This window comes from Bacillus pacificus (assembly GCF_020861345.1).
Taxonomy (GTDB): Bacteria; Bacillota; Bacilli; order Bacillales; family Bacillaceae_G; genus Bacillus_A; species Bacillus_A pacificus.
In genome coordinates, this window is record NZ_CP086328.1 from 3,684,516 (window position 1) to 3,742,186 (window position 57,671).

63 protein-coding genes, 3 riboswitches and 3 other annotated features (2 of these 69 cut by a window edge) are annotated in these 57,671 nt (G+C 36.2%); of the genes, 14 read left to right on the forward strand and 49 right to left on the reverse strand.

The genetic code is table 11. The features are described 5' to 3' along the window. A protein-coding gene (locus LMD38_RS19090) for an inorganic phosphate transporter (protein ID WP_000380271.1) crosses the window boundary here: on the forward strand, positions 1-590 show its 3' portion. The gene continues 409 nt to the left of window position 1, outside the view; only the last 590 of its 999 coding nucleotides appear in the window; the start codon falls outside the window, past its left edge; it ends in the stop codon at positions 588-590. A 117-nt stretch (positions 591-707) separates the two neighbouring features. Further along, positions 708-1,508: a sulfite exporter TauE/SafE family protein gene (locus LMD38_RS19095; RefSeq protein WP_000455758.1), complete on the forward strand. Its 801-nt coding sequence runs from the start codon at positions 708-710 to the stop codon at positions 1,506-1,508. Positions 1,509-1,801: 293 nt separating this feature from the next. On the opposite strand, the gene LMD38_RS19100 is transcribed toward LMD38_RS19095, so the two are convergent. Further along, positions 1,802-2,029: a hypothetical protein gene (locus LMD38_RS19100; protein ID WP_000882907.1), complete on the reverse strand. Its 228-nt coding sequence runs from the start codon at positions 2,027-2,029 to the stop codon at positions 1,802-1,804. Between the two features lie 166 nt (positions 2,030-2,195). Here LMD38_RS19100 and LMD38_RS19105 point away from each other — a divergent pair, with 166 nt between their 5' ends. Continuing rightward, positions 2,196-2,708 (forward strand): Crp/Fnr family transcriptional regulator, encoded by a 513-nt coding sequence (locus LMD38_RS19105; protein ID WP_000600575.1) that lies wholly within the window; start codon positions 2,196-2,198, stop codon positions 2,706-2,708. 31 nt (positions 2,709-2,739) lie between these two features. On the opposite strand, the gene hmpA is transcribed toward LMD38_RS19105, so the two are convergent. Beyond that, positions 2,740-3,948 carry an NO-inducible flavohemoprotein gene (gene hmpA, locus LMD38_RS19110; RefSeq protein ID WP_000947720.1) on the reverse strand — a complete coding sequence of 403 codons (1,209 nt, stop codon included), beginning with the start codon at positions 3,946-3,948 and terminating at the stop codon, positions 2,740-2,742. Between the two features lie 178 nt (positions 3,949-4,126). Next, on the reverse strand, positions 4,127-5,224 hold the full coding sequence (locus tag LMD38_RS19115; RefSeq protein WP_000794485.1) for a site-2 protease family protein: 1,098 nt from the start codon (positions 5,222-5,224) through the stop codon (positions 4,127-4,129). Positions 5,225-5,375: 151 nt separating this feature from the next. On the opposite strand from LMD38_RS19115, the gene LMD38_RS19120 reads away from it, so the two are divergent. Then, positions 5,376-5,573 carry a hypothetical protein gene (locus tag LMD38_RS19120; protein ID WP_001053353.1) on the forward strand — a complete coding sequence of 66 codons (198 nt, stop codon included), beginning with the start codon at positions 5,376-5,378 and terminating at the stop codon, positions 5,571-5,573. Positions 5,574-5,659: 86 nt separating this feature from the next. Here LMD38_RS19120 and LMD38_RS19125 read toward each other — a convergent pair whose 3' ends face one another. After that, positions 5,660-6,511 carry a YhfM domain-containing protein gene (locus tag LMD38_RS19125; protein ID WP_000782993.1) on the reverse strand — a complete coding sequence of 284 codons (852 nt, stop codon included), beginning with the start codon at positions 6,509-6,511 and terminating at the stop codon, positions 5,660-5,662. 108 nt (positions 6,512-6,619) lie between these two features. Between LMD38_RS19125 and LMD38_RS19130 the strand changes: the two genes are divergently transcribed. Continuing rightward, positions 6,620-7,396 carry a class I SAM-dependent methyltransferase gene (locus LMD38_RS19130; protein ID WP_062821843.1) on the forward strand — a complete coding sequence of 259 codons (777 nt, stop codon included), beginning with the start codon at positions 6,620-6,622 and terminating at the stop codon, positions 7,394-7,396. A 39-nt stretch (positions 7,397-7,435) separates the two neighbouring features. Here the strand turns inward: LMD38_RS19130 and LMD38_RS19135 are convergent, their stop codons facing one another. After that, positions 7,436-7,645, reverse strand: a complete 210-nt coding sequence (locus tag LMD38_RS19135) for a hypothetical protein (protein WP_062821844.1) — start codon at positions 7,643-7,645, stop codon at positions 7,436-7,438. 270 nt (positions 7,646-7,915) lie between these two features. Next, positions 7,916-8,174 (forward strand) — a binding site (T-box leader). Between the two features lie 57 nt (positions 8,175-8,231). Between LMD38_RS19135 and brnQ3 the strand changes: the two genes are divergently transcribed. Beyond that, positions 8,232-9,587: a branched-chain amino acid transport system II carrier protein BrnQ3 gene (gene brnQ3 / locus LMD38_RS19140; RefSeq protein WP_061183996.1), complete on the forward strand. Its 1,356-nt coding sequence runs from the start codon at positions 8,232-8,234 to the stop codon at positions 9,585-9,587. A 23-nt stretch (positions 9,588-9,610) separates the two neighbouring features. Here the strand turns inward: brnQ3 and LMD38_RS19145 are convergent, their stop codons facing one another. The 9 genes from LMD38_RS19145 to gltP form a co-directional block, all read right to left on the reverse strand. Further along, positions 9,611-9,949 (reverse strand): DUF3922 domain-containing protein, encoded by a 339-nt coding sequence (locus tag LMD38_RS19145; protein WP_370530097.1) that lies wholly within the window; start codon positions 9,947-9,949, stop codon positions 9,611-9,613. A gap of 55 nt (positions 9,950-10,004) precedes the next feature. After that, on the reverse strand, positions 10,005-10,637 hold the full coding sequence (locus tag LMD38_RS19150; RefSeq protein WP_000598709.1) for a response regulator: 633 nt from the start codon (positions 10,635-10,637) through the stop codon (positions 10,005-10,007). Then, a complete protein-coding gene (locus LMD38_RS19155; RefSeq protein ID WP_000744320.1) occupies positions 10,634-11,689 on the reverse strand; it encodes a sensor histidine kinase in 1,056 nt (351 codons plus the stop codon). Before LMD38_RS19155 ends, LMD38_RS19150 begins: the two co-directional genes overlap by 4 nt. After that, the gene (gene liaF, locus LMD38_RS19160; RefSeq protein WP_000716091.1) at positions 11,689-12,429 is read right to left on the reverse strand and encodes a cell wall-active antibiotics response protein LiaF; all 741 of its coding nucleotides are present in this window, start codon (positions 12,427-12,429) and stop codon (positions 11,689-11,691) included. The genes LMD38_RS19155 and liaF overlap by 1 nt, the downstream gene beginning before the upstream one ends. Before the next feature lie 106 nt (positions 12,430-12,535). Next, a complete protein-coding gene (locus LMD38_RS19165; RefSeq protein WP_061183995.1) occupies positions 12,536-13,198 on the reverse strand; it encodes a PspA/IM30 family protein in 663 nt (220 codons plus the stop codon). 50 nt (positions 13,199-13,248) lie between these two features. Beyond that, the gene (locus LMD38_RS19170) at positions 13,249-13,605 is read right to left on the reverse strand and encodes a lmo0954 family membrane protein (protein WP_000808648.1); all 357 of its coding nucleotides are present in this window, start codon (positions 13,603-13,605) and stop codon (positions 13,249-13,251) included. Between the two features lie 228 nt (positions 13,606-13,833). Beyond that, a complete protein-coding gene (locus LMD38_RS19175) occupies positions 13,834-15,150 on the reverse strand; it encodes a Na+/H+ antiporter NhaC family protein (RefSeq protein ID WP_000665478.1) in 1,317 nt (438 codons plus the stop codon). Positions 15,151-15,244: 94 nt separating this feature from the next. Continuing rightward, positions 15,245-15,350, reverse strand: a riboswitch (SAM riboswitch). Between the two features lie 120 nt (positions 15,351-15,470). Further along, on the reverse strand, positions 15,471-15,989 hold the full coding sequence (locus LMD38_RS19180; protein ID WP_000824671.1) for a ribonuclease FAU-1 family protein: 519 nt from the start codon (positions 15,987-15,989) through the stop codon (positions 15,471-15,473). 66 nt (positions 15,990-16,055) lie between these two features. Then, positions 16,056-17,327, reverse strand: coding sequence for a glutamate/aspartate:proton symporter GltP (gene gltP, locus LMD38_RS19185; RefSeq protein ID WP_062821845.1), 1,272 nt, complete (start codon positions 17,325-17,327; stop codon positions 16,056-16,058). A 498-nt stretch (positions 17,328-17,825) separates the two neighbouring features. Here gltP and LMD38_RS19190 point away from each other — a divergent pair, with 498 nt between their 5' ends. Beyond that, positions 17,826-19,097 carry a murein hydrolase activator EnvC family protein gene (locus LMD38_RS19190; RefSeq protein WP_000726431.1) on the forward strand — a complete coding sequence of 424 codons (1,272 nt, stop codon included), beginning with the start codon at positions 17,826-17,828 and terminating at the stop codon, positions 19,095-19,097. Positions 19,098-19,198: 101 nt separating this feature from the next. Then, the gene (locus LMD38_RS19195) at positions 19,199-19,360 is read left to right on the forward strand and encodes a hypothetical protein (protein WP_001095994.1); all 162 of its coding nucleotides are present in this window, start codon (positions 19,199-19,201) and stop codon (positions 19,358-19,360) included. A 182-nt stretch (positions 19,361-19,542) separates the two neighbouring features. On the opposite strand, the gene LMD38_RS19200 is transcribed toward LMD38_RS19195, so the two are convergent. The 12 genes from LMD38_RS19200 to LMD38_RS19255 all read right to left on the reverse strand — a co-directional run bounded on the left by LMD38_RS19200 (position 19,543) and on the right by LMD38_RS19255 (position 30,608). Further along, entirely contained in the window at positions 19,543-20,898 is a 1,356-nt protein-coding gene (locus tag LMD38_RS19200) for a sodium-dependent transporter (protein WP_016716991.1), read from the reverse strand. Positions 20,899-21,009: 111 nt separating this feature from the next. After that, positions 21,010-21,258: a binding site (T-box leader), on the reverse strand. A gap of 61 nt (positions 21,259-21,319) precedes the next feature. Continuing rightward, positions 21,320-21,937, reverse strand: a complete 618-nt coding sequence (locus LMD38_RS19205; protein WP_227585574.1) for an NAD(P)-binding protein — start codon at positions 21,935-21,937, stop codon at positions 21,320-21,322. Next, positions 21,912-22,667 carry a sirohydrochlorin chelatase gene (locus tag LMD38_RS19210; protein WP_000644352.1) on the reverse strand — a complete coding sequence of 252 codons (756 nt, stop codon included), beginning with the start codon at positions 22,665-22,667 and terminating at the stop codon, positions 21,912-21,914. Before LMD38_RS19210 ends, LMD38_RS19205 begins: the two co-directional genes overlap by 26 nt. A gap of 1 nt (position 22,668) precedes the next feature. Further along, positions 22,669-23,445, reverse strand: coding sequence for a uroporphyrinogen-III C-methyltransferase (gene cobA, locus LMD38_RS19215; protein ID WP_061183993.1), 777 nt, complete (start codon positions 23,443-23,445; stop codon positions 22,669-22,671). 86 nt (positions 23,446-23,531) lie between these two features. Next, entirely contained in the window at positions 23,532-23,732 is a 201-nt protein-coding gene (locus tag LMD38_RS19220; protein WP_000366912.1) for a DUF3906 family protein, read from the reverse strand. 10 nt (positions 23,733-23,742) lie between these two features. Further along, complete coding sequence (locus LMD38_RS19225; RefSeq protein ID WP_000119632.1) at positions 23,743-25,365, reverse strand: nitrite/sulfite reductase; 1,623 nt, start codon at positions 25,363-25,365, stop codon at positions 23,743-23,745. 11 nt (positions 25,366-25,376) lie between these two features. Next, positions 25,377-25,970 (reverse strand): adenylyl-sulfate kinase, encoded by a 594-nt coding sequence (gene cysC, locus LMD38_RS19230; protein WP_061183992.1) that lies wholly within the window; start codon positions 25,968-25,970, stop codon positions 25,377-25,379. Positions 25,971-25,982: 12 nt separating this feature from the next. Next, on the reverse strand, positions 25,983-27,119 hold the full coding sequence (gene sat, locus LMD38_RS19235) for a sulfate adenylyltransferase (RefSeq protein WP_016716989.1): 1,137 nt from the start codon (positions 27,117-27,119) through the stop codon (positions 25,983-25,985). Between the two features lie 38 nt (positions 27,120-27,157). Beyond that, entirely contained in the window at positions 27,158-27,862 is a 705-nt protein-coding gene (gene cysH / locus LMD38_RS19240) for a phosphoadenylyl-sulfate reductase (RefSeq protein WP_016716988.1), read from the reverse strand. 86 nt (positions 27,863-27,948) lie between these two features. Continuing rightward, positions 27,949-28,092: a YezD family protein gene (locus LMD38_RS19245; protein WP_000116161.1), complete on the reverse strand. Its 144-nt coding sequence runs from the start codon at positions 28,090-28,092 to the stop codon at positions 27,949-27,951. A gap of 72 nt (positions 28,093-28,164) precedes the next feature. After that, a riboswitch (SAM riboswitch) is annotated at positions 28,165-28,273 on the reverse strand. A 117-nt stretch (positions 28,274-28,390) separates the two neighbouring features. Beyond that, positions 28,391-29,707, reverse strand: coding sequence for a diaminopimelate decarboxylase (gene lysA, locus LMD38_RS19250; protein WP_061183990.1), 1,317 nt, complete (start codon positions 29,705-29,707; stop codon positions 28,391-28,393). Between the two features lie 180 nt (positions 29,708-29,887). Further along, positions 29,888-30,069: riboswitch (Lysine riboswitch) on the reverse strand. 89 nt (positions 30,070-30,158) lie between these two features. Continuing rightward, a complete protein-coding gene (locus LMD38_RS19255; protein WP_061183989.1) occupies positions 30,159-30,608 on the reverse strand; it encodes a DUF3888 domain-containing protein in 450 nt (149 codons plus the stop codon). A gap of 200 nt (positions 30,609-30,808) precedes the next feature. Here LMD38_RS19255 and LMD38_RS19260 point away from each other — a divergent pair, with 200 nt between their 5' ends. Next, positions 30,809-32,695 (forward strand): LTA synthase family protein, encoded by a 1,887-nt coding sequence (locus LMD38_RS19260; RefSeq protein WP_061183988.1) that lies wholly within the window; start codon positions 30,809-30,811, stop codon positions 32,693-32,695. A gap of 181 nt (positions 32,696-32,876) precedes the next feature. Next, on the forward strand, positions 32,877-33,578 hold the full coding sequence (gene pssA / locus LMD38_RS19265; RefSeq protein ID WP_000285422.1) for a CDP-diacylglycerol--serine O-phosphatidyltransferase: 702 nt from the start codon (positions 32,877-32,879) through the stop codon (positions 33,576-33,578). Between the two features lie 32 nt (positions 33,579-33,610). Here pssA and LMD38_RS19270 read toward each other — a convergent pair whose 3' ends face one another. The 20 genes from LMD38_RS19270 to ilvE all read right to left on the reverse strand — a co-directional run bounded on the left by LMD38_RS19270 (position 33,611) and on the right by ilvE (position 51,847). Beyond that, positions 33,611-34,582: a 2-hydroxyacid dehydrogenase family protein gene (locus LMD38_RS19270; protein ID WP_001062826.1), complete on the reverse strand. Its 972-nt coding sequence runs from the start codon at positions 34,580-34,582 to the stop codon at positions 33,611-33,613. Positions 34,583-34,728: 146 nt separating this feature from the next. Further along, on the reverse strand, positions 34,729-34,896 hold the full coding sequence (locus tag LMD38_RS19275; protein ID WP_000240694.1) for a DUF4025 domain-containing protein: 168 nt from the start codon (positions 34,894-34,896) through the stop codon (positions 34,729-34,731). 68 nt (positions 34,897-34,964) lie between these two features. Continuing rightward, positions 34,965-35,981: a histidinol phosphate phosphatase domain-containing protein gene (locus LMD38_RS19280; RefSeq protein ID WP_000861821.1), complete on the reverse strand. Its 1,017-nt coding sequence runs from the start codon at positions 35,979-35,981 to the stop codon at positions 34,965-34,967. An 11-nt stretch (positions 35,982-35,992) separates the two neighbouring features. After that, the gene (hisI, locus tag LMD38_RS19285) at positions 35,993-36,316 is read right to left on the reverse strand and encodes a phosphoribosyl-ATP pyrophosphatase (protein ID WP_062821847.1); all 324 of its coding nucleotides are present in this window, start codon (positions 36,314-36,316) and stop codon (positions 35,993-35,995) included. A 10-nt stretch (positions 36,317-36,326) separates the two neighbouring features. Continuing rightward, on the reverse strand, positions 36,327-36,632 hold the full coding sequence (hisI, locus tag LMD38_RS19290) for a phosphoribosyl-AMP cyclohydrolase (protein ID WP_000803969.1): 306 nt from the start codon (positions 36,630-36,632) through the stop codon (positions 36,327-36,329). Continuing rightward, a complete protein-coding gene (gene hisF, locus LMD38_RS19295; RefSeq protein ID WP_000880229.1) occupies positions 36,629-37,387 on the reverse strand; it encodes an imidazoleglycerol phosphate synthase cyclase subunit in 759 nt (252 codons plus the stop codon). The genes hisI (LMD38_RS19290) and hisF overlap by 4 nt, the downstream gene beginning before the upstream one ends. Next, positions 37,381-38,100, reverse strand: coding sequence for a 1-(5-phosphoribosyl)-5-[(5-phosphoribosylamino)methylideneamino]imidazole-4-carboxamide isomerase (hisA, locus tag LMD38_RS19300; protein WP_000402315.1), 720 nt, complete (start codon positions 38,098-38,100; stop codon positions 37,381-37,383). Before hisA ends, hisF begins: the two co-directional genes overlap by 7 nt. Next, complete coding sequence (gene hisH / locus LMD38_RS19305) at positions 38,073-38,702, reverse strand: imidazole glycerol phosphate synthase subunit HisH (RefSeq protein WP_000560331.1); 630 nt, start codon at positions 38,700-38,702, stop codon at positions 38,073-38,075. Before hisH ends, hisA begins: the two co-directional genes overlap by 28 nt. Continuing rightward, on the reverse strand, positions 38,703-39,287 hold the full coding sequence (hisB, locus tag LMD38_RS19310) for an imidazoleglycerol-phosphate dehydratase HisB (protein ID WP_001209290.1): 585 nt from the start codon (positions 39,285-39,287) through the stop codon (positions 38,703-38,705). Then, entirely contained in the window at positions 39,287-40,576 is a 1,290-nt protein-coding gene (hisD, locus tag LMD38_RS19315; RefSeq protein WP_000407009.1) for a histidinol dehydrogenase, read from the reverse strand. The genes hisB and hisD overlap by 1 nt, the downstream gene beginning before the upstream one ends. An 11-nt stretch (positions 40,577-40,587) precedes the next feature. Next, positions 40,588-41,223, reverse strand: coding sequence for an ATP phosphoribosyltransferase (gene hisG, locus LMD38_RS19320; RefSeq protein WP_016716980.1), 636 nt, complete (start codon positions 41,221-41,223; stop codon positions 40,588-40,590). After that, positions 41,199-42,461 carry an ATP phosphoribosyltransferase regulatory subunit gene (gene hisZ, locus LMD38_RS19325; protein WP_062821848.1) on the reverse strand — a complete coding sequence of 421 codons (1,263 nt, stop codon included), beginning with the start codon at positions 42,459-42,461 and terminating at the stop codon, positions 41,199-41,201. Before hisZ ends, hisG begins: the two co-directional genes overlap by 25 nt. Before the next feature lie 310 nt (positions 42,462-42,771). Continuing rightward, positions 42,772-43,353 carry a 3-isopropylmalate dehydratase small subunit gene (leuD, locus tag LMD38_RS19330; RefSeq protein ID WP_062821849.1) on the reverse strand — a complete coding sequence of 194 codons (582 nt, stop codon included), beginning with the start codon at positions 43,351-43,353 and terminating at the stop codon, positions 42,772-42,774. Next, the gene (gene leuC, locus LMD38_RS19335) at positions 43,331-44,725 is read right to left on the reverse strand and encodes a 3-isopropylmalate dehydratase large subunit (RefSeq protein WP_000518107.1); all 1,395 of its coding nucleotides are present in this window, start codon (positions 44,723-44,725) and stop codon (positions 43,331-43,333) included. The genes leuD and leuC overlap by 23 nt, the downstream gene beginning before the upstream one ends. Next, positions 44,725-45,789, reverse strand: a complete 1,065-nt coding sequence (gene leuB / locus LMD38_RS19340) for a 3-isopropylmalate dehydrogenase (RefSeq protein WP_000415369.1) — start codon at positions 45,787-45,789, stop codon at positions 44,725-44,727. The genes leuC and leuB overlap by 1 nt, the downstream gene beginning before the upstream one ends. Before the next feature lie 78 nt (positions 45,790-45,867). Further along, on the reverse strand, positions 45,868-47,388 hold the full coding sequence (leuA, locus tag LMD38_RS19345) for a 2-isopropylmalate synthase (RefSeq protein WP_000809579.1): 1,521 nt from the start codon (positions 47,386-47,388) through the stop codon (positions 45,868-45,870). Position 47,389: 1 nt separating this feature from the next. Then, positions 47,390-48,400, reverse strand: coding sequence for a ketol-acid reductoisomerase (ilvC, locus tag LMD38_RS19350; RefSeq protein ID WP_001151735.1), 1,011 nt, complete (start codon positions 48,398-48,400; stop codon positions 47,390-47,392). Positions 48,401-48,426: 26 nt separating this feature from the next. Continuing rightward, the gene (gene ilvN / locus LMD38_RS19355) at positions 48,427-48,936 is read right to left on the reverse strand and encodes an acetolactate synthase small subunit (protein ID WP_000822948.1); all 510 of its coding nucleotides are present in this window, start codon (positions 48,934-48,936) and stop codon (positions 48,427-48,429) included. After that, positions 48,933-50,633, reverse strand: a complete 1,701-nt coding sequence (gene ilvB / locus LMD38_RS19360) for an acetolactate synthase large subunit (RefSeq protein WP_016716974.1) — start codon at positions 50,631-50,633, stop codon at positions 48,933-48,935. The genes ilvN and ilvB overlap by 4 nt, the downstream gene beginning before the upstream one ends. Positions 50,634-50,705: 72 nt before the next feature. Next, positions 50,706-50,934, reverse strand: a binding site (T-box leader). 16 nt (positions 50,935-50,950) lie between these two features. Beyond that, a complete protein-coding gene (gene ilvE / locus LMD38_RS19365; RefSeq protein ID WP_001005497.1) occupies positions 50,951-51,847 on the reverse strand; it encodes a branched-chain-amino-acid transaminase in 897 nt (298 codons plus the stop codon). 415 nt (positions 51,848-52,262) lie between these two features. On the opposite strand from ilvE, the gene LMD38_RS19370 reads away from it, so the two are divergent. Both LMD38_RS19370 and LMD38_RS19375 read left to right on the forward strand, forming a co-directional pair. Further along, a complete protein-coding gene (locus LMD38_RS19370; RefSeq protein ID WP_000752504.1) occupies positions 52,263-52,502 on the forward strand; it encodes a DUF3911 family protein in 240 nt (79 codons plus the stop codon). 125 nt (positions 52,503-52,627) lie between these two features. Then, on the forward strand, positions 52,628-52,867 hold the full coding sequence (locus tag LMD38_RS19375) for a YkuS family protein (protein ID WP_001062581.1): 240 nt from the start codon (positions 52,628-52,630) through the stop codon (positions 52,865-52,867). A gap of 362 nt (positions 52,868-53,229) precedes the next feature. Here the strand turns inward: LMD38_RS19375 and LMD38_RS19380 are convergent, their stop codons facing one another. Continuing rightward, a complete protein-coding gene (locus tag LMD38_RS19380; RefSeq protein ID WP_000608225.1) occupies positions 53,230-53,319 on the reverse strand; it encodes a hypothetical protein in 90 nt (29 codons plus the stop codon). Between the two features lie 114 nt (positions 53,320-53,433). Next, positions 53,434-53,895 carry a GerW family sporulation protein gene (ytfJ, locus tag LMD38_RS19385; RefSeq protein WP_001997038.1) on the reverse strand — a complete coding sequence of 154 codons (462 nt, stop codon included), beginning with the start codon at positions 53,893-53,895 and terminating at the stop codon, positions 53,434-53,436. Positions 53,896-54,007: 112 nt separating this feature from the next. Here ytfJ and LMD38_RS19390 point away from each other — a divergent pair, with 112 nt between their 5' ends. Beyond that, a complete protein-coding gene (locus LMD38_RS19390; protein WP_001997037.1) occupies positions 54,008-54,400 on the forward strand; it encodes an imidazole glycerol phosphate synthase in 393 nt (130 codons plus the stop codon). Between the two features lie 33 nt (positions 54,401-54,433). On the opposite strand, the gene LMD38_RS19395 is transcribed toward LMD38_RS19390, so the two are convergent. After that, positions 54,434-55,777 carry a TrkH family potassium uptake protein gene (locus LMD38_RS19395; RefSeq protein ID WP_000454127.1) on the reverse strand — a complete coding sequence of 448 codons (1,344 nt, stop codon included), beginning with the start codon at positions 55,775-55,777 and terminating at the stop codon, positions 54,434-54,436. Between the two features lie 1,409 nt (positions 55,778-57,186). Between LMD38_RS19395 and LMD38_RS19400 the strand changes: the two genes are divergently transcribed. Beyond that, positions 57,187-57,671, forward strand: partial view of a dicarboxylate/amino acid:cation symporter gene (locus tag LMD38_RS19400; protein WP_061182641.1) — the start only. Its footprint extends 751 nt past the window's final position; only the first 485 of its 1,236 coding nucleotides appear in the window; the start codon lies at positions 57,187-57,189; its stop codon lies off the right edge, out of view.

Sequence of the window (57,671 nt, forward strand, 5' to 3'; positions counted from 1 at the left end):
TTGAAGCTTTAATCATTTCACCAATTATCGCATTTGTTATTGGTTATATCGTATACAGTATTTTTAAAGTCGTCTTTAAAAACTTTAATTTAACGAAGACGAACAAAAACTTCCGTATATTCCAGATTTTCACTGCTGCATTACAAGCTTATACACATGGTACGAATGATGCGCAAAAAGCAATGGGAATCATTACAATGGCTCTTATGGCGAATAGTTATCATACTTCTAGCGATATCCCGTTCTGGGTACAATTATCTTGTGCCATTGCAATGGGTCTTGGTACTTCTGTCGGCGGATGGAAAATCATTAAAACTGTCGGTGGACAAATTATGAAAATTCGTCCTGTAAATGGTGTAGCTGCTGATTTATCATCATCTCTTGTTATTTTCGGGGCAACATTCATTCACTTACCAGTTAGTACGACGCACGTTATCTCTTCTTCTATTTTAGGGGTTGGTGCTTCTCATCGTGTGAAAGGTGTAAAATGGGGAACTGCAAAACGCATGTTAATTACTTGGGTTATTACACTTCCTATTTCAGCTTCTTTAGCTGCTTTATTTTATTCTTTATTACACTTAATCTTTTAATTAAAAGTCGTCTTCCTTATTTTTCTAGGAAGACGACTTTTTTGTGAACAAAGCTTTTTCCCATGAAAAAGCGTGTATAATAATTGGTGGATAAGTTATATAGAGGAGTTGGCAATTTTGGAATACATCATGTTACTTTTCATCGGGCTAATCGCCGGGACAGTCGGGAGTCTAGTCGGACTTGGCGGCGGAATTATTATTGTTCCGTTATTAATCGGATTACACAGCCTATCACCACAACTTGCAGTAGGAACCTCAATGGTAACAGTCGTTTTTACAGGACTATCTTCCACCCTTACTTATATGAAGCATAAACGAGTAGATTACAAAAGTGGACTTATTTTATTTATCGGGAGTGGCCCTGGTGGTATCATCGGCTCGTGGGCGAATAAATTTTTAAACCAAGATACATTTTCTTTATATTTTGGGATTTTTCTTATTTTTGTCTCCATTCTTCTTATGTTACGAGACAAATTAAAACCCCTTTCTTTATCAAATATGACTGTAATCAAGCGCTCTTTTACAGATAACGAAGGAAACACTGTACACTATCAATTCCCACCGCTTCTCGCTATCTTTATCGCCTTTATAGTTGGTTTTATATCTGGGTTATTTGGAATTGGGGGCGGTGCTTTACTTGTTCCAGCAATGATGCTACTTTTTGCATTCCCAGCACATATTGCTGTAGCAACTTCGATGTTTATCGTATTTCTATCAGCAATTGTAAGTTCTGCAACTCACATCTCCCTTGGAAATGTCAGCTGGATTTACGCATTAATTCTTATTCCTGGTGCATGGATTGGTGGAAAAATCGGGGCATATATTAATACAAAATTAAGCGGTAACGCCGTAATTAATTTATTACGTATCACATTAATTATTCTTGGGACTAGATTAATCATTACTTCTTTTTTATAACGTGTTCTTTTTAGAATGCGTTTTTTCTTATACACATGAATATAAAAATCCTCCTAAGAGAACAAATAAAATTAAACAAACACATAATAACATGTAATTGGAAATATGTACTTTCTTCACGTTGACCACTCCTATAACTGCGACTGTTACCTTTATGATAGCGAAAAAATAATTTACTTGCAGTTACAAAGTGCTAACAATGCAAAATCATTTATTACAAATTTTATCCTTATATTTCATTTCTTTGTATATTCTATCGTTTTAATAAAAAAAGATGTCATATTGACATCTTTTTAGTGAAGAAGTGACCATCCCATAAAGTCTTCATGTACTTGGCACGCCCTCTTATCATTTCGATCATACAATTCAGCATAACTATCTGTTTCTTCATCATAAGCCATCGTATAAATAATTTGGCCATCCACTTCAACGGATAACACGACTCCACCTTTCATCTCTTCTACATGAATGATGGCATTTGCCGGAATTCTCATATCCGTCATTTTTATCGCATCTAACAATATACTAAACCCCCTACAGCGTATTCATTGCTAGTACTATTACACACTAAATAGTATACTACTGTAATAGCATATATTTCGTCAATGAAATTGCTGTTTAAATAGCATATTGTCTTTATACATATACACTAAAAAATAGAAATGTTTAATAAACGGGGGGCTAACATTGATTCTACACAAAGGAGATGTACTATTCCGTCAAGGTGAGGACGGTCCTTTATATTTTATAAAAACAGGTTTATTAAAAGTAGTAAGGATAGAAGAAGATGGAACACCATTTCTATTTAACATTATCGTTCCAGGAGAAACGATACCTCACCATTCCTTAATTTCACCGAAGGAATATCACGGTACAGCAATCGCTTTAATGAAAACGGAAGTTGAACCTATAATTAGCAATGAGTGGTACAATCAACTTCAAGCGGATCCTGCATCATATGCAAATATCGCTATGCAATTACAGTCAAAATTAAGAATGATGCAGCAACGTATCGACCAATTGACGACCGTCTCTCCAAAAGAACGTCTTCATCGCTTACAAGAATGGTTCACACTATATTTAGGTGACATTCCTATATATGAAATATTAACACAAACTGAAATTGGTCAGCTCATCGGTATACGCCGCGAAACGGTAAATCGATTATTGCGAGAACAAATAAAAAACGAGGTGAAATAATACCTCGTTTTTTTGCTTCTTCAAACTCCATCTATTGTAAGCTTGCTGCTGGACCGAAAAATTCATAATGAATATGCTCTTGTTTCACACCTAAATCAGTTAATGTAGCATTTATATGCTTCATAAATGCTACTGGACCACAGAAATAAAATTCTGCTTCCGTTGTCGGAATAATCGTTTGCAGCCATTCAGCTTCAATCAAACCTTCTTTATCAAAGTTTTTCATTTCCAGATCTTTTTCAGTCGGCGCCGAATAGCAAGTGTATGCTTTCACTTGTTCGTATTCATTATCTACTGCCTCAACGTGTTCTTTCATTGCATGTGTATTACTATTTAGTGCTGCATGAACAAAACATACATTACGTTTTGAATCTTGTTCAATTAACGTATTTAGCATACTCATCATTGGTGTAATACCTACTCCACCACTAATTAGGACAACTGGTAATGTTGAATCCATATTTAATACGAAATCTCCCGCTGGTGCACTTACTGGTAACATATCGCCTTCTTTTACATGATCATGTAAGTAATTAGATACTTTACCGTCCGGTGTATCTACACCTTTTTCTTTCTTGACACTAATACGATAATATTCTTTTCCAGGAGCATCTGATAAGCTATATTGACGATTATGTGTATATGTTTCACCTTCAATATTGATTTGAACCGTTACATATTGTCCTGGGATGAATGAAGAAACTTTCCCTCCATCTTCAGGTTTCAAATAAAATGACGTAATAACATCGCTTTCCTTCACTTTTTTTACAACTACAAAGTTACGGAAATCTTTCCATCCACCTTCTTTATGTGCCGCTTCTTCATACATCTCTGCTTCAATACTAATGAATGCATCAGCAATGACACCATAAGCTTCTCCCCATGCGTTTAAAACTTCATCAGGTGCACCTGCGACCTCTTTAATTGCGCGTAGTAAACATGTACCTACAATCGGGTAATGCTCTGCTTTAATACCTAAACTTCTATGCTTATGACCAATTTGTTTTACAACTGGAATAATAACTTCTAAATTATCAATGTACGTTGCAGCTGCATAAACAGCATTCGCTAACGCTTGTTGTTGTCTTCCCTTTTTCTGATTTGTATGATTGAAGATATTCAATAGCTCCGGATGTTCCGAAAATAAAATTTCATAAAATCTCGTTGTAATTTCAACGCCTTTTTCCTGTAATAATGGTACTGTTGACTTTACGATTTCAATTGTTTTTTCACTTAACATTGTATCCCACTCCTCTATTTCCTTAACTGTTTTTAGTTTAACCGAATTGTATAATACAGATTGTGATTTTAATCACTATTAACACGGTGTTTTTGTGAAAAATATATGAACATTGCACTTACAAAAGAAAATAAGCTAACTAGAATGCTAGCTAGCTTATCATTTCAACAATATTTTTCTATACATTCCTCGTTGGCAAATGTTCTTGTAAAACCATATACCCTTCATAAGCTGCGTAACCGAGTATAGCCATTAATCCGATATAACAAGCAAATGCTGTCCATTTCGTTTTCGTATCCACTTTGTAATAGTTTTCCTGTTGTCTCTTGTCTGCATCCCATTCCTGTAATTTTCTTTCTGACATTTCAAATGCTTCTCGTATATGAATTGTATGTGTTTCTTTTTCATCTTCATATGGGACGTAATCAAGTGGCTCAAACTTTGGTAAAAGATATTCTAACACTTCAATCTTTTGAAGTTCTCCTGTTTTTAATTCTTTCTCTCTTTCTTTTTGCCTTAATACATTTATTTCATGTTGCATCATATATATATTCCGATGCACTGCACCAGTTTCTTTTAACTCTTCTTCAAGCCTTGCAACATATTCTTTCATTCCATCAATTTTATATCCTAATTCCTTAATTGGCTCATCTCTCTTTATTACTCTATACAATTCCATACAGCCGATAATAAAAATAAATCCGCCCAAAATACTTTTAAAATAAATTGAATACCCAAGTAGTAAAACAAGCCCCGCTCCCCAAATTTTCGTACTTACAACTGAAATAATCCGTCCCCCGTCTAACGGAGAAACCGGAATTAAATTAAAGAAATTAATCATACTTCCGAGTAAAATAATGAGCGCCCAAAACGGCTCTTTCGTTATCATATAAAGTGGAATAGCCGGTAAAAATGAAAGTAATCCGAAAAGAGGTCCCATATAGGCAATATATGCTTCATCTTTTGCATTTTTAGGCATCTCTTTCATCCCAATAAGAGCGCCCATAAATGGAATAAATATTGCTGGCGATGTTGGTATACCTTTTCTTTTCGCAGCCCATAAATGACCCATTTCATGAATAAATAACAAATAAATGAGCGCTACCCCAAATTGCCAACCATATATAACTGCGTACGCACCAAGTGATAGAAACATACTAAATACCGTTGAAAACTTTGCTAATTTAAAAATTGCAAATACCCACTTTAACTTAGAAAGTAAAAATAACCCTATTGCAACAATAATTCCCCATAATCCTTTTTTATTATTTTTCATATTCCTCTCCTTTATCTTTCATTAATGAATGATATACATTCATCAAAGCTTGTTCTTTTTTCTATTATGACATATTTTTTTCTATTGTTAGAAATAATGTTTATATAATCCATTTTTAGCCAAAAATATAAATAAAAGGAGGTGCGCACAATTGAATTTACAATCTCTCATAATAGGTGCTCTATCTTTTTTAGCCTCAACTCTTATTTTTTATACCGTTAGTTACGTGTTACTATTAGATTTGTTGCCCAATCACGTATTTATTGCTCTTATCATCCTTTCCGCTCTTATGATTTCTTTTCTTATTACACGAAAATCAATGAATGAGCCATCTGCAAAAGCAAAGTAATAGAGAGGGGGGGTTCCCCTCTCTATTATCATTTCCTAGGAAAGTTCATATAGAATTGAGGAGTTTATCTCGAATAACGTTTCACCTTATCTTTGTAAATTCATTTTTTCACCATAATCTTTAACAATTTGAATAATATTTTGAAAAACACCTATTTTTTCTTGTTTACTATTTAATATTTTCAAATCATAATTTTCATAATATGTTTCTAATGACTTTAATTGTGATTCTGAAGCACCTTGTACCGGAACAGTAGCATGCAATTCATACTGTTTATATCCTTCCTTTACCTTTTCTCCTAAGATTTTTCCACTCTCTTTTGCTCCAATTAATTTTTGAACTTTTTCTGGAAAAATGACCTGCAAATAGTATTCTTGTTCCTTCTCTAACTTGTTGTATAGTGATTGTGAAATCGTATACCGTACTGTATAATTCACTTTTTGATCGCCCGCTTTAATATGGAACGCGGTAATCTGCAAATCTTTTTTTGTTACTTCCGTTAAAGGACCTGCCTGTGTTTCATCTTCTTTTTGTTCTGATACATTTGGAAATATAGCCAAAAGCTTTTCTGTATCTTTTTTATTCAGCATATACATAGCTTTCTTATGTTGTACCCATCCTCGTCTGTCTTCTCCTCTTAGCCATGCATAATACGTTTCTTTCTTCCCATCTCTACTAATTTGTATTTCATATTCAGGTTCACCAAAGCTACCTGTTATTTCTTGTTTCTCAGCTTTATCTATAATGTCTATTACTACCTTAGCTTCTGATTCCTGTAACTTTTTCTCTTTATGTTTTTTTTGTATAACGGTTACCTCTATTGTTTCTTTCACTTCATTCACCGTCTCTTCCACTTTTTTTGTTTCTTTTTTTTGCTCAACTTGACTACAAGATGCTAGTAACATAACAAATAACAGCAATACATATTTCATTTTCAACTTAATCCTCCTTTTACAATAAGAAACTCTTATAATCTTCATACAAAAAACAAAAACGTGACACACTATAAAATACGCTATACTAAGCATTGAAAGGAGGTCTTTTTCATGTCCATTAATTTTCACGATGCAAATAATAAATACACATACGCACAGCGAAACGCCCATATTTCTTGGAGAGAAATGATAAAAAATATTACAGACGTACAAAATAAACGAATAATTGATATCGGCTGTGGTGGCGGGATTTATACGAAAGAACTTGCTCTTATGGGAGCAGAAAGTGTTGTTGGGCTTGATTTTTCAAAAGAAATATTACAGGCTGCAAAAGAAAATTGTAGCGGATTTTCAAACATTTCTTTCATTCAAGGTGATGCACATAGCGTCCCATATCCTAATGATACATTCGACATTGTTATTTCGCGCGCAGTTATTCATCATTTACAAGACGTTCCTACATTTCTACGTGAAGCTTCTCGTATATTAAAGAAAAACGGTGTACTTATTGTACAAGACCGAACTATTGAAGATTGTACGATCCCTGGAAGTCCCGAACACATCCGTGGATATTTTTTCTCTATCTTCCCAAAACTCATTGAAATAGAATCAAAAAGACGTCCAAAAACCACCACGATACAGCAAGAATTACAAAAATATTTTCTTCACGTTTTCCCGACTCAAACACAATGGGAGATACGAAAAATACATGGTTCTGTACAGGCATTATTGCAAGATTTATCACCTCGAACAGGCCGATCCATTCTATATGAACTAACAGATTATGAACTTTCTCAACTTCTACAACAAGTAAAGACCGCCTTACAAAACGTCTCTCCTATTATCGAAAGAGATCGTTGGACCATTTGGAGCGCCATGAAGTTGTAAGGAAGGAAGCCTCACAAAATAATGTGAGGCTTCCTTCTTTCATAATCTAATTTTGCAACACTCTTGATATCCTCCACTTCTGGCCTGTGCACTTCCACACTTCGGACATACTAAATATCTAGACTGATTTGTCAACAAACTACCTTTTTGAAAGAGTAAAACTTCTGCTTGTTTAAACGAACGCGAATAATATAACCACATAAAAACAATTATAGCAATAATGCCAAATAATACTCCCATCGCAAGCATTTCAGTCACCTCTTTTGGTTTGTTCTTTCCAGCAAGTGGATTGTTGTATTATTCTCTCTAAATTCAAACAATCCCTTCTTTACTCCTATAAATATCAACTTTCTCTATAAATTTTACAATTCTCCGCAAATTTTTACTTCTGTTTTACAATTCAATTTACATCAACTATTCATTCCAAAACAAATAACATTTCCGCATATATATATTTTATTAAAAAATATATTGACTTTCTAAAAAAAAAATGTAACAATACTTTCAGAATACTTGAATAAAAATTCATTGACGAGAACGAGTACGTTATAGGACTGTCCCCCAGAGAGTTGGCGATTTGCTGAAAGCCAACGTTCAGTGCGTAGCCGAAAATCATCTCCGAGAAGTAGAACCGAATGTTATAGTAAGTTCTTACCGGCTGTCCCCCGTTACAAGGAACACGTATCATGTTGTACGTTGCAGAGCCGTATACATATAGAATTATTTCTACATGTATAAATTAGGGTGGTATCGCGGGTAAATATAACTCGTCCCTTTCTTTAGGGACGAGTTTTTTGTGTTCTTACAAATGAATTTTAAAAAAGGAGGAAAAACAATGAACACTGTATCAAAAAAACATATTTTTTTCACGGGTCTTATGCTATTTTCTTTATTTTTTGGGGCAGGTAATTTAATTTTCCCTCCCATGCTTGGACAAAATGCAGGCGAAAACTTTTGGCCGGCAATGATTGGATTTTTACTAACAGGAGTCGGTTTACCACTACTAACAGTTATCGCAATTTCTTTATCAGGAAATGGTATGCAGCAACTTGCAAGTCATGTTCACCCATTATTCGGAATATTCTTTACGGTAGTTGTATACATCGCCATTGGTCCTTCTATGGGTATTCCACGCGTTGCAAATGTCGCTTATGAAATGGGCGTTAGTTCTTTCTTACCAGAAACGATTCGCTCTAGCAGCCTAGCACTTTTTGCATATACAATCATCTTCTTTGCTATCGTATATTGGCTGAGTTTGAATCCATCTAAACTTGTAGATCGTATCGGAAATATATTAACACCTATTTTATTACTCTCTATTTTCTTATTGTTTGTTAAAAGTGTATTTACACCACTTGGACAATCAGGACCTGCAATGCAAGAGTATCAAACTTCTCCGATTTTCAAAGGCTTTATGGAAGGATACTTAACGATGGATACCATTTCAGCACTTGCATTTGGCATTATCGTTGTAAATACCATTCGCTCTAAAGGTGTAAAGGATCGTAAATCCATTGCCATCGCAACAGCCAAAGCTGGACTTATTGCTGCTACTGGCCTCGTACTTGTATATGGTGCGCTTGGCTGGCTCGGTGCAACTAGTGTCTCGCTCGGATATGCAAAGAATGGTGGACAATTACTTACTGTGATCGTACAACAATTATTCGGTCCATATGGTCTGCTTTTATTATCTCTTATCGTTACACTCGCTTGCTTAACAACATGTGTTGGACTTGTATCTGCATGTAGTCAATATTTCTCAACATTATTGACTAAATTTTCATACAAAACATTCGCAAGTATCATTTGTGTATTGGGATTATTAGTTGCCAACTTAGGTTTAACAAAAATCATTTCCATCTCTGTTCCAATTTTACTTGTTGTATATCCAGTTGCGATTGTACTTGTTCTACTATCGTTACTGCATAAATATTTCGGTGGATATCGCTCTGTTTATGTAGGTGCTTTAATTGGCGCAGCAATCGTAAGCGTATTTGATGGATTAAAACAAGGTGGTATTTCAGTTTCATTTATCACATCATATTTTGAATTTATCCCTTTATATAATGAAGGAATAGGTTGGCTAGTACCTGCATTAATCGGAGCTCTTATCGGCCTTACAATCGCTAAGCTAAGCGGCGCGAAAAAAGTTCCCTTACTCACCGAATCTCGTGAAATAAAAGCATCCTAAAAAACTCCCGAAAGGGAGTTTTTTTACATTTGATAAGCAGTATGATTAAAACTGCTTATTTTATACGCTTTCGTATAATAATCGATATTTGTATCCACTGTTTCTACTTTGACAACATCGTAGCACTCTTCTTGCTTTATTAAAAATAAATAGTACTCTTCTGTCGCCTCAACAATTGCAATTTTATCTGTTTCAACATTATATTGTTCACAAAGCGCTTGTAATGCGTTCACATAATCCCCTAGTTTTTTAGACTTATCCATACCGAATATAGTTTGAACTAGCATATACATTCTCCCCTTTGTATGTACTGTTAACAACTTAATGATAACGCTTACATTTATTGGCGTCAATAAAAAGATTTTGTACAAACTAATAACCAGTGGGGACCACCCCACTGGTTAAAATTTCACTTTATCATTTCGTCAATTGATGTCGAAACGCATAAATAACCGCCTGTGTCCGGTCACTTACATTTAGCTTATTTAATATATTGCTCACATGTGTCTTTACTGTTTTGAGGGCAATAAACAACTCGTCTGCAATCTCTTGATTACTTTTCCCCTCTGCAATTAATAACAAAATTTCAGACTCTCTTTCTGTTAACTCCTCATGCAAAGGTTGTTCTTTCTTCTGACGCATACGAGACATCATTTTACCAGTAACTTTCGGCTCTAATACCGTTTCTCCATCATAAGTAGCTCGTACAGCGTCTGCTATATCACTCGCTCTTGATGTTTTTAATAAATAACTTGTCGCTCCGGCCTCAATAACAGGATACAATTTCTCATCATCTAAAAAGCTCGTTACAACTACAATTTTTGCTTCTGGCCATTCTTGAATAATAGCACGTGTTGCTTCAACACCATCCATCTCATCCATGACAAGATCCATCAAAATAATATCCGGCCTTAATTGCAAAGCTAACTCTGAACCTTTTCTTCCATTTTCAGCTTCTCCAACTACTTCAATATCTGGCTGCGTTGATAAATATGCTGATACACCCATTCGAACCATCTCATGATCATCCACTAGTAATACTTTAATCATGATTCTCCCCCTCTCTCAATCATAATCGGTACTTTTACTTCTATTTGTGTACCTTTATTTGGAAAACTAAGTACCTTTAATGTCCCACCAATTTCATGAACACGCTCTTGTATTGACCTTAATCCGTAAGAACCAGCCTTATTCACTCCTACTTTAAAACCTACACCATCATCAATAATTTTCAATATTGCATATTGATCAATTTTTCGAAGACGCACTTCCGTTTTCTTTGCCTTCGCATGACGTAAAGTGTTAGATAGCGCCTCTTGTACAATGCGGAATAAGTGATCTTCTACACCTTTTTTTAATTGAATCGGTTCAATTAACCATTCAATTTTCATATGTTGCTTTCTAGATAGTTCTGTTAATAATTCTTCTATACCTTCTGTTAGTTTCTTACCTTCTAACTGTACTGGGCGTAAATGAAGAAGCAATGCTCTCATTTCTGACTGTGCATTTACAACCATATTTTCAACGAGCTGTAACTGCTTTTTCGTCGTTTCTGGAAATTCAGCTACTTGTTCATTAATAGCCGACATCATCATCGACATTGCAAAAAGCTGCTGACTTACAGAATCATGCAGCTCCCTCGCCAATCGATGCCTTTCTTGGGAAATCGCTTCTTGTCTCATCTCTTCATTCCAATGAGCTCGTTCATTCGTTACCTTTTGAAAGAGTCCAGCTTGCTCCTCTAATCGACGAGCCAGACCGATTACTTTTCGTTCCACTTCATGAAATTCATCATCTGCAGTAAACGAAACATCACTCGGAAAATTCCCTCGCTCTACTTCAAATAGAAACGTATTTAATCCTTGTATACGCTGCTCTATATAGTAACCGATTGCATATCCTACAATCCCCCCGATAAGTAAACTTGTAGTCATAATAAACAAGCCAATTGGAACAGAAGCGATGGATTCCTTCCATAATAAATCATATACTTGTTGCTCGCTTTTCCATACATATACAATTGTACAAATGAGTGCGATACTAACTGAGGACAACATAGAATAACGAATATACATCCACGAAATATTTTTTTGTTTCTTCATTATACTTTCCTCACTTCCGTATCGCCTACGACAAGCGAAGAAATAATTTTAATACGACGAGGAGCCTCTTTATACTGCTCTGTTCTAAATGTAACATTGCGGTTAAACCCTGTCTCCTCATGACCTGGCAAGAGCACACGTCCGACAATAACAGAATGATTTAAAGACAGTTCAATATCATATGGCACATATAAACGAATATTACCAACGACACCCCGAATAACAATTACCGTTTCTCCTTCTGGAATCATAGCAGTTGTTAAATCTATTTCCACATCACAAGCACCATATTGAACATTAATATCCTCAAGTTCATAAATATGATCCATCATTCGTACATTGCCTACAAACATATTTTTTAAATATGGTTCTGTACGATATATTTGCTTCTCTTCGTCTATAATCCCTTCTTCTTTAATTTCAACCTTCATTGCTTTTTGCTGATGCCCTTGTTGAATCAATTGATAACCAATTAAAGCTAAACAAGCAAATACGACAAGAACAAATGCTGCTGATGAAAATAAGAAGAATAAAAATACGATACCACCGACAAATAAAAATACATTTCCCCGTACATAACGATTCTTTTTACGATAATGCCTTCCAAACATAAGCATAATAAATGCAAAAATGAGACCACCTGGTTCAAAATGTCCAAGTATCATATCAAGAAAAAGACCGAATCCAAATATGATGAGGAGCATCCCCATTAATTGTGTCTTTGAAAAATGTTTCTTCATTTCAGCTCCCCCCTTCTTGTCACATATACATAGAAGAAAAGGCATTGCTTTCCAACACCTTTTCTCCTATCACTATATCATAAGCCTGTTTTATAATATACTACTATTATTTTGTTAACTCTTTCGCTAACGATACATCATTCTTTTCTTTCATTTCACGCTCCAGCTTTGCAATCTTCATATCAAATGTGTCACGTTCATGCTCCTCGTTCATACGAGTTTCTAAGTCGCGAATATGATCTTCAATTTCTTCAAAGCGTAAGAATGGATTATTTTCATCCATTTTATGCATCGCAGTATTCATACGACGATTTGCATGTGCCATATTTTCACGTGCCATTAATTCCATACGTTTTGCGTGCATTTCTTTTAATTTATTTTTCATTTCAGAAAGACGACGCTCTAGCTCATCAATTTGTTCTACAACACCTGCATACATTTCTTCTAATCGAGTTACTTGCCCTTCATAATAAGCTACTTCTTCTAATGCACGCTCATGTAGTTGTAGTTCGCCTGCTTCTTGAGCGATGATCGCTTGCTTAGATCTTTTATTCACGAAATAACGTGCTTGCTCAAGCTCACGAGCAAAGTTAGATTTTAATGTTTTATGACGCTGAATTAACTTCTCAATTTTTGTTATTTCACGCTCACTATCACGTAAATATTGGTTTAACATAGCAATTGGGTTTTTTCTTTCTTTCTCATCTAACACATTATGAAAATCTGCTAAAATTGCATCGCGTACACGTCCGAATAAAGATTGTTTCATTATAATCTTCCTCTCTTCTACTTTATAAATTTGATTTGATTGATTTTATATTAGTTTTTCATTAACTTGTTCCACTCATCTTCAAAGTTGCTATATGGTTTAGAACTTTCTGGAGCAGAATCAACAACTACATCTTTTTCTTTTTTCCACTCACGGTATCCGTAGTATAAAACTACTAATGCTGCTATACCGATTAATGCTGGGGAATGAGAAAGGGCGATGGACAAGCCGATCAAACCAACAATACCCCAAGCTAACTTTCCAAAAAATGATTGTGCTCGCACAAATGATTTATAGCTCCAGTACACAACTCCTGCTCCGATTGCGAATCCTACAATACCAGCAAGACTACCAAGAGCAATTAAAGCTAAAATACCAGCCGCGATAAACGCTAGAAATTGTTTCATCTTGTGCTTGCCTCCCTTCGATTTGATACTCTTATCTTAACTATTTTTTCTTTTTTCCATAACGAGCTTAAGAACCGTTTTTAACTCAGACTTAAGACCGAGTTGCATTCAGCCTTTTGTAAAAACATACGGTAGCATGGGATCGTTCACTCTTTTCCCGCACATAAAAAGCCGTACAGAGAACATTCTCTGTACGGCTTTCGTTACTTTTCATACACTTCATTTTCATTATGCTGTTTTATGATACTCTTTTTTTTCCGCTACTTTAGAAAACCTCGGGAAACCAATTAATATAGAAATGATTCCACATACGCCAACTAAGATTGGATAAAACGCATATGGTAACAGTTCAATTGGAGATAACGCCGCAAATCCTGCTGCTGTTAACATTTGCGCACCATACGGAATTAACCCTTGCACACAGCACGAGAAAAGATCTAATACACTCGCTGATTTACGAGGATCAATTTCATATTGATCTGCAATGTTTTTCGCAAGCGGACCTGTAAAGATAATAGAAATGGTATTATTCGCTGTACACATATTCGTCATACCTACTAAACCAGCTATACCGAACTCTGCTCCTTTTTTTGAACGAATGTTACGCGTTAAAATATTCATTAAATATTGAATGCCACCATTATATTGAATCAATTCGACCATACCGCCAATTAAAATAGCAAGTAATACTAACTCCATCATACCGCCCATTCCAGTCGTTACACTTTTAAAGAAACTCTCTAACGTATAACTTCCATCTAAAAGACCGATAACCCCAGATAGTACAGTTCCACCAGTTAACACGATAAGTACATTCCAACCAAGTAGCGCTGTAATAAGTACTCCTGCATACGGTAAAATCTTTATCCAGTCAAAGCTATGCGTTTTAATCTGCGTATCGCTTCCTAAAGTAATGATTACTAATAGTACAATTGTAATAATAGCTGCTGGTAATACAATTAAAAAGTTCGTTTTAAACTTATCTTTCATTTCTGTTCCTTGTGAACGTACAGCTGCGATTGTTGTATCTGAAATAAATGATAAATTATCACCAAACATCGCTCCGCCAACAACAGTAGCCATCGTAAGTGCAATTGAGATATCAGTTTGCCCACTAATACCTACAGCAATTGGTGCTAATGCAGCAATTGTTCCCATTGAAGTTCCCATCGCTAATGAAATAAATGCTCCTATAACGAAAATGCCAGCTACGATAAATCCTTGTGGTAAAATCGATAACGCTAAGTTAACTGTAGAATCAACGCCACCCATCCCTTTTGCTGTTTCAGAAAATGCTCCTGCCAGTACAAAAATCAGAACCATAATCATAATGTCTGGGTTCCCTGCACCTTTAGCAAATCGTTCCACTTTTACATGAAAACTTTCTTTACGATTCATTGCTAAAGCGACTCCTACAGCAATTGAAATTGCTACAAGTATCGGCAATTTATAGAAATCACCTGTAATAATTCCAGAACCAATAAATAGCGCCAAAAATATCCCAAGTGGTAATAATGCCAAACCATTTCCTCTCGTTTCTTTCAAAGTACCATCTCTCCCTAGTTTCAACCTTTTTCTAATGAATAACAAAAGACCTCTTCCAACGAGAAGAGGTCTTATACATCTATAAGAAACGCTCTTCTCATCTTTCAAGCATATGCTTGCTGGATTTGGCACAGCACTCTGAAATCGAGTCCGCTGCCGAGGCATCGTAGGGCCAGTCCCTCCGCCTCTCTTTATAAGAAGGTTTCATATTTATTTTTTAATAATAATTTCTTCCCTAACTTTACTCGCTTACAAAACAAAAGTCAATTATTTTTTGTATAGATTTTTTTGGTAATTATACAAAAATTTGAATACAATAATCATTTTAACTTTTTGATTTCTTCTTCCAATATTGAAATCCAATAAAATTCACTATTTTTTATTGCAGCTATGATCCATTTCGTAGTGTACCAAGCTAACTCATACTCTTCTTTTGTAACATCGCCACTTTTATAAGCATCCTCTAGCTCATCTTCATCGAGTACATACATTTTACCATTCGGTAATAACACTACATCTAAATATAAATCATCAAAATATGGTAAGCCACAGTCATCTATTTCATATTCTTTCGCCACATCGATATAATATTGCACTAATTTTTTCTGATCATCTAACATAGCTGTAATCGCAAAGTTTTTCCCATCTATGAAATATTGAATCCACGTATACTGATTACCAGCAATACAAAGTTCCTTACCATCATATGCTTTAAAACTAGGTTCTCTCACCTTTTTTATTTCCAGTATTCCTAGCATTCCTTCTTCTATTTGCTTAACAGTATAATCCCTCTCTATTAGTCGCTTCCACGAAGAACCGTCACCATATTTACGTTTCATTTCGTCTGCTCCCTTTCTATATAGAAAAGCCCCCACATATTATGTGAGAGCTTGTTCAAATTATAATTAAGCTGCTTGCTTATTAGAAATTTCTTTCAAGTAGGCTTGTCCTTTTTCAGCGTCATACTGACCTTCCCACTTAGACATAACTACAGCTGCTAAAGAGTTACCTACAACGTTAACTGCTGTACGGGCCATATCTAAAATACGGTCAATACCAGCAATAAAGGCTAAACCTTCAGCTGGAATACCTACTGTACCAAGTGTCGCTAATAATACAACGAATGATACGCCAGGTACACCCGCAATACCTTTTGATGTAAGCATTAATACAAGTAATAATGTAATTTGTTGTGTAATAGATAAATCAATACCATACATTTGTGCTAAGAAAATAGCCGCAATTGCTTGATATAAAGTTGATCCATCTAAGTTAAATGAATAACCTGTCGGAATAACAAAAGATGTAATTGCCTTTGGACAACCAAACTTCTCCATTTTCTCCATGATTTTTGGTAAAACTGTTTCTGAACTTGCTGTAGAGTACGCTAAGATCAGTTCATCTTTTAAAATCTTAAAGAATTGGAAAATGTTAATTCCAAATATTTTCGCTGTAAGTCCTAATACGACTACAACGAAGAAAATCATTGCCCCGTATACTACAATTAATAATTTCCCTAATGGAATTAATGAAGAAAGACCAAATGTAGAAACTGTAACTCCAATTAGTGCAAACACACCAAATGGTGCAAATTTCATAACTTGATTTGTTACGTAAAACATTGCATCAGCTACACCTTGGAAAAATTGAAGAACCGGTCTTCCTCTTTCACCAATTGCTGCTACACCTAAACCAAATAATACAGAGAAGAAGATAATAGCAAGCATATCTCCGTCAGCTAATGACTTTACAATGTTTGTTGGAACAATATTTACAAATGTATCTGCAAACGAATGACTTTGCACTTGCTCTGTCGTATGTGTATATTTCGAAATATCTGTCTTTGTTAACTGCTCCATATTTACGCCTTTTCCTGGTTGGAAAATATTCGCAATTAATAGACCGACAATAATTGCAATTGTTGTAATAATTTCAAAGTAAATAATTGTTTTTCCGCCTAGTCGACCTAATTTTTTAACATCGCCAACACCAGCAACCCCAACAACAATACTCGCTACAACAATCGGTACAACGATCATTTTAATTAATCGGATAAAAATATCACCAATTGGTTGTAAATAGCTCACCACTGCCGGATTGCCAAAGAAAATCGCCCCAACTGCAATACCTAGCGCAAGACCAATTAAAATTTGCCATGCAAGTCCTATTCTTTTCATATTTGTTGTAACCCCCTCTTCGATGTTTCACTCTATCTCTCATTCTATCTATCTCTATAAAACTTGAAATTAAGAGTATTACATATTATTCGACAATTCACTACATTTTGTCCCTGTTAAAAATCATAAATCAAAATTTAAAATCTGACAACAAAATAAGTTTGCCCGAACGCAAATAATTTTCTTGACAAAAATAAAACCCATGTCAGAAAACCTAACATGAGAACGATTCCTTACCAGTCTTTTATTAAATGTATAACTAATATTTCACTACATAAAACAATTTTACTTTTTCCTTTATTTTACAAGGAACTCTAAAAATACACCCTTGTTACACAAATATAAAAAATGCATCTGCAGTGAAATTTATCGCTGAAAAATGATAAATTCCGACAAAACTTAGTAATTTTATAAAATTTTCTTTACATTATGGTTACAACGATAGACACTCTTCTTCTTATGATATATAACATTCATAGGGAAAGGAGCCAGACAACCATGAAAAAGAAATTTGTAGCGTTCAGCGTTTTAGCAGCAGGAACGATTTTCGCTTCCCCGTTACTTTCACCCGCATACGCTGAAACGAATCAAGATAAATTATCTAATATTCAATCTGAATTAGAAGGAAAACAAAATGACTTACAAAATAAATCAGCCGAGAAAGAACAAATAGAAAAAGAAATTCAAGAATTACAAAAAAAAATCGACGATTTAACTACTTCTATTAATAAAAACGAAGCTGAATTAAACGATACAAAAAAAGAAATTAGTAAAACACAACAAGTAATTACTGAAAAAAAGAAACATATAGAGCAATTACAAACAAACATAGATACACGTCAGGAAGTTATTAAGCAACGACTGCAATCTATGCAAGAAAAACCTCGCACAAATATCATTACGGAAGTATTAACAAATTCTGCAAACATTGCTGATCTTGTTGATAATATGTACTCTGTCAGTTTAATTTTAAACAACGATACTGATATTGTGAAAAAACAAACAAATGACCAAGATGCTGTGACGAAAGAAAAAGAGGCTGTTGAGAAAAAAGAGCAACAACTGAAAGAATCCGAGCAAAAATTAGAACAAAAACAACAAGAATTACAAAACAACCAACAACAGCAACAAACTCTTATTAGCGATCTACATACGAAAGTAGCAAAAGTAGATTCAGAGATTGAAGGATTAGAAGAATCTAAAGGCATTTTAGAAAATCAGCGTCAAGCTGTTCAAAAGGCAATTGAAGAAGAAAAACGCGCAGAAGAAGCTCGTAAAGCCGAGGAAGCTCGCAAGGCGGAAGAAGCTCGTAAACAAGCTGCTACATCTGCTCAAACAGCTCAAGCGGCCCCAACACCACACGATACAAACATCGGTGGATTTATTAAACCAGCAGCTGGATCAAAAACTTCTGGTTTTGGCGTGCGCTCTATTGATAACCATAAAGGAATCGATATCGCTGCTTCAGGAACTGTTCCAATTATTGCCGCTGCAGATGGCGTTGTTATTCGCTCAGAATTATCATCTAGTTACGGAAATGTTGTGTACTTATCTCACCGTATTAACGGAAAAACATATACAACAGTATATGCTCATATGAGTAGCCGTTCTGTATCGAATGGACAAACTGTAAAACAAGGAACTCAACTTGGATTTATGGGGAATACCGGCCAATCATACGGACAACATTTACACTTTGAACTTCATCTTGGAGAATGGAATGTCGGTAAGACAAACGCAGTTGATCCATCTCCTTATATCGGATTATAAAAAAACTCGGTGCATACCGAGTTTTTTTATTTCCCCTTCACACACTATAGGCATTCCACATAGACTACAACTAAATGCCTATAGTTTACGGGGTGAATTATATGAATACACAATTACAACAAGAAATACAAGAAGCTAGAGAGACTTTTATTGGCCGGATATTTACATTTGGCGGCTCAGTTTTATTTTTAATCGGATCATTCCTCGCAGTCGTCACAGCCTATAAAGCATATAATCGTTTATTAAATACACCTACAACATAATAAAAAGACGGAGATTTCTCCGTCTTTTTATCCCACTTTAATGGGCAGTAAGACCCCCACCTCAAAATGCAGCGAAAGCAAAGAAGTTAGGTGGGGGGCGGCTGCCCATTAAAGTCCGATTGGTGAGGGATGATAATCAGTGCGGGATGAAGAAAACCCCCACTGATTAAAGTTTCACTTTATTATGCAAACATTTTAAATACGCCTATCACATTTAAAAATACAATAATTACGGTTACTGGAATAACATAACGAAGTAAGAAGAACCAAATATTAAATAATGTTTTCCCTTTCGTTTCCGTAACTTCTAATTCTTTCATTAACATTTCTTTACTCATTTTATTTGGTACGAATAGCGAAATAGCTAGTACCCCTAACGGCAGCAATACGTTACTTACTGAGAAGTCGACTAAATCAAAGAATGTTTTCCCAAATATTTTCACATCACTCATAATACCAAACGATAATGCTGACGGAATTCCAACCGCAAAAATTAGAATACCAATTAATAACGATGCTGACGGACGCTTTTTCTCGTTATCTTTCGCAACAGATGCTACTACAATTTCAAGCATGGAAATCGCAGATGTTAACGTTGCAAAGAAGAATAACACCAAAAACATAATGAAGAAAAATTGTCCAAATGGTATTTTCGCAAATACCGCTGGAAGGACGATAAATAGTAACCCCGGTCCTTCAGTCGGCTTAACACCTAATGCGAAAATCGCCGGAAAAATCGCTAATCCTGCAAGTACTGTAATAAAAACAGTTAAACTTACAATAGATGTTGCTGATTTTGCTAAATGTTCTTCTTTCTTCAAATAGGAACTATACGTGACCATTACTGAGGCCCCAACTGTTAGCGAGAAGAATGATTGTCCCATCGCGTATAAAATCGTATCTGCTGTCAGCTTTGAAAAATCTGGTTTTAAGAAGAACTCTACCCCAGCAAAAGCACCATCCAGTGTTAACGCACGAACAATAATTGCAATAAACAAAATAAATAATAGCGGCATCATATACTTACTTGCTTTTTCTATCCCTTTCTCTACACCTTTACTTACAACAAAAATCGTACAAAGCATAAAGACAAATTGCGCTCCAATCGCGCTTACTGGATTTGAAATCGTCTCACCGAATAATTGCCCATAATCAGTCACTCCATTCCAGAAGCTTCCTGTCACACTATAGTATAAGTAAAGTAAAATCCATCCACCTACAACACTATAAAAAGATAGTACACTAAAACAAGTAACAACTCCCATGCGACCAATCCAAGGATATACCTTGCTATTTGGCACTAATACTTTATACGCTGTAACTGCCTCTTTTTGCGTACTACGCCCAATAACAAATTCAGCTAAAAGGAGTGGCATACCTATAAATAAAGTTAATAGTAAAAATACAAGGAAGAATGCGCCTCCCCCGCCATTACCTGCAACATATGGAAATTTCCATATTGCACCAAGACCTACTGCGGCTCCGGCTGCTGCGAGTACAAAGCCTATTTTCGACGTCCATTGCTGTGTTTCTTTCATCATAAATTCTCCTTTTCTGAATTTTTAAACTTTTATTAATTATACACTTTCATTTCATACTCGCACACCTCCTTTAGAAAATAAAAAAGTCCCCTACACGCAAATATGCATGTAGAGGACGATATATGTAATGTTAATACCGTGGTACCACCTCAATTGGATTGATAAATCCCACTTGTTCAAGTACAGGAAAAACTCCGATACTCTATCCTTTTAACGGCGGAACCCGGGTTGCCTACTACAATGTTCAACATACCTCTCGCAAGCCCATTCTGTATATTTTATCGTACCGGGCTCACACCTTACCCCAGCTCTCTGAACGTATCAAATATACATACTCTTCTTGCTCATCGATTTCATCTATTGAAGTTACTTGTGATTATAAATTATATTCTTATAGTTGTAAAGTACAATTTATTTATTATCCTATATGAACTCTTCTCTCTAATTCTTGTAAAAACAATTCTCTTTTTTGTTCATTTTGAACATATATCGACTTCAATACCTCTTGCAACAATATATTTCTCTCTCTTTTCTCTATTTGTAATTCTTTCACTTTTATTCTAACTTCGTATAAAAAATCAAGATACGATTCATACGTCTCATCATATTTATTTGCGATATCATCTCGAATTTTTTTTGCAAGTTTCGGACTCGCTCCTCCAGTAGAAACAGCTATATTAAGTAGCCCACGATGAAACGCCGCCGGAAAATGAACATTTCCACTTTCCGGATTCGTAATAACATTTACCAGCTGATTTTCTGCCGTATCTTCAGCAACCTTTTCATTCAATACGGCATCACTACTCGCTGCTACAACTAAAAAAGCACCATTAATATCACTTTTTTCATACTCCCTTTGATACCAACGAATTTTCTTTTCTTCTACAAGTTTCACTAAATTCGCATCCAATTCAGGACTTACCACAACTATATCTGCACCTTGTTTTAGTAAAGGAATAATTTTAAATCCCGCGACTTTCCCTCCACCAACGACAACAACACGTTTCTTCTCAACTCGCACTGTAAGTGGATACATATTGATCTCCCTTCAATAATTTCTTCGTTTTCTGAATTAACATATACTGAAACGCTTCATTCTTTCCTAAATACGGACTTATTTTTATCTCATCTAGCTCATATTGGCGCACTTCTTTTTCAATATGTTTCATAAGTAAACCTGTAAATAACAAGTAAGGTAGCACAACGATATTCTTTTCTTTTCGTTCTACAACTTCCTTTAACTTCTCCTCAAATTTCGGCTCGGCAGCCGCTAAGTAACAAACTTCTACTTTCTTAATCTTCTCTTCCGTTTGAAATAAAGAAGCAATCCAGTTTATATCTTTTAATACTTCAGGATCACTGCTCCCTCTTGCAACGAGAAGTAACGTCACTTCATTCTTATCTTCCTGTTCAATGCCACTTCCGCTATACACTGATTTTATAAGTGCTTCTGATACACCAAATGGATTACCATAGGTCACTTTTATACTTGGATATTGATTATTTAACTTTTCCAATTCAAACGGGATATCTTTTTTCACATGACCTGCCGCTAATAAAAAAACTGGAATAATAATAATCTCTGTAGCACCACGCTTCACACATGTACGGAACCCTTCATCAATAGTTGGACTCGCTAACTCTAAAAAACAAATTTCTTGAATACTTGCCTCTACACGGTTCATACATGACGTAATAAATGCAACCGCTTCTTCTTTCGCTGCTTTCAAGCGACTTCCATGACATATATATAAGATGGCTTTCATTTTATAACACTCCACTTACTTGATACGTACTTTCTGTCTGTTTCTCAAACCAATGGATTTTTTCTCTAAAACGGACGACTTCTCCAATTACAATCATGCTTGGATTTTGAATTTGTTCTTTTTTCGCAACATCTACAATTGTTCCTAACGTCCCAACAACTGTACGCTGCATAGATGTCGTTCCCCGCTCAATAATAGCAGCAGGCGTACTTTTATCTTTTCCATGCTTTATCAGTTGCTCACATATGTAGGGTAAATTGCTAACCCCCATATATACAGCTAAAGTCTCTACACCTTTCGCTAAATTTCCCCACTTCACATCCTCTTCAGCATCTTCTTTTCTATGCCCTGTCACAATAGCAAAACTTGCACTTGCATCACGATGTGTCACTGGAATACCAGCATAAGCAGGAGCAGCTATTCCAGCTGAAATACCAGGAACGATTTCAAACGGTACACCTTGCTTTGCTAACGCTTCAGCTTCTTCTCCTCCTCTACCAAATACAAATGGATCGCCACCTTTTAGCCTCGTTACAACTTTTCCTTTTTTCGCATATTTAATAAGAAACGTGTTAATTGTCTCTTGCTTCATCGTGTGATAATTTGGTAGTTTTCCGCAATAAATTAAATCCGCTTCAGGCTTTGCATAAGAAAGCAATTCTTTATTCACGAGACGGTCGTATAAAATAACATCTGCTTTCTCAATGCATTTCAATCCTTTTACAGTAATTAAATCTGGATCACCAGGGCCCGCTCCAACGATATATACTTTTCCCATCATCTCTCCTCATTTCTACTATTAAAGTGAAACTTCCATCCTTATATAGGAATGGAAGTTTTCATTTCTTAATATTTCAATGTTCCTTACTCATGAATAACAAAGGCTGCGCTTTTTCGAATCTTCTTTTTTTCAAATAAAGCAATCTCCTTTACTTCTGGTAACGGTAAAAAATGTTTTTCAAGCTCAATCTCCGCCATCTTAAATGCCTGTTCTTCACTTTCAGCAACAACAACAATCGGAACAATGCTATTCACTAATACCGCTTCAAATCGATATAAATCCATATTGCCCCTCCTAAGACGCTATTACTTCTTCTAACACGTTATTTAACGCTGTTTGTAATGTCTCTACACCAACACGGCCTACAAAATCATAAAACGTTTCAGCTGGTAATTTATTTTCTTTGAAATAACTTATAAATGATGCGAGTACATCAGGTAGATCCTCGCCATCTATTTTTCCTTTTAACTTTTGATTATAAGCACCACCATCTAACAGCGTTCCACCTACATATATTTCAAATGCTTCAACAATTCCTTTTTCCTTCGTTTTCATTTTCACACCTTGCAATCCAATGTCAGCAATTTGACGTTGACCACATGAATTCGGGCATCCTACCATATGAATACGAACCGGAACATCGAGTGCCATTTGTGTATCTAAGTATTCGGCAATTTTTCGTAATCTTTCTTTCGTTTCTACTAATGCAAGATTGCAATATTCAATACCAGTACAAGAAACCGCGTGACCAATAAACGATTTCGGATTTGCTGATATCGCTTCAAACAACGGCTCATTTAGCAAGCCAGTTACATTTTCTGGCGGAACATTCGGAATAATGAAGTTTTGTGAATTACATGTACGAATTTGTCCATTTCCATATTGTTTAGCAATTCTTGCAATCTCAAACATTTCTTCTGCATGTAGGCGTCCTACTGGCACATTAAAACCTACATATTTTAGTCCATCTTGTTTTTGGTCTTGGACACCATAAAAGTATCCCGCATTCCAGCCTTTAAGAGCACTTTCTCCTTTACTTTGTAATGGTCCTGTATATTCTATTAGTTTCTCTTTAAACTTCTCTGCTCCCCAGTCTGCAACAAGAAATTTCAAACGGGCTAAATGACGTTTTTCACGATATCCAAAATCACGGAATATCGTAGCAATCGCAATTGCTACCGCCTTCACTTCTTCTGGTAAAACGAATACATCTAATTCATCAGCTAAATATGGACGGGCTGATAACCCACCGCCTACTTTTATATGAAAACCAACTTTTTTCTCACCATCTATTTCTTTCGTTGCAGGTGTAAATGCAACACAGTTAATCTCTGCGTTTGCTGAATTATAAATGTTAGAACTAATAGACATTTTAAATTTACGTGGTAAGTTAGAAAATTCTTCATTATGTTGGAAATAATCATATACCTCTTTTACAATGCCAGTTGTATCAAATAGTTCATTTGCATCAATACCAGCAAGTGGATTCCCCGTAATATTACGCGTTATATCACCACACGCCCCAGCTGAAGATAACCCAACCCTTGCTAATCTTTTAAAAATATCTGGAATTTGATGAATTTCTAACCAATGAAACTGAATTGCCTGTCTTGTCGTAATATCTATTACGTCACGTCCATAATCCTCAGCGATAGAAGCAAGCACTTCTGCCTGTGCATTCGTAATAATGCCAGAAGGGATATTTACACGCATCATAAAATAACCAGCTTCCTTCGGTCTTTGTAAGTACAACCCTGCCCATTTGAATGCGTCCCACTCTTCTTTCGGAATAGATTCGAAGCCATTCTCTGCATAGTAAGGAATATCATTAAAGATTTCCAATCCATCTTTTTTTAATTTATTTTTCTCAGTTTGATTTAATTTTTCATTGTTAGCCCATACTTTTTCATAACTCATTTTTTATCCCCCTATATAAAACTACGCTCTTGTAAGTACTTCACGATTTGTTCTGCACATTCTTCAATAGAATACTTGTGCGTTTCTACAGTTAATTCCGCTTGCTCTGGTTCCTCATACGGTGAATCGATACCTGTAAAATCTTTAATATCACCTTTTCTTGCTTTTTTATAAAGTCCTTTCGGATCACGTTTCTCACACTCTTCCATTGGACATTTTACAAACACTTCTATAAATTCATCTGCAGCTAATAGATCTCTAACTTGGTTTCGGTCTACTCGAAACGGTGAAATAAACGCTGTAAGAACAACAGTCCCTTGATCTACAAATAGCTTCGCTACTTCGCCAATTCGTCTTATATTTTCCATACGATCACTTTCAGAGAAACCTAAGTCTTTATTTAAACCGTGACGTATATTATCTCCATCAAGTACATAGTTTCCAATATTCTTTTCAAATAGTTTACGAGCAACCGCGTTCGCTACTGTAGATTTACCCGAAGCTGATAAACCAGTAAACCAAATGACAAAACTATGATGCCCATTCTTCACTCTTCTCTCATCTTTTGAAACAGAAGCTGTATGCCAAGTAATATTCGTATCCATCTCATTCTCTCCCTATTCTGTTACTACTTCTTTTTTCAAACCTTTAATTAGTACCTCTACTACCTCTCTACGACTAAATGTACTTGGCGGAACCTCACCGTTTCTTAATAGTTCTCTTACTTTCGTACCAGATAAGATGACATGATCCTCTTTTCCATGCGGGCATGTTTTCGTTGAAGCCATCGCTTCACATTTCGTGCAGTAAAAACTATGCTCAAAAAATAACGGTGTAATCCCTAACTCTTCTACTGTAAAGTTTGTAAAAATTTCTTGTGCTTCATAAGTACCGTAATAATCTCCTACTCCTGCATGATCGCGTCCTACAATAAAGTGGGTACATCCAAAATTCTTTCTGACTAATGCATGGAATATCGCTTCCCTCGGTCCTGCGTAACGCATTGCTGCAGGAAATACACTTAAAAAGACACGATCTTTCGGATAGTAGTTTTGAAGTAATACTTCATAACTTTCCATTCTTACATCAGCAGGAATATCGTCCGACTTCGTTTCCCCAACGAGCGGATTTAAAAAGAGGCCATCTACAATTTCAAGAGCAGATTTTTGAATATATTCATGAGCACGATGTACCGGATTTCTCGTCTGGAATCCAACTACTGTTTTCCAACCACGTTTTTTAAATTCTTCTCTCGTTTCAATTGGATCTAAATGATAAGAAGGAAACGGATTATTTTCAAAACGTTTCGTCAGAACAATAGCTCCTCCGACGTAAACGTTCGGTCGTTCGTATAATTTTTTCACTCCTGGATGAGCCTCATCCGTCGTTTTATACACTAGTAACGCTTCTTTTTCCTTATCAGGCACAAAAATATCTTCTATTTGAATGACACCATATACATTTCCACCGTTAACAAGTTTTACTTCCTCTCCAACTTTTAGCGTCTCTGCTACCTCTTCTGTTACTGGTAATGTAATAGGTATACTCCAAACACTTCCATTATTTAAACGAAGCGTTTCTACAACCGAATCATAATCTTTCCTTCCTAAAAAACCAGTAAGCGGGCTATATCCCCCTGTCGCTAATAGTTCTAAATCACTTAATGCAATGTTGTCTAGCCCAATTTCTTTTTCAATTTGTGATACGTCGTATGTCTCGTCTATTCGATTTATTAATCCGTTTCTTGTACTCATTTTCTATACCCTCTCTTAGCTTTATTTTCAAATTCACCTTATTGATAATGAAGGCCACATTCAGTTTTTACTTTCCCGGCCCATCTACCATCTCTTGAATCGCCACCCTCTCCTACAGGTAACGTACACTTCTCACACCCAATACTTGGATATCCAATGTCATGTAATGGGTTATACGGCAAACTATGTTTGTATACATATCGCCATACCTCTTTCCACGTCCAATGAATGAGCGGACAAACTTTAATAGATCGAAAGCGATGATCTTGATTTATAAACTTTGTATGCTTACGGGTTTCTGATTGTTCCCTCCTCAGTCCCGATATCCACGCTTTTTCATTCGCTAATGATTCTTCTAAAGGCAAAATTTTTCTAATCTTACAACAGAGATTAGGATTGCTCTCCCATAGCTTGTCACCATGCAATCCGGCTTGTTCATCAAGTGTAAGTTTTGGCTGTTTTTCTATAATATTTAATGAAGGAAATCGTTCCCGCACTTTTTGAATTAATTCATATGTTTCTTGAAAATGTACGTTAGTATCTAAAAATACAACTTTAGCAGATGGATTTACTTGGTTAATAAGATGCAGCAGTACCATCCCTTCCACTCCGAAGCTACATGCGTATACAATTTCACTTTTATATTCTTTATAAGCCCAACTTAATACAGATAACGCGCCTTTCGTTTCATCTTCTTCTGAAAATGAAACATCATTTTCTTCCCACGTTTCATACGTCAACATGTTTTTTCCCCCTGTAAAAGCAAAAAGACGGTTTTAACCTAATGAAATAGGTTAAAACCGCCTCTAGTTTTTCTAGTCAGCGCTTTTTACTTTAAACGTACTTTTTCACTTTTCTCTAATTGAATGACTTTTCCATCTTGCACAACAATTGTAATTGAACCATATTTCATATCAGCAAGCATCGCTTCAATTTTCTCAGATACTTCCTCAAAATGTTCCCGTACGCTCACGCGAACAGCCCCCCTTTTTATTCATAAAAAAAATCTTTCCCATTTCGAAAAGACTGTTCGGTAATATATTTTACCTTATCTTTCAAAATGGATTCCATTTTGCTGGATTTAGCACCTTGCTTTCTATAAGCAGGTTGCCGAGCTTCGCCGGGCCAGTTCCCTCCGCTTCTCTTGATAAGCTTTGTATTTGTATTTTATCACAATTCTGATTTTTTTCAATCCTAGTTTTCCGATATATTTTAATTATTTTATTTTATAAAAAAGGAATTGCCCATCCGAACAACTCCTTTTTCCTCATTTAAACAAGTTCTTTAATACGTATGCGATCGTTCCCAATAATATTTTCATATGTTTCGCGCTCTACAACAATTTGTGATGTACCACCTTTCGCGAAGACGACAGCTGGTCTACGAATCCGATTATAATTATTCGCCATCGAGTACCCGTATGCCCCAGTACAAGAAATTGCTAGTAAATCCGCAGAAGCAACTTTCGGTAGATTAATATCCCAAATTAACATATCTCCACTCTCGCAGCATTTCCCTGCAATCGAAACAACTTCCTCGTTCTCATCATTCCCTCGATTCGCTAACATCGCTTCATAACGAGCGTTATATAAAGCAGGTCTTAAGTTATCAGTCATCCCACCATCCACTGATACATATTTCCGAATACCAGGAATGTCTTTCACAGATCCGACTGTATAAAGTGTCGTTCCAGCATCCCCTACAATGCTACGACCTGGCTCAACCCATATTTCTGGCAATGGATAATTACATACTGTAAATTGTTCTCTCACTGCACTTGTTACAGCTCGCACATACGTCTCAAGAGTTAATGGTGCATCGGACTCTGTGTAGCGTATTCCGAATCCTCCCCCTACATTTAGCACTTTTACTACATAGTTTGTTCGCTCTCTCACTGCTTCTAAAAATTGACGAAGAACTTCAATCGCTCGCACAAAGCCAGCCGTTTCAAATATTTGTGATCCGATATGTGAATGAATTCCTAACACGTTATAATTTGATTTTTGTAAAGCAAGCTCAATTGCTTGCATCGCTTGACCATTTGACACGCCAAACCCAAATTTTGAATCATCTTGACCTGTTGTAATATATTCATGTGTGTGCGCCTCTACTCCGGGCGTTACACGAATTAATATGTTCACAAATTTCCCATGTTGCACTGCTAAATCATGCAAAATTTCTAATTCTAAGAAGTTATCTACGACAAAACAACCAATATTCGCCTGAAGAGCCATCACAATTTCTTCATCTGTTTTATTATTACCATGAAAATGAATGCGCGATGCCGGAAATCCTGCTTGTAGTGCAGTATATAATTCTCCTCCAGAAACAACATCTAATGACATATTCTCTTCACGAGCTACTCGGCACATCTCCATGCACAAGAACGCCTTGCTTGCATATGCTACTTGATAAGAGAACCCACTTTCTTTAAAAGCACGATGAAACGCGCGGCACTTTCCTCGAATTGACTCTTCATCGTATACATAAAGTGGTGTTCCGTATTGTTTTGCTAGCTGCGTCGTGTCGCACCCTCCAATTTCTAAGTGTCCTTGCCCATTGATTCGGCTTGTGCCGTGTAAATACATTTGAATTCCTCCCTTATTTCCTCTAAAACTCATAACCCCAATCTTCTATTCATTGCAGCACGCTTTTAGATAGACAAAAAACGCGCGGAACAATGTTCACACGCGTTTCTTATTAGGAAAAATATATATTGAAAAAATAAACGAGTTGTTATCTCCTCAAAATAAGAAACCGCATCAACATCTCCAAATAGCTCTCCATAAAATAAATCTTATGACAGTACTACATTTATTCAATGCAGTCCCAATATATGAATAATATGGTTATTCTTATATTTCGGCAATAGTCCCTTTCAACCTATGATCACAGATTCCATTAAATCTCCCATAGCTTACTCTTTCCTATCGCGGCCTCTACCTTTGAGAGTAGATGAGGTAAGTCTATTTAATTTTCAAACATCTAATTGTTGCTATTAACAATACCAAAGGACCATTTTATTTGTCAAACAATTTTTTATATTGCTTTTTTACAGTTTAGTTTCGTATCGTTTGGTAAGCGCTTTACTGAAACCTTTGTCACTTCCCATTCGCCTTCTTCGTTATTAAATGTAATCGTTACCTTCTCAAATGGTGGCGCAATTTTCCCTGCAACACGTTCATACTTTGTCACTTCAATAACTGCTTGAAATAAATATGTACCGCTATACACTTTTTTTAAACTAATAATTTTCGGGCATTGATAAGGCTTCAAGCTCCCATATTGTTTTTCGATTGCTTTATTTATTTTCGGGAATAACACAGAATAAAGGGCATCTTCCATAAGAGGTGCATCATATTGAGCTACCGACACACTTGGTGAAGCAAAAAGTATAACACTACTGCATACTATAAAATATAATAATTTTCGCATTATAACCTCCGTATTGTTACACGATTCTTTCCGCGCACGATAATAATCATACATAGAAACTCCATTTTATTGTCTCCTACTGCCCTTTTTCTACTCAATTGTTATAAAAAAGTCCACAACTCTCTTTTATTTTCGTATAATGATACTCATAGTATAATAAACATAATAATAAAGGACTGTTCGTATATATAAAATGAGGCGCTAATCAAATAGGCCCACAAGAACCGTCATGCTTTTTAGGAGAGGAGTATATTATGCTACAACGTCTGTTTCCAAAACTGCGATTCGCACTCGTTGCAGTCGTTTTATTATGGATAAAAACATATATTGTGTACAAGCTAGCGTTTGATATTAAAATTGATAATTTCTTTGAAGAATTTATGCTTTTTATTAATCCACTAGCTGCGTTACTTTTATTTTTCGGTTTTGCTTTATTTGCATCTAAACACCGAAATCGCATTATAGTTGGAATTAGTTTTATACTATCATTCATTTTATTTGGAAATGCAATGTTTTATGGTTTTTATAACGATTTCGTTACGTTCCCAGTATTATTTCAAACAAATAATATGGCTGATTTAGGGACGAGTATAAAAGAACTCTTTACGTATAAAACATTACTGTTATTCGCAGATGCGATCATCTTAATGTTTCTTTCGCGTAAATTCCCATCATTTTGCGACAAAACGCCGCTTTCTCGCTCTGAAAAGAGAACTTTCTTTAGCGGTGTAACAGCTCTATTAGCACTACAAATTGTTGTTTCCATTATTTATAAACCACAAATGTTCTCACGCTCGTTTGACCGTCAAACTGTCGTGAAAAATTTAGGGTTATACACATATCATCTATTTGATATTACACTTCAATCTAAATCTTCAGCTGAACGTGTATTTGCGAGTGGGGACGGGTTCTCTGAAATTAAAAACTATACAGACTCAAAAGATAAGCAAGTTGATAAAAACTTATTTGGAGCTGCAAAAGGCAAAAATGTTATTTTAATTTCAATGGAATCTACACAAAGTTTTGTTATTAATAAAAAAATAAATGGAAAAGAAATTACTCCATTTTTAAATGAATTTATTAAAGATAGCTTTTATTTCGATAACTTCTATCATCAAACAGGACAAGGTAAAACTTCTGATGCTGAATTTATCGTTGAAAATTCACTTTATCCGTTAGACCGCGGTTCTGTATTCTTTACTCATGCAACAAATGAATATACAGCTACACCAGAACAATTAAAGAAATACGGATATTCTTCTGCTGTCTTCCATTCAAACGATAAAACGTTTTGGAATCGTGATGTAATGTATCCTGCACTTGGATATGATCGTTACTTTAATTTAAATGATTACGTAGGCACAGAACAAATGTCTGTCGGTTGGGGATTAAAAGATAAAGAGTTCTTTGAACAATCTATTCCAAAGCTAAAATCTTTACCACAGCCGTTCTATACAAAATTCATTACTTTAACAAACCATTTTCCATTTCTTCTAAATCCAGAAGATCAATATGTTGATGAGTTTAATTCAGAAAGTGGTGTTGTAAACCGTTACTTTCCAACTGTTCGTTACACGGATGAAGCTCTTAAACAATTTATTAAACAATTAAAAGAAGAAGGTCTGTATGATAATTCCGTTATTGTCATTTATGGAGATCATTACGGTATTTCTGAAAACCATAACGCAGCTATGGCTCAGTTCCTTGGGAAAGACGCTATTACACCGTTTGATTCTATGCAATTACAACGTGTCCCTCTCATCATTCACGTGCCTGGTCAAGAAGGTAAAGTCATTTCTAAAGTGTCTGGTCAAATTGATATTAAACCAACGCTACTTCATTTACTTGGTATTAAAACAAATCAATCAGTTGAATTTGGAACTGACCTATTTATTAAAGAAAAAGACCCTCTTATGGTAATGCGTGATGGTAGCTTCGTTTCGGAAGATTATGTGTATACAAAAAACATGTGCTATAAACGAAACACAGGTGAAGAAGCAGACATCTCATTATGTCAACCGAATATTGAAAAAGCAAAAACAGAATTGAAACTTTCCGACAAACTCATTTATGGAGATTTGTTACGTTTCGATCCTAACAATCGGTATAAAACTGGAACTATGACAACGAACTTTGAATAATACAAGAAGCAACTTTATAAAAGTTGCTTCTTTTTTCACTTATTTTTCCAATCATTCTTCTATGAAATCTTTCACAAATTGGGAATTTCTTTCGTATGAGGAAGAAATTTATGGTATGATAAAATAAGTAAACTTTCATACACTAATTAAGAATTTATTACAGAAAGCAAGGGATCAGATTTTGTATAGAGCAGCTATTCCAAACTTATTTACGCTCGGAAATTTATATAGTGGATTCTTGTCAATCGGCTATGCATCTTTAGGATATTATAAATCAGCTGCTATTTTAGTACTTATCGGGATGATGTTAGATAGTCTTGATGGGCGTGTTGCTCGTTTATTACGTGTTGATTCACAAATGGGAAAAGAGCTTGACTCGCTTGCGGATGTCGTAACATTTGGTGCAGCACCTGCTGTTCTCATGTATTACACATCTTTCTCTAATTATGGAATCATCGGACTATACATAGCGGGGCTATTCCCTCTTTTCGGAGCATATCGTTTAGCACGATTTAATGTAACACCATCTTCTACTTCAATGAAATACTTCACTGGGGTACCGATTACAGCAGCGGGAGGGCTTGTTGCTTTCTTAACATTATTTTCACATACCATTCCAAAAATCGTTCTTATTACAGTATTTGTAACGTTCGCATTTTTAATGGTGAGCCGCATTCGTATCCCAAGTTTAAAAGATGTACCAATTCCACGATATAGCATCATTATTACACTATTTTTAGTGGGCATCATTATCACAATGTACCAAACAGGATTCGGTAATTTTTCTGTTTTCTTATTCATTGCTATTCCACTATATATTTTGTACATGCTATCTCAATTCCTTAGACAACGACCATCAAAAAGAGCAAATAAAGAAAAATAAAAAGAAACCTTCCGGAATCGGAAGGTTTCTTTTTATTTTGTAACGAATACTTTTTGATTGACAGGCGTTACAGGTTCTTCGCCATTTAATACAGCTAAAATATTTCTTACCGCCGTTTCGGCCATCGCATCACGCGTTTCGAATGTTGCATTTCCTACGTGAGGAGCAAGTACCACATTCTTTAATCCTTTTAGCTCTTCAGTAATTTTCGGTTCAAATTCAAACACGTCAAGAGCTGCCCCTTCAATTTCATTCGTTTTTAAAGCATGAGCAAGTGCCGCTTCATGCATAATTGGTCCACGTGAAGCATTTATAATATACGCTGTTTTCTTCATCATTTTGAACTGTTCCTCATCAATCATATGATGCAATTTCGGATTATACGCACAGTTAATTGTAATAAAGTCTGCTGTTTGTAATAATTCTTCCAATGTTACATATGTTGCTTCCAGTTCACTTTCAGCTTCGGGCTTTCGATTTGGTCCTGTATATAAAACATTCATTCCAAACGCTTTTGCACGCTTTGCAACTGCCTTTCCAATTTCTCCAAGGCCGATAATTCCAATTGTCTTACCATGTACTTCGCGGCCTAAGAAAAATAATGGAGCCCATCCGTTAAATCCAGTTGTACGGCATAGCGTATCACCTTCAGGAATTCTACGTGCAGCTGCTAAAAGAAGTGCAAATGTTAATTCCGCTGTCGCTTCCGTTGATACTTTCGGTGTATTCGTTACCGCAATCCCTTTTTCTCCGGCATATGAGTAATCAATATTATCGTAACCAGCACCGTAGTTTGCAACAATCTTTAAATTAGGTGCCGCATCAATCACTTCTTTTGTCACCTTTGTAGAAAGTAAGCTTAACAATGCATCTTTATCTTTTACACGTTCTGTTAATTCATCTAAAGAAATTAACTCCTCTTTATCATACATTTCTACATCATGATCTTTTAATAGTTCTAATCCGATTGCTGGAATTTTTCCTGCTACTAATATTTTTGCCACTATACTAACACCTCTTCTATACAAAATAGGATAGCTCTTATCTTTCATTGTAAGAAATCCACATATAAAAACCAAGGAATTTGATTATAGTTTTGAAAATCGACACTTTTCCACAAAAAAAGAGGAGATGCAAGTCTCCCCTCTTTTTACGCTTTTTCTTGCGATTGTTTTCCAAGCTTCACATCAATTGTTCCTTCTGCAACTGTATCACTAATTTGCTCCTCAATCACTGATTGAGATGTAGCATTCGTATCAGAAGTATACGCTTGTTGCTGTGCATCTTGTACATTTTGTTTATTTTGTTGTTTCACCATTTCTTTACCCTCCTTTTTATTCTTTCTTATTTTGAACAAAAAGATGGGTTTTCATGAAAAAATCGTGATCATTTTGAAATTGTTACTTCTTCTAGTAATCTCATCGTTCGGACTCGTTTCGTAAATGTAGCTAAGTGAGCAATATCATGATTACGTAACGTCTTTATATTCTCTTCCACATATTTCCCTAAATCATTCGGATAATGAGCATCTGAAGAAAGTGTAATCGGAACTTCGTGTTTAGCTAATACTTGTAAATATAGCGGACTCGGACACATTTCGCGCACAGGATAGCGATAGTACAATCCCGCATTTATTTCCGTTGCTGTATTTGTTTCTACTAATGCACGCGCAATTTTCTTATAATAAGAAATTTGTTCATTCTCATCTAACCGATAATTAAATACTTTTATGTTGTCAAGATGAGCAATAATATCAAATAACTCAGAACGAACTGCGCACTCAACCGTTTTGAAAAACGTATCATATAAAGCATATAAGTCATGTTCCTTAAAATATTCTTTCGTATCTGGATTATCAAATCCCCAGCCATTTAAAAAATGAACAGAACCAATTACATAATCAAAATCTCCTAATGCAAGTAAAGATTGTAATTGTTGTTCACCACCAATAAAATAATCTGCTTCAATTCCAAGTTTAAGCGTAACACCTCTTTTACTCCACCGTTCTTTCGCCTCTTCAATTGCCTTTGTAAAATCATGTAGTGAAGCTACCCTTACTTGGTCTAACCATTCCTTTTGTAAACGTCCAAGCCCCGAATCACTAATATCAACATATTTTTCATAGTATTCTTTCGCTTCATAAAAACGGTATAAATGATCGACAATACCAACTTCTTTTATCCCTTTTCGCAAAGCTTCTTCTAAATATAAATCAATCCATTTCGTTGTAAATGGTCCTTCATTCACACGTCTTTGCAGGCGTTCTTGTGTTTTCACAAGCCATTCCATAGAATGTTTTTCTTCTTTTAGCGGTTCATAATGTTGTAATGATTCATTTATTTTAGCTAGCCATCCTATTGAATATGGCCCTTCTTCTAAATGAATGTGATAATCCACCTTCATACGTATTCCCCCTATAATGTATCTATTTCTCTTCTGTCCCCTACTCTCGAAAGCTTCCCATTTCTTTCTGTCACTTCCTCCATAATATCTTCTAATGATATATTTTTTTCGGCTAATAACACGAAGCAGTGATACAATACATCAACCATTTCTTTCACTAGCTCTTCGTTATCATTATTTTTGGATGCAATAATTACTTCCGTACATTCCTCACCAATTTTCTTTAAAATTTTATCTTCTCCTTTTGAAAACAAGTAATTTGTATATGATTCAGGAAGTGGATTTCTCTTTCGTTCTTCAATTGTTTCAAATAGTAATGTAAAGGCGTTTTTCATATGTATCCCCCTATATAATTTTGTAATGAAAACATGTTTTTTCTCCCGTATGACATGCAGGTCCTACTTGCTTTACGACAACAACAATTGAATCTTGATCACAATCTAAATAAAGAGATTGCACATGTTGGACATTACCTGATGTTTCTCCTTTATTCCATAACGACCTTCTTGAACGAGAATAAAACCATGTTCTTTTCGTTTCTATTGTTTTTTCATATGCCTCTTCATTCATATAAGCTAGCATTAAAACTTCTTTTGTATCTTCTTCAATTACAACTGCTGGTAATAGTCCTTTTGAAAAGTTAGGTTTCATAGCCGCACCTCAACATTTGCATTTCTTAACTTTCTCTTTACGTCCCCTATTGTCGCCTCACCGTAATGAAAGATTGATGCCGCTAATGCTGCATCAACTGCTGTCTTTTGAAACACTTCTATAATGTGATCAGCATGACCGCACCCGCCTGACGCGATGACAGGTACGGAAACACTTTTTGAAATTTCTTCTGTTAAACGAAGGTCATATCCGTTTTTCGTTCCGTCTGCATCCATACTCGTTAATAAAATTTCGCCTGCGCCTAGCTCTGTAACGCGCTTTGCCCACCTGATTGCATCCATTCCCGTATCAACTCTTCCGCCGTTCACATATACATTCCACTTATCTTCTGCTACTTTTCTAGCATCAATTGCGACGACAATACATTGTGAGCCAAAATGCTCTGCCCCTTCTCCGATTAATTTTGGATTTCGCACTGCTGCTGAGTTAATTGAAACTTTATCTGCTCCAGCTCTTAGTAAATTGTACATATCTTTCACATTTGAAATTCCTCCGCCAACTGTAAGAGGAATAAATACTTTTGAAGCCGTTTTTTCTACAACATCTACAATCGTTTTTCGTCCTTCATGAGTTGCCGTAATATCTAAAAATACTATTTCATCTGCTCCCGCATCATTATATAAAGCTGCTATTTCAACAGGATCCCCGACATCTTGTAGTCCTATAAAATTTACACCCTTTACGACTCGCCCTTCTTTCACATCTAGACATGGAATAACGCGTTTTGCTAACATAACTTTGTTACCTCTAGCACTTCTTCTAAATCAATCGTTTTCTCGTAAAGAGCCTTACCAATTATGACGCCGTATATGTTCATATCATTTAACTTTTTCACATCTTGAATAGATGCAATTCCTCCAGAAGCAATAAGTCGAGTAGAAACGCTTTTTTGTAGTAACTCCAATTGTGCTATATTCGGTCCTGCAAGTGTCCCGTCTTTCGAAATGTCTGTAAATACAATTGTTTGAACACCTATATTCTCCATTTGTTTTGCTAAATCAATGTAAGAAATTTCAGATACATCAAGCCAGCCTCTCGTTGCGACGAAACCATTTTTCGCATCAATTCCGACGATGATTTTTTCTTTATATAGAAAAACTGCTTCTTCTAAAAATGGCTTATCATAAAGAGCAGCTGTTCCTAAAATCACTTTATCTACCCCTACTGAAAATAACTTCTCTACGGCTACAAGTGATCGAATTCCTCCGCCAACTTGCACTGGAATACGTACTGCCTTGCAAATTCTTTCAATGACGGACAAGTTTAACGATTCACCAGCAACTGCACCATCTAAATCAACAATGTGCAACCGTTTCGCTCCAAATGTTTCAAATATAATCGCTTGCGCAACCGGATCTTCATTCATTACTGTTTCTTTACTAAATTCCCCTTGATACAGTCTAACGCATCGTCCCTTTTTTAAATCGATAGCTGGGAAGATTTCCATGATTCTACCACTCCTTTAAAATTTTTCAACATTTGCATGCCTATATCACCACTTTTTTCAGGATGAAACTGTGCGCCATATATATTTTCTTTTGCTACAAAACCAGGTACTTTCACTCCATAATCACTTATTCCATACACAATTTCATTTGGACAATCTGCGTAATAAGAGTGGACATAATATACGAAAGAACCGTCCTCTACTCCATTCCAAAGCGCTATTTCTCCTTCTTTCTTTAACTCATTCCATCCCATATGAGGAATTTTATAAGGAACCTTTAGCTTTCGAATAACGCCTGGCAATAAACTTAGCCCGTTACAGTCTTGTAGTTCCTCACTTTTTTCAAATAAAAGCTGCATTCCTAGGCAAATACCTAGAAGTGGTTTTCTTGAACGCCCGATTTCTTGTAACACACGCACTAAATCTTTTTCTTCCAATACATCCATCGCTTTTGGAAATGCACCTACTCCTGGTAAAATCACTCCATCACTTCTAAAAATCTCTTCTTTATCACTCGTTACAATGTACGCTGCTCCAATATGCTTTAATGCTTGTTCTACACTACGAATATTTCCCATTCCATAATCTATAATGGCAATCAATTACAACATCCCTTTCGTTGAATTTACACCAGTAATGTTGGCATTTCTTTCGACTGCTTCTCTAAGCGCTCTACCAAACGCTTTAAATAAGGCTTCAATTTTGTGATGTGTATTACTTCCGTATAAAATACGAGCATGTAATGTAATATTGGCAGCATGAGCAACTGCTCTAAAAAATTCTTCCGTTAGTTCTGTATCAAAATCCCCAAGCTTCGGATTCGTTAATTCTCCTTGAAATACAATATATGAGCGTCCACTTATATCAATTGCAACAAAGCCTAAAGACTCATCCATCGGTACATATGCTGAGCCGTACCTGTTAATCCCCTCTTTACTGTGCAATGCTTCTTTCAAACAATTTCCGAGTACAATTCCAACATCCTCAACTGTATGATGCGCATCAACGAATACATCGCCTTCTGCCTCCACTTGCAAACCGAATCTTCCATGCCTTGCAAATAAAGTTAGCATATGATCAAAAAAACCAACTCCCGTTCGTACAGAAACATTCTTCCCATCATCAAGCTGTAAACTTAATTTTATTTTTGTCTCTGTCGTCTCACGTATTTGACTAGACTCACGCATTATTCTTCCTCCTCAAATCTTATTTGAATTGCTCTCGCATGCGCATGTAATCCTTCTTTATTGGCAAGCTCTACAATATGATGTTGGACATCTCTTAATGCTTCCTCCGTATAAGACAGAAAGCTTGATTTTTTCACAAAATCATCGACTGATAACGGTGAGAAAAACCTTGCCGTTCCACTTGTCGGTAACACGTGATTCGGTCCTGCTAAATAATCCCCGAGCGGTTCTGGTGCATATGGTCCAAGAAAGATAGATCCTGCATGTTTCACATAAGCTAAAGCATTCATCGGTTCTTTTATATGTAACTCTAAATGTTCCGGGGCAATTTCATTCGATAACTGTAGTGCCTCATCTATAGAAGGAACGATAAAAATGGCTCCATTTCTATTTATTGATTCACGTGCAATTTCGCTTCTTGGTAATGTTTCTAACTGCCTTTCTATCTCTTTTTCTACTTCTTTTGCTAACTCTATATTTGTTGTAATACAAATCGCTGTCGCTCTCTCGTCATGTTCTGCTTGTGATAATAAATCAGCCGCAATATATTTTGCATTGCCGGTTTCATCCGCAATAACTACAATTTCTGACGGTCCAGCAATCATATCGATATTTACTATTCCATATACTTCTCGTTTCGCTAGAGCGACGTACAAATTTCCTGGTCCAACTATTTTATCCACTTTCGGAATCGATTCCGTACCGTATGCTAAAGCAGCAATTGCTTGCGCACCACCTATCGTATAAATTTCATCTACTCCCGCAAGGCTTGCAGCAACTAAAATATGTGGATCAATTCCTCCTTCTCTTGGCGGTGTTACCATTACAATCTTTTTCACACCAGCGAGTTTTGCTGGCAATACATTCATTAATACTGACGAAGGATACGAAGCAGTTCCGCCTGGCACATATACGCCTACATTCTCTAACGGCCGAATGATTTGCCCTCTAATGATGCCTTCACTCGCACAATCGAACATCGATTGTCTTTTTTGCTTTTCATGGTACGAAATAATGTTTTTCTTCGCCTCTTGTAACGCTTCTAAAAATGAATTCTCTACAAACATACTCGCTCGTTTTTCTTCTTCTTCACTTACACGAAACTCTTTTATCTTTACACCATCAAACTTTTTTGTATAAAAAGATAAGGCCTCATCCCCACTCTCCCTTACATTTCGAACGATTTCGCTTACATTTCTTTGAACAGTTTCTTCTATTATATTAGCGTTTTCTCGTAGCAATTTTATTTTCGATAACGCCTTTTGAAAATCTTCAAAAACGATCTCCATTACAAGTCCCCCTATTTTCCTGACAAAATTTCTTGCTCCATCATATTTATAATACTGAATATTTCGTCTTTTTTAGTTTTTAATGCAGCCTTATTCACAATCATTCGAGCAGATATAGAATACATTTCCTCAAATACAATGAGTCCATTTTCTTGTAATGTTTTTCCTGTTTCAACAATATCAACAATCGCATCTACCAATCCAAGAATAGGAGCGATTTCTACAGACCCTTCTATTTTTATGATTTCTACATCCTCTCCTTTATCATGAAAATAGTTAGAAGTAATATGTGGATATTTCGTCGCAATACGTTTCTTCCGGTAGCTCTTCGGATTATAAGTAGGAATAGAAGCAACACAAAACTTACACACACCTACTCCTAAATCCAACATTTCATAAATATCTTTTTCGTTTTCCATTAAAACGTCTTTTCCAACGACCCCGATATCCGCTACTCCATGTTCTACATAAGTAGCAACATCTACTGCTTTCACCAAAATAAATGAGATATCTGTATTTTTACTTTGAAAGACAAGCTTTCGTCCTTTATTTTTAAGCTCTGAACAATCGATTCCAATCTGCTCAAAGAGTGGAATCACATGTTTTTCTAATCTTCCTTTCGTTAACGCAATTTGAATGTTACGCATGAAGTTTCTCCTTCTTTCTGGACTACCCATTTCTCGTTCCATACATATTCCACTAACGATTCGTTCTTTGCCTCAACAACCGTCACTATTTGATTTTTTCTTGCAAATTGAAAGGTGTCATTTAAATTAGAACATAAAGATATCTCTACTTTTTTCCCGTCCTTTTGAAGTAAATTTCGTAACCGTTCCGCTTCTGCTAATCTATTTAACTCGTAATGAATCATAATATCTATTCTCTTTCGTTCATACGGTTCTTGCTGCTCCTGCAGCGCCTTCACAATTTGATTAACTTGCACCGCGAGTCCAACAGCCGGCAACATTTCTCCAAAATTTCCAATTAACTCATCATATCTTCCGCCACTAACAATTTCTTCTCCAATTTCATATATATACCCTTTGAAAATAACACCTGTATAATAGTCCAAATGTTGAATCATACCTAAATCAATTGATATGTACGATCCATAGCCTAGCTTGTCAATTGCTTCATATATTTCTTTCACTCTTGCAATGGCCATTTTCATTTCATTACTGGAGGCGAGTTTTTCTGCTTCCTCAATCACTTCTAAATTCCCAAATAACCTTGGTAATTTCTCCAGTAACCTTACTGTTTCATCACATCGATCTAATTTTTTTTCTCTAATAAAATTTGATAGAGCAGCATAATTTTTACTTTCAATATATGTTCTAAGAACTTTCTCTTCTTCCTCATGAATGGAGAGCTTTTTGACAATACATTTATATAACTGCACTTGCCCAATCTCTATTGTAAAAGATTGCACTTTCAACTTTTGAAGTGATTGAATGACACTTATAACACATTCAATTTCAGCTCTTACATTATCAATACCGATAATTTCAATACCACTTTGCACGATCTCATTATATTTTCCAGTAAGGGACTCATTCGCTCGAAATACATTTCCGCTATACGTCACTTTAAGTGGTGTATCACACCTCTGCGTTCCGATCACTCTCGCTAAAGGAATTGTCATATCTGGACGCAATACGATAATCCTTCCCTTTTCATCAAAAAATTTATACATCTTTTCTTCATCTATCGGCCTGCTTTGAAAGGCGAACACATCATAAAATTCAATTGTTGGTGTCCTTATTTCTTCATAACCTCTCTCTAAAAAAGTACGCCTTAATTTTTGCTCCACTTCTTCAATTAACGTACCTTCTTCGAATAAATAATCTCTCGTTCCATTTGGATTTGCCCGTTTCCATTTTGTCATCGAAATTCTCACACCTTTCCCTTTCTAATGTATGCTTATTTCATGCACCTAAACCGAAAATAAAAAGAGCCTTGTAGATAAAATATACCTACAAGGCTCTTTAGTAGCGTGTAGGTACAACGGGAATAACCCTTGCACCTACACGTTTTCACGCTAGGTTCAAGGGCTTTATGTATGATGATGTAGTTGTGTAAGCATTTTAATAGATTGCATTGTTTTCATAATACTTACTCCCTTTCTCCTCTAATTTTTACATAGTATATAATACTTAATTCTGAATGTAAATACATTTTAAATATTCCGTTATCTTTTAATATACAGCTACCCTTCTTTCATACTCCTTTATTTCTTGTTCATATTGCATTGTAATACTAATTTCATCTAAACCATTTAATAATTTCTCTTTCCACATTTTCTCTATTGTAAAATGAAACCTGTGCGTACTTGCTGTAATTACTTCATTCTCTAAATTTACTTCTATTTGTTCTCTTGCATCCGTTTTGGCAAGCTTTTCTCGCATTTCTTTATCCATTACAATTGGTAACATACCATTCTTCATACAATTCATATAAAAAATATCTGCAAACCCTCCCGCGATAATTACGCGGAAACCATAATCAGCAAGTGCCCAAGGTGCGTGTTCTCTTGAGGAACCACATCCAAAATTATCACCTGTAATTAATATACTTGCTCCTTTTCTATCTGGTGCATTAAGTGGGAAATTAAGGTTTTCGTGTCGTTCATTATCATACCGCCACTCATCAAATAAATATTTTCCAAATCCCGTCCTTTCAATTCTCTTTAAATATTGCTTCGGAATAATTTGATCTGTATCAATGTTATCATTCATAAGTACTGCGGCAGTACCTTTATGAATACGAAATGGCTCCATCATAACTCTCCTTTCTAATATCAACAAAATGACCATATAACGCAGCTGCTGCCGCCATTGCTGGGCTAACTAAATGTGTTCGTGCTCCTTTTCCTTGTCTCCCTTCAAAATTACGATTTGAAGTGGAAGCGCAATGCTCTCCTTCAGGTACTTGATCTGGATTCATTCCAAGACACATGGAACATCCAGGTTCTCTCCATTCAAATCCTGCTTCTTCAAATATGTGATGTAGTCCTTTTTGCATCGCCGCGTCCCTTACTCTTTTCGATCCAGGCACAACGAGTGCTCGCACACCTTCTTTTACCTTTCTCCCTTTCACAACAGATGCAGCAATTTCTAAATCTGAGAGCCTGGAATTTGTACAAGATCCAATAAAAACATGTTGAACTGGAATGTCATACGTACTTTGTCCAGGGCTTAATCCCATATAAGAAAATGCTCTTTCGTCATTTACATCATGCTTTTCTGGCAATTTCTCATCAATACGAACTCCCATACTCGGATTTGTTCCCCACGTAACGTATGGCGCTAAATCCGTAACGTCTATCGAAATATGTAAATCATACATTGCATCTGCATCTGTATAAAGTTCAGACCATTTCTTCTCGAAAGTTTCATAGTCTTTCGGTGCATATTTACGTCCTTTTACATAAGCAACTGTTTTTTCATCTGGCGCGATAATACCCGCTTTTGCTCCTCCTTCAATCGCCATATTACAAAGCGTCATTCTCTCTTCCATCTCCATAGCCTGAATCGTCTCTCCGTAAAATTCCATTACATATCCCGTTCCAACTGCTACACCGTACTTTGAAAGGAGATGCAAAATAATATCTTTTGCGTAAACGCCTTTCTGTAATTTTCCTTTTAACTCAATGCCCATCGCTTTCGGTTTTCTTTGCCACAGCGTTTGCGTTGCCAATACATGTTCCACTTCACTCGTACCAATACCAAACGCTAGCGCGCCAAACGCACCGTGCGTTGCTGTATGACTATCACCACAAACAATTGTTTTGCCTGGCTGCGTGAGCCCAAGTTCTGGTCCGATAACATGAACGATCCCTTGCTCTTCATCTCCGATATCCGCTAACGGCACCTGAAATTGTTTACAATTTTCCCGAAGTGTATCTAGTTGCTGCTTCGCAATGCGATCAGTAATATTCCAAACATCTTTCGTTGGAATATTATGATCCATCGTTGCGAATGTTAAATCTGGTCTGCGTACCGTTCGATTTGTAAGCCGCAAGCCTTCAAAGGCTTGCGGTGACGTTACTTCATGAACAAGGTGCAGATCGATATATAATAAATCTAATCCATTTTCATTTGTCGCAACTACGTGTCTTTCCCAAAGTTTATCTAGCAACCTTTTCCCCATTATCTTCCTCTCCCTACTAGTGCTTGCTCTTCCATTTCTTGCATTACTGCCTTCGTAAATGAAGTTGTCGTTTCAGTCCCGCCAATATCTGCTGTACATTTTCCTAATTTAAGGACTGCTGAAATCGCTTCTTCAATTGCACACCCCTCTCTCGTTAATCCGAACGATTGCCCAAGCATCATGGCAACAGAGCGCATCATCGCAATTGGATTTGCCTTATTTTTCCCGGCAATATCCGGCGCTGATCCGTGAATAGGCTCGTATAGCGAAGGGCCCTTTTCCGCGTGACTTGCTGATGGAAGCATTCCTAATGATCCAGCTAATACGGAAGCTTCGTCACTTAAAATATCCCCAAATAAATTTTCTGTTACAATTACATCAAACCGTCCTGGATTCCGAATTAACTCCATAGCAGCTGCATCTACTAAAATATGTTCTAGTTCAACATCTGGATAACGAAGGGCTACTTCTTCTGTTACAGTTCTCCATAGTTTACTAGATTCTAAAACATTCGCCTTATCAATAGATGTTACTTTTTTCTTCCGTTTACTCGCTAATTGAAAGGCATAAGAAACGATACGTTCAATTTCATGGCGATGATACGTAAGTGTATCTGTTGCTACTTCGTCGGTTCGTTCTTTCGGATAAGAAAAATAAATCCCACCTGTTAATTCACGAACGACAACGAAATCAATTTCATCAGCCTTTTTTAATGGCGATAAATGTGCCGTTGCACTTTCTACCGTTACAGGGCGAACGTTCGCAAATACACCGAGCCCTTTTCTTAAAGCTAATAATCCTTTCTCTGGTCTTTCTTTCGCACTATCCCACCTTGGTCCACCAACTGCTCCTAGTAAAACCGCATCACTTGCTAAACAAGCGGCAAGCGTTCGTTGTGGTAATGGTTGCCCATTTAAATCGATAGCACTCCCGCCAAAGTACTCATCTTGCAAATGAAAATGATGACCATATAACCTTTCTACCATATGCAATACTTCCTTCGCACTTTCCATAACTTCCGGTCCAACACCATCACCAGCTAAACAAACGATACGTTTTTCCAATTTCAACACTCCTTTTTTACTGAATTTTCAGAACATTAATTTGACAGGTGAGAATAGTCCCTCTCACCTATCAAACACTTATTTCACAAGCTGGATAAAAGATTTCAATTTCCCCGCTGCGTGGACATATGCTCTCGCCGACGCTTCCAATACGTCTTGCGCAACACCAAAACCTGATACTTGATGTGTTCCTTCTTTTAATTCAACATGAACATGAGCCAGTGCATCTTGACCTTGCGTAATAGATTGTATGCGATAATCCGCCAATTCACATTCTAATCCTAAAATTCTTTGGATTGCATTATAAATTGCTTCAATACTACCAGAGCCAGTAGCTGCATCTTCGAATACATTTCCTTCCTCATCTTTTAGTACAACTGTCGCACATTGTGTACTATTTGATACGAAATGTACTTGCAGTTGCGTAATATTATATTGCTGAGCCGCAAATGCTGCTTCACCAAGCATAAGTGCTCGTAAATCTTCCTCAGTAATTTCCTTCTTACGATCAGCTAATTTTTTAAACGCTTCAAACACTGCATCTCGTTCTTCCGTTGTAAATTCATAGCCAAGCTCTTTCATTTTTTCTGTAAACGCGTGACGTCCAGAATGTTTTCCAAGTACAAATAGGTTTTGAGATTCGCCTACTAACTCTGGTTCAATAATTTCATACGTTGTCACTTCTTTTAATACACCATCTTGATGAATTCCGGATTCATGAGCGAATGCATTCGCTCCAACGATTGCTTTATTTTTCGGTACAACCATACCTGTTAATCTGCTTACTAATGTACTTGTCGCTTTAATTTCTTTTAGCGTCATAGAAGGCTCTGCTTGATAGAAATCTTTTCTAATATGAAGAGCAACTGCGACTTCTTCTAATGCCGCATTCCCTGCTCTCTCTCCAATTCCATTAATTGTTCCCTCTACTTGCAATGCTCCCCCTTCAACCGCAGCTAGCGAATTTGCTACAGCCATCCCAAGGTCATCGTGACAATGACAAGAGAAAATTGCTTTTTCATATGAAGGAACGGATTCTTGTAAGTACTTAAAAAGAGAATAATACTCTTCTGGATTCGTATATCCAACTGTATCTGGAATATTAATTACATTCGCTCCTGCACGAATCGCAACTTCTACTGCCTCAGCTAAAAAATCTCTTGCTGTTCTTGTCGCATCTTCTGCAGAAAATTGTACTGTTGGAAATAATGATTTTCCAAGTGTAACAGAACGATGAATACTATCTAATACATCCTCTTTTGACATACAAAGTTTATATTTCATATGAATATCACTTGTAGCTAAAAATACGTGTAAACGAGGAGATACCGCACCTTTCACAGCTTCATATGCTCTTCGAATATCGCTTTCTTTTGCTCTAGCTAAACTCATAACTGTAGCATTTTGAATTGTATTCGCGATGCGTTTTACCGATTGAAAATCCCCTTCGGAAGCTGCTGCAAAGCCAGCTTCCATAACATGGATCCCTAGTCTCTCTAATTGCCTTGCAATTTGCAATTTCTCTTGTTCATTTAAATTCACTCCTGGTGATTGTTCGCCATCACGTAGCGTCGTATCCATGAACAAAATCTGCTTCATATTATTTCATCCCTACCTTTACTCGCGGCTGTACGAAAGGCATCATTTCACGTAATTTACGTCCAACTACTTCGATTTCATGTTCATTCTCTTTCTCATTTGTCGCATGGAAATTCGGTCTTCCTGCTTTATGCTCTGCAATCCAACCTCTTGCAAATGTACCATCTTGAATTTCTGCTAGCACTGTACCCATCGCTTTCTTCGTATCTTCCGTTACAACGCGTGGCCCTGATACGAAGTCGCCCCACTGCGCTGTATCTGAAACTGAATATCTCATATTTTCAAGTCCACCTTCATACATAAGGTCAACAATAAGTTTCAGTTCATGTAAACATTCAAAATATGCAAGTTCCGGCTGATATCCCGCATCAACTAACGTTTCAAATCCAGCTTTTACTAGCGCAGTTACTCCGCCGCAAAGTACAGCTTGCTCTCCAAATAAGTCTGTTTCTGTTTCTTCTTTAAATGTCGTTTCTAATACACCAGCTCTCGTCGCTCCAATTCCATCGGCATAAGAAAGTGCCTTTTCAGTCGCAACTCCTGTTGCATCTTGGTATACTGCAAATAATGCTGGAACAGCGCCACCCTCACTAAATGTACGGCGTACAAGATGTCCTGGACCTTTTGGCGCTACTAGAAATACATCTACATTCGCTGGTGGTTTCACTTGATCAAAGTGAACATTAAATCCGTGTGCAAAAACGAGAGAATTTCCTGCTTGTAAATTTGGCGCAATTTCCGCTTCATATACTTCTGGTTGCAGTTCATCTGGCAGTAAAATCATTACTACATCAGCCTGCTTTGCTGCTTCCGCTACTGTATATACTGAAAATCCATCTTCTTTCGCTTTATCCCAAGACTTCCCTTTTCTTAAACCTACTACTACATCAAATCCGTTATCACGTAAGTTTTGCGCATGCGCATGACCTTGCGAGCCGTATCCAATGATTGCTACTTTTTTTTCCTTTAATACATTTACCGTTACATCTTTTTCATAATAAACTTTTGCCATTTTCATTTCCCCCTATATTTAAATGATTATTGAATTAACATAACTTGCTTATCTTGTTTTTTCATACTACGCGTAAAGGCTGTTACCCCTGTTCTTGCAATTTCTTTCAAACCGTATGGACGAAGTAATTCAATTAATGCTTCTACTTTCTCCTGTGTACCTGTTACTTGCACAACTATGGAATCCTTTCCAACATCTATTACAGCGGCTCGAAACGGTTCAATTAAACTGTATAATTCCGCCCTCGCTACCGAAGTGGCTACTTTAATAAGTGCAAGTTCTCTTGCAATCATCGCTTCTTCTGTAATATCTGATACTTTCAAAACATCAATTTGCTTATGCAGTTGTTTAATTAGCTGCTCAACTTGCTGTTCATTTTCAACGTGTACAACAATCGTCATCCGCGATATGTCCGATGATTCCGTATGACCTACTGAAATACTTTCAATATTAAAATGTCTTCGTGTCATAACACCTGTAATTCGGTTTAACACACCACTTTGATTTCGAACTGTTGCTGTAACAATTCTCTTCACCTTTTTTCCACTCCCTCCATTTGGTGAACACCTTTCCCTGGCGCAACCATCGGCATTACCTTTTCTGATTGAAGTACACGGCAATCAATTACGACCGGTTCTTGTAATTCAATTGCATGCTGCAATTGTTTCTTCGCAAGAAGTGGATCATCTATGCGAACTCCTTTTATGCCATACGCATTCGCAAGAGCAACGAAATCTGGTTGGCAAGGTAGTAAAGAGTGCGAATATCTTTTGTTATAAAATTCATCTTGCCATTGTCTTACCATTCCTAAAGCTTCATTATTTAAAATAAATACTTTAACAGGTAAAGAGTGTTCTTTTAACACACTTAATTCTTGCAGTGTCATTTGAAATCCAGCGTCACCAACAATTGCAATAACTAGTTCTTCAGGCTTTGCAATTTGTGCACCAATTGCTGCAGGAAATCCGAATCCCATCGTTCCTAATCCTCCTGAAGTTACCCATTTATCTGGATTTTTTAGCGGATAATATTGGGCTGCCCACATTTGATGTTGCCCCACATCTGTTGTTACAATCGCTTCTCCTTTCGTAATTTCATATAACATATCAATTGCATATTGAGGCTTAATACTTTCAGAATTTCGTTTATAAGAGAATGGATACTTTTCTTTTCTATTCTTTAATAAAGAGATCCACTCATGATGATTTTCTTTCCTTCCTTCTGATTGAAGTAATACTTGGAGCGCTTGCTTAGCACTTGCAACAATAGGAATTTCAGTCGGCACATTTTTTCCGATTTCTGCTGGATCAATATCAATATGCGCGACAGTCGCCTCCTTAGCAAAATAAGCTAAATTTCCAGTAAGACGATCATCGAATCTCGCACCTATATTAATGAGTAAGTCGCATTCATATAACGCCATATTCGCTGTGTAAGAACCATGCATTCCTCCCATCCCTAGAAAAAGCTCTTCATCTGGCGGAAAGCCACCAAGACCAAGTAATGTATGCACAACAGGAATTTCGTATTTACGAGCAAAACTTGTTAATTCTTTCGAAGCTTTCGCATGCAATACACCTGCTCCAGCTAAAATTAATGGCTTGTTTGCAACTCTAATTGCTTGTAATAATTTGTTTATTTGAAGTAGATTCGGTTCATAATTCGGGTTGTATCCTGGTAAATCCATTTGCGCATCACTACATCGTTCGCCTTGCTCTACTACCATATCTTTCGGAAGGTCAATAACGACTGGCCCTGGTCTTCCTGTTCTCGCAATATGAAATGCTTCTTTAATAATTCGAGGTAAATCTGAAGCCTTTCGCACTTGATAATTATGTTTTGTCACCGGCATCGTAAGTCCCATAATATCGGCTTCTTGAAAAGCATCACTTCCAATTAATGTTGTCGCTACTTGCCCTGTAAATACAACAAGTGGTAACGAATCAATCATCGCATCTGCTAGACCAGTAATCACATTTGTAGCACCCGGTCCACTCGTTGCAATGACAACCCCTGGATTGCCAGTAATTCTGGCATATCCTTCAGCAGCGTGAATAGCACCTTGTTCATGCCTTGTTAAAATATGCGGAATTTCACAGTCATAGAGTGCATCATAAAGAGGTAAAACAGCACCACCAGGATAACCAAAAATCACTTCTACTCCTTCCTTTTCTAGCGCTTCTAACAATAGCTGTGCACCAGTTGCCAGTTTCTCTTCCGTTTTTGAAGACATTGTTCTTATAAGCCCCCTTTTAAAAACTTTTATCAATAAAAAAAATCCTACGTCCACACTCCAGCTATGTGCTGAAGGGACGAAAGATTTCGCGGTACCACCCTTCTTTGCAAGAATACTCTTGCCTCAGTGACCCATAAAATGAGTCTAGCTAGTAACGGAGCTACCGTCTAAGCCTAGACAAATGCTTCAGCTTAGCACTCAAGGGCGATGTTCGTCGACGTGAACCATCGGTTTCCAGCAACCACCGACTCTCTGTGAGGCTTCACAATCAACTACTCCTCCCTATCAACGCTTTCTTATGTTATAAAAAGTTGTTATCCAACTTTATTTTCTTCGTAAATTTTCTCTCCATCTTCTATAACTAACTTTCGGAATTCTTCTAGTAAACGATTCGTATGTGGACCCGTTTGCCCTAAACCAATCGTTCTACCATCTACTGTCGTAACAGCAATTACTTCAGCTGCTGTTCCTGTTAAAAATACTTCATCAGCTACATATACGTCATGTCTTGTAAATAACTCTTCTCTAACGTCATATCCAAGTTTTTCACCAATTTCTAAAATAGCGTTTCGTGTAATGCCTTCTAACGCTCCAGCAGAACTTGGTGGTGTAATTAATTTATTTCCCTTTACAATAAATACGTTATCCCCTGAGCCTTCAGCTACGTATCCTTGATCATTTAACATAAGCGCTTCTTGTACTCCAGCCAATTTCGCTTCGATGCGAACTAAAATATTGTTTAAGTAATTTAAAGATTTTACTTGAGGCGACAATACATCTGGACGGTTTCGGCGCGTTGCAACTGTTACAACTGGAATCCCTTTTTCATAATATTCTTGCGGGAATAAAGATAGTTGCTCTGCAATTACTACTACATTCGGTTTTTTACAAGAATCAGGATCTAACCCAAGATTTCCTGCTCCTCTCGATACAACTAGGCGAATGTATCCATTAGATAATTTATTTTGTCGAATCGTCTCAACAACAATATTCGTTACTTCATCTAAAGAATATGGAATTTCTAACATGATGGATTTTGCTGATTCATATAACCGGACAAGATGCTCTCTCAAACGGAAAACATTACCGCTATAGACTCTAATTCCTTCAAATACTCCATCTCCATATAAATAACCATGATCATATACTGATACTTTTGCCTCGTCTTTTGGAACAAATTCTCCATTTAAGAAAATCCATTGCTCGTTCACTGGAAAGCGCCTCCTATGTTCTATGAATTTTTTATTGTTTCCTAGTTTACTCTCCTTTCTAAATAAATCAAGTGAATTTTTAGAAAATTTATAATTTTTATTCGTACGTACATCTTTAATTATATTGATTTAACAACATTGTTAACGTTTACAAAAAGTCAAAAAATTTTTTTCGTCAATTTCCATTAAAAAAATATTTGTTTAAAAGAAGGATTTTCGTCAATTGATACGAATCTATTGTATTCAATAAACGGACGTCCGTTTTTATAAATTCGGGAATATACAACGACTTTTGCTGAAAAAGGGGGGAAATAATAAAAATAACGCTGTCTAAAAATAACATTCATATTTTTCATTTCGGAATCATAATCCTATTTTTAAAAAACAATTTGTCAAAATGAAGGAGGAAATCAATATGGCGTGTGTACAAATTAAAGGAACGAGACAAGAGGTAGTAGAAATGCTTCAACTATTCGATCTAATGGATACGAAAGGTTTTTGTAAATTCGATAATTATGTAGAGGTAGAACCAAATAATAAAGAACATAACAATTTTATTGCTTCCATCGACATCCATTCAAATACTTCTTCCGCCCAAGATACTTTAAACGATCAATTCGTAAGCCAAATGCTTACTGGTGTATATAACGACTAAATAAAGTCGTACTTTAATCAGACTACCCGTAAATAACAGATAAATATATGCTTCCTACCGTCTTTGTATAAATATATACGATGAACTTGAGCATACTAACAACTAGATGGTAGGAGGTGAGAATTATGGCTAAAATTGGTGTTGAAAATTCGTTAACAGATGTCCAACAAGCTCTTCAGCAACAGGGGCATGAAGTCGTTACAATTAACTCGGAACATGACGCACAAGGATGTGACTGTTGCGTTGTAACTGGGCAAGATTCTAATATGATGGGTATTGCAGATACATCAATAAAAGGATCGGTAATTAACGCCCACGGTTTAACAACAGATGAAATTTGCCAGCAAGTTGAGAGCCGCATTTAAATTCCATACAAAAAAGAAAGAGGACTCCTTCTGAAAAGGAGTCCTCTTTTTTATATTCACCTAACGGGAAAGTAACATATACTGGATGAAAGCCCTACCTCTCTCTCATCATTACGGTTCCACTGACCGCTCCTTGATTCACTAGTATACCTATAAAGCCTATAATTATAATTTATAGGGTTTGTTCACAAAAGTTGTTGGTAAAACTACCCGATCTTTCGCAAACTTTTCGTATTATATTTATAAGATTTATTTACTTTACACTAGCTGTAACCGAGACACGAATTAAAATTTTAACATCAATATAACAACTTGTCAACATTTTTCACAAATTTAAAACAGACAATAACGGTTTGTCTGTTTTAGAATGGAGCTTTTTCTTTTATTACATATACAACAAAACCGCTTACTAACATACATAAGCCAACTACTAAGTTTTTGATATTAATCATAAATTCCTCTCCCTTATTCCACACATCATATATATTTACAGTTCAATTATTCCGATCATCCTAAAGCGCACTTTTTCTAATATATCATAATTCCTAAAAAATGCAAGTTCACTTTTAGCGACCATTTACAAATTTATCTACAGTGCTTGGTACGGTATTTAAAGCTTTTTCAATTAAATGTGTACTACTATTGAGATGTAATACTTGCACACCGTTAGAACCAACTACTAAAAAAGCAACTGGGCTAATAGAAACCCCAGCCCCGCTTCCGCCTCCAAATGGATGACTTTGCTTATTCTCTTTATGCTGCCCTTGTCCATTATTATGTTTTTCGGAAATAAATTCACCTTTAAAGTCACTTCCTCCAGCTCCAAAACCAAAGGCCACTTGAGATACTGTTAATACTACATTTCCGTCAGCTGTTGAAACTGGACTTCCAACAATCGTATTTACATCTACCATCTCTTTTAAATTTGTCATTGCTGTTTTCATTAAATTTTCAATTGGATGTTCCATTATGTATTGCACCCTTTCCTCATTATTCTTTTTTATACTTTCCAAAATAGAGGAAGTCATACTAACTTTTCCTATTTCAAAAAAACAATCTTCACCTTTTAAATGGATATTACTCCCTGTACATACTCGGATAAAAAGGAAAAAGAGATACATACTACTATTGAACCTTGTTATGAAAGGAGTCATGACTTTGACTGAGAAATTTGATGAGTATAAAAAAAGAGATAGAATAGATAGTGATTATAGTGACTATAAAGAAGAATATGCAGCTGAGGTTGCACCACAGCGCATTGATTATGATTACGATGAGAAGGAACATAAAGATGATGTAAGATCGTCCGCTGCTGGATCAACGGCTGGCTTTATCGCTCTTGCCTTATCTATCTTATCACTTTTCACCTTCCCAACATTATTCGGTCTTGTTTCTGTACTACTAGGTATTTACGCTTATAATCGCGGAGCTACTGTAACTGGTGGTATCGCTGCGATTGTCGGCGGAATTGCAGCACTCATTGCAATTTTATTCCGAGTAGCGCTTATCGGCTTATTGTTCTCCCTCTTTTAAAAAGAAAAAGGTATCTCGCTTATGCGGGATACCTTATCCTGTAAATACATCTTCTGACGGATATTTAATTTTTTGTTTTGCTGGTCGCGCTAAAGAAAATACAAGTGTTAACGGTCCGATTAATCCACAAAACATAACAAACATAATCATACATTTTCCAAACGCTGATAACTTTGCAGTAATTCCCATCGTTAATCCTACCGTTCCAAACGCTGAAATTGTTTCAAATAGTAACTGAATAAAACTGAAGTCTTCTGTAAGCATTAACATAAATACTGCTGCAAAAATAAGGATTTGACTAGCAACGGCAATTGCTAATGCTCTCGTTACTGTCGACATTTTAATTGTGCGCTGAAATAATACGATTTCCTCTTTCTTTCTAAAGAAAGAAAGAACAGATGTAACTAAAATAACAAACGTTGTTAATTTAATCCCTCCACCTGTTGATACACTTCCTGCACCAATAAACATTAAAACCATCGTAAATAATATAGATGATTCTTCCATTCCCCCGTAGTCAACTGTATTAAATCCAGCCGTACGAGGAGTAATCCCTTGGAAAAAAGAAGCCCATAACTTTTCATTTAACGGTAAATTCCCTAACGTCTTCACATTATTATATTCCAATACAAAAATCACAATCATCGCTATCACATTTAGCGCTACCGTTCCAATAATCATGATTTTGGAATGAAGCGATAGTTTTCGAAAACTCCGGCTATACCATATATCAATTAGTACGGTAAATCCGAGACCACCTATTACGATTAAAGAGCAAATCCCAATATTAATAATCGGATCGCCTACATACCTTGTTAAATTATCCGGCCATAGAGCAAATCCAGCATTATTATAAGATGCGATCACGTGAAAAATACTATAGTATAAACCTTTTCCAAAGCCAAACTCTGGAATAAAACGAAATGATAAAAAGATGACTCCAATAAACTCAATACAAATTGAAAATATAAAGACACGTTTTACTAATTTTACGAGACCACCTATATTTGTCTGATTAAACGCCTCTCCAATTAATAAGCGATGACGTAATCCGATTTTTTTACCTAATACCCAAACAATTAAAATGGCAATTGTCATAAGACCTAAACCGCCCGTTTGAATTAAAAACATAATTACAATTTCGCCAAACATCGTAAACGTACTTGCAGTATCTACTACTCCCAATCCCGTTACAGTTGCTGCTGATGTTGCCGTAAAGAAAGCATCTACCCAACTAATATGTACTTTCGTTGCGAATGGTAACTTTAATAACAAACCGCCAACCACAATTAAGCAGAAAAAACCTAATGCTAATATTTGTGGTGGATTTAATCGTATAAAACGATTATACAGCCTTTGTCTTTTTGTTACTTCCATATTCACTAGCTCCCTTTTTCCCCTCATAACTAAAGGCTTATAAAAAACCTTAAATAGCAGGATAAACCTTATATTCTTATAATATAGTTGAGCATAATCCTTTTTTTCATAGTTTTCAACTGTTATTTATACTCGAACTTCACTTCATTTATGAAAAGACTCTTTCTATTATAAGTATCCTTACTCTATAACTCTCACAACAATCATTTTATATGTATCATTCCTTAAATCCTCATACCTTTCACTCTATGTTCACATAGGGGTCACATCTATCTTTTATAGTATATGTATCGGAGCTGTTCCTCCCTAATTTATAAGACATTCCCCAGTGTCTTGAACAGCTTTCCATCCCTAATTAAATTGACATAAATTGTCCCCTTCCTTTGGCCATCCTGTGTGATGGTCTTATTTTTTGTCTTTCTATCTTCTATTTAAAACTCCCTCTCTCTTTCACTCTATGTTCACACGGGCGTCACATCCACATTTTATAGTATATGTATCGAAGTTGTTCCTCCCTAATTTATAAGACATTCCCCAGTGTCTTGAACAACTTCCATCCCTAATTAAATTGACATAAATTGTCCCCTTCCTTTGGCCATCCTGCGTGATGGTCTTATTTTTGTCTTTCTATCTTCTATTTAAAACTCCCTCTCTCTTTCACTCTATGTTCACACGGGCGTCACATCCACATTTTATAGTATATGTATCGAAGTTGTTCCTCCCTAATTTATAAGACATTCCCCAGTGTCTTGAACAACTTCCATCCCTAATTAAATTGACATAAATTGTCCCCTTCCTTTGGCCATCCTGCGTGATGGTCTTATTTTTTGTCTTTCTATCTTCTATTTAAAACTCCCTCTCTCTTTCACTCTATGTTCACACAGGCGTCACATCCACATTTTATAGTATATGTATTGAAGTTGTTCCTCCCTAATTTATAAGACATTCCCCAGTGTCTTGAACAACTTCCATCCCTAATTAAATTGACATAAATTGTCCCCTTCCTTTGGCCATCCTGCGTGATGGTCTTATTTTTTGTCTTTCTATCTTCTATTTAAAACTCCCTCTCTCTTTCACTCTATGTTCACACAGGCGTCACATCCACATTTTATAGTATATGTATCGAAGTTGTTCCTCCCTAATTTATAAGACATTCCCCAGTGTCTTGAACAACTTCCATCCCTAATTAAATTGACATAAATTGTCCCCTTCCCTAGACCATCCTGTGTGATGGTCTATTTTGTTTTCTAAATAGTTTATTTAGCTTTTTCTGCTTACTTTCGTAAAAGCAATCTATATTTAAATAGATACTTTTCATGCAAAATATTCAGAAAATATTGTCAAAATAGGTAGTTTTTCGGTACAATTAATGTAGAAAGTAATTTCACAAAAATAAGGAGGGGGTTTTATTGAAACAAACAAAAGCAATCTTAATTGCATTATTTCTCGGTTTAGTTGTCGGACTCACTTTAAATTTAGCTGCACCATCCATTTTTGAACCATTAAATCAATATGTGTTCAATCCACTTGGTCAATTGTTTATTCGCCTCATTAAAATGCTAGTTGTCCCTGTTGTATTCATTTCTATCGTACTTGGAGCTGCTGGTCTTGGGGACCCGAAGCAACTTGGAAGAATCGGTTTAAAATCAATTTCATTCTTTCTTGTAACTACAGCCGTTGCCATCTCTATTGCAGTTACATTTGCACTGATTATACAACCAGGATCTGGTGGTAATTTTAAAACCGAAGGGCTTAAATATGAAGGTGCAAAAACCGAAACATCTTTCGTCGATACATTGCTAAATATCGTACCAGATAACCCAGCAAAAGCGATGGCTGATGGAAACATGTTACAAATTATTGCCTTTGCCGTATTAATTGGACTTGGTATAGC

Bases quoted from the DNA above. Each gene is read 5' to 3' on its own strand.
- hmpA (WP_000947720.1), bottom strand. From the start codon at position 3,948: ATGTTAAGTGAAAAAACAATTGAAATCGTAAAGTCAACAGTACCATTA.
- LMD38_RS19115 (WP_000794485.1), bottom strand. From the start codon at position 5,224: ATGAAAAATAATAAAAAAGGATTATGGGGAATTATTGTTGCAATAGGG.
- LMD38_RS19130 (WP_062821843.1), top strand. From the start codon at position 6,620: ATGTCCATTAATTTTCACGATGCAAATAATAAATACACATACGCACAG.
- LMD38_RS19135 (WP_062821844.1), bottom strand. From the start codon at position 7,645: ATGCTTGCGATGGGAGTATTATTTGGCATTATTGCTATAATTGTTTTT.
- brnQ3 (WP_061183996.1), top strand. From the start codon at position 8,232: ATGAACACTGTATCAAAAAAACATATTTTTTTCACGGGTCTTATGCTA.
- LMD38_RS19150 (WP_000598709.1), bottom strand. From the start codon at position 10,637: ATGATTAAAGTATTACTAGTGGATGATCATGAGATGGTTCGAATGGGT.
- LMD38_RS19155 (WP_000744320.1), bottom strand. From the start codon at position 11,689: ATGAAGAAACAAAAAAATATTTCGTGGATGTATATTCGTTATTCTATG.
- liaF (WP_000716091.1), bottom strand. From the start codon at position 12,429: ATGAAGAAACATTTTTCAAAGACACAATTAATGGGGATGCTCCTCATC.
- LMD38_RS19165 (WP_061183995.1), bottom strand. From the start codon at position 13,198: ATGAAACAATCTTTATTCGGACGTGTACGCGATGCAATTTTAGCAGAT.
- LMD38_RS19170 (WP_000808648.1), bottom strand. From the start codon at position 13,605: ATGAAACAATTTCTAGCGTTTATCGCGGCTGGTATTTTAGCTTTAATT.
- LMD38_RS19180 (WP_000824671.1), bottom strand. From the start codon at position 15,989: ATGAAACGTAAATATGGTGACGGTTCTTCGTGGAAGCGACTAATAGAG.
- gltP (WP_062821845.1), bottom strand. From the start codon at position 17,327: ATGAAAAGAATAGGACTTGCATGGCAAATTTTAATTGGTCTTGCGCTA.
- LMD38_RS19190 (WP_000726431.1), top strand. From the start codon at position 17,826: ATGAAAAAGAAATTTGTAGCGTTCAGCGTTTTAGCAGCAGGAACGATT.
- LMD38_RS19195 (WP_001095994.1), top strand. From the start codon at position 19,199: ATGAATACACAATTACAACAAGAAATACAAGAAGCTAGAGAGACTTTT.
- LMD38_RS19200 (WP_016716991.1), bottom strand. From the start codon at position 20,898: ATGAAAGAAACACAGCAATGGACGTCGAAAATAGGCTTTGTACTCGCA.
- LMD38_RS19205 (WP_227585574.1), bottom strand. From the start codon at position 21,937: ATGTATCCACTTACAGTGCGAGTTGAGAAGAAACGTGTTGTTGTCGTT.
- LMD38_RS19210 (WP_000644352.1), bottom strand. From the start codon at position 22,667: ATGAAAGCCATCTTATATATATGTCATGGAAGTCGCTTGAAAGCAGCG.
- cobA (WP_061183993.1), bottom strand. From the start codon at position 23,445: ATGGGAAAAGTATATATCGTTGGAGCGGGCCCTGGTGATCCAGATTTA.
- LMD38_RS19220 (WP_000366912.1), bottom strand. From the start codon at position 23,732: ATGGATTTATATCGATTTGAAGCGGTATTAGTGAATAGCATTGTTCCG.
- LMD38_RS19225 (WP_000119632.1), bottom strand. From the start codon at position 25,365: ATGAGTTATGAAAAAGTATGGGCTAACAATGAAAAATTAAATCAAACT.
- cysC (WP_061183992.1), bottom strand. From the start codon at position 25,970: ATGGATACGAATATTACTTGGCATACAGCTTCTGTTTCAAAAGATGAG.
- sat (WP_016716989.1), bottom strand. From the start codon at position 27,119: ATGAGTACAAGAAACGGATTAATAAATCGAATAGACGAGACATACGAC.
- cysH (WP_016716988.1), bottom strand. From the start codon at position 27,862: ATGTTGACGTATGAAACGTGGGAAGAAAATGATGTTTCATTTTCAGAA.
- lysA (WP_061183990.1), bottom strand. From the start codon at position 29,707: ATGTATTTACACGGCACAAGCCGAATCAATGGGCAAGGACACTTAGAA.
- LMD38_RS19255 (WP_061183989.1), bottom strand. From the start codon at position 30,608: ATGTATGATTATTATCGTGCGCGGAAAGAATCGTGTAACAATACGGAG.
- LMD38_RS19260 (WP_061183988.1), top strand. From the start codon at position 30,809: ATGCTACAACGTCTGTTTCCAAAACTGCGATTCGCACTCGTTGCAGTC.
- LMD38_RS19275 (WP_000240694.1), bottom strand. From the start codon at position 34,896: ATGGTGAAACAACAAAATAAACAAAATGTACAAGATGCACAGCAACAA.
- LMD38_RS19280 (WP_000861821.1), bottom strand. From the start codon at position 35,981: ATGAAGGTGGATTATCACATTCATTTAGAAGAAGGGCCATATTCAATA.
- hisI (WP_062821847.1), bottom strand. From the start codon at position 36,316: ATGAAAAACGCCTTTACATTACTATTTGAAACAATTGAAGAACGAAAG.
- hisI (WP_000803969.1), bottom strand. From the start codon at position 36,632: ATGAAACCTAACTTTTCAAAAGGACTATTACCAGCAGTTGTAATTGAA.
- hisF (WP_000880229.1), bottom strand. From the start codon at position 37,387: ATGTTAGCAAAACGCGTTATTCCATGTCTAGATGTGAAAGAAGGGCGA.
- hisA (WP_000402315.1), bottom strand. From the start codon at position 38,100: ATGGAAATCTTCCCAGCTATCGATTTAAAAAAGGGACGATGCGTTAGA.
- hisB (WP_001209290.1), bottom strand. From the start codon at position 39,287: ATGCGTGAGTCTAGTCAAATACGTGAGACGACAGAGACAAAAATAAAA.
- hisD (WP_000407009.1), bottom strand. From the start codon at position 40,576: ATGGAGATCGTTTTTGAAGATTTTCAAAAGGCGTTATCGAAAATAAAA.
- hisG (WP_016716980.1), bottom strand. From the start codon at position 41,223: ATGCGTAACATTCAAATTGCGTTAACGAAAGGAAGATTAGAAAAACAT.
- hisZ (WP_062821848.1), bottom strand. From the start codon at position 42,461: ATGACAAAATGGAAACGGGCAAATCCAAATGGAACGAGAGATTATTTA.
- leuD (WP_062821849.1), bottom strand. From the start codon at position 43,353: ATGGAGCCATTTCGTATTCATAAAGGTACTGCCGCAGTACTTATGAAT.
- leuC (WP_000518107.1), bottom strand. From the start codon at position 44,725: ATGGGGAAAAGGTTGCTAGATAAACTTTGGGAAAGACACGTAGTTGCG.
- leuA (WP_000809579.1), bottom strand. From the start codon at position 47,388: ATGAAGCAGATTTTGTTCATGGATACGACGCTACGTGATGGCGAACAA.
- ilvC (WP_001151735.1), bottom strand. From the start codon at position 48,400: ATGGCAAAAGTTTATTATGAAAAAGATGTAACGGTAAATGTATTAAAG.
- ilvB (WP_016716974.1), bottom strand. From the start codon at position 50,633: ATGTCTTCAAAAACGGAAGAGAAACTGGCAACTGGTGCACAGCTATTG.
- LMD38_RS19370 (WP_000752504.1), top strand. From the start codon at position 52,263: ATGGCGTGTGTACAAATTAAAGGAACGAGACAAGAGGTAGTAGAAATG.
- LMD38_RS19375 (WP_001062581.1), top strand. From the start codon at position 52,628: ATGGCTAAAATTGGTGTTGAAAATTCGTTAACAGATGTCCAACAAGCT.
- LMD38_RS19380 (WP_000608225.1), bottom strand. From the start codon at position 53,319: ATGATTAATATCAAAAACTTAGTAGTTGGCTTATGTATGTTAGTAAGC.
- ytfJ (WP_001997038.1), bottom strand. From the start codon at position 53,895: ATGACTTCCTCTATTTTGGAAAGTATAAAAAAGAATAATGAGGAAAGG.
- LMD38_RS19390 (WP_001997037.1), top strand. From the start codon at position 54,008: ATGAAAGGAGTCATGACTTTGACTGAGAAATTTGATGAGTATAAAAAA.
- LMD38_RS19395 (WP_000454127.1), bottom strand. From the start codon at position 55,777: ATGGAAGTAACAAAAAGACAAAGGCTGTATAATCGTTTTATACGATTA.